The 53,915-nt window shown below is 71.4% G+C and carries 59 protein-coding genes (1 of these 59 running past the window's edge); 35 read left to right on the top strand and 24 right to left on the bottom strand.

The genetic code is table 11. The features are described from left to right. The 3 genes from ACIQZO_RS37175 to ACIQZO_RS37165 all read left to right on the top strand — a co-directional run. Positions 1-1,082, top strand: partial view of a serine/threonine-protein kinase gene (locus ACIQZO_RS37175; RefSeq protein WP_403635370.1) — the 3' portion only. The gene continues 616 nt to the left of window position 1, outside the view; only the last 1,082 of its 1,698 coding nucleotides appear in the window; its start codon lies beyond the left edge, outside the window; its stop codon occupies positions 1,080-1,082. Positions 1,083-1,158: 76 nt separating this feature from the next. Then, positions 1,159-2,166, top strand: coding sequence for an NlpC/P60 family protein (locus ACIQZO_RS37170; RefSeq protein WP_403635369.1), 1,008 nt, complete (start codon positions 1,159-1,161; stop codon positions 2,164-2,166). 202 nt (positions 2,167-2,368) lie between these two features. Next, entirely contained in the window at positions 2,369-3,097 is a 729-nt protein-coding gene (locus tag ACIQZO_RS37165; RefSeq protein WP_403635367.1) for a phosphatase PAP2 family protein, read from the top strand. 150 nt (positions 3,098-3,247) lie between these two features. Here ACIQZO_RS37165 and ACIQZO_RS37160 read toward each other — a convergent pair whose 3' ends face one another. Both ACIQZO_RS37160 and ACIQZO_RS37155 read right to left on the bottom strand, forming a co-directional pair. Beyond that, on the bottom strand, positions 3,248-3,460 hold the full coding sequence (locus ACIQZO_RS37160) for a hypothetical protein (protein ID WP_403635365.1): 213 nt from the start codon (positions 3,458-3,460) through the stop codon (positions 3,248-3,250). A gap of 58 nt (positions 3,461-3,518) precedes the next feature. Then, a complete protein-coding gene (locus ACIQZO_RS37155; RefSeq protein ID WP_403635363.1) occupies positions 3,519-3,734 on the bottom strand; it encodes a hypothetical protein in 216 nt (71 codons plus the stop codon). A 131-nt stretch (positions 3,735-3,865) separates the two neighbouring features. Between ACIQZO_RS37155 and ACIQZO_RS37150 the strand changes: the two genes are divergently transcribed. Next, positions 3,866-4,714 carry a hypothetical protein gene (locus ACIQZO_RS37150; RefSeq protein WP_403635362.1) on the top strand — a complete coding sequence of 283 codons (849 nt, stop codon included), beginning with the start codon at positions 3,866-3,868 and terminating at the stop codon, positions 4,712-4,714. A 177-nt stretch (positions 4,715-4,891) separates the two neighbouring features. Next, entirely contained in the window at positions 4,892-5,038 is a 147-nt protein-coding gene (locus tag ACIQZO_RS37145) for a hypothetical protein (RefSeq protein ID WP_162498481.1), read from the top strand. Between the two features lie 171 nt (positions 5,039-5,209). On the opposite strand, the gene ACIQZO_RS37140 is transcribed toward ACIQZO_RS37145, so the two are convergent. Next, positions 5,210-5,524, bottom strand: a complete 315-nt coding sequence (locus ACIQZO_RS37140) for a metal-sensitive transcriptional regulator (RefSeq protein WP_030009310.1) — start codon at positions 5,522-5,524, stop codon at positions 5,210-5,212. 195 nt (positions 5,525-5,719) lie between these two features. Here ACIQZO_RS37140 and ACIQZO_RS37135 point away from each other — a divergent pair, with 195 nt between their 5' ends. Then, the gene (locus tag ACIQZO_RS37135; protein ID WP_008742369.1) at positions 5,720-6,340 is read left to right on the top strand and encodes a DUF47 domain-containing protein; all 621 of its coding nucleotides are present in this window, start codon (positions 5,720-5,722) and stop codon (positions 6,338-6,340) included. 5 nt (positions 6,341-6,345) lie between these two features. Next, entirely contained in the window at positions 6,346-7,344 is a 999-nt protein-coding gene (locus ACIQZO_RS37130) for an anion permease (RefSeq protein ID WP_403635360.1), read from the top strand. Between the two features lie 122 nt (positions 7,345-7,466). Here ACIQZO_RS37130 and pstB read toward each other — a convergent pair whose 3' ends face one another. From pstB to mshD, 7 genes are all read right to left on the bottom strand, one after another. After that, positions 7,467-8,243 carry a phosphate ABC transporter ATP-binding protein PstB gene (gene pstB, locus ACIQZO_RS37125; protein ID WP_403635359.1) on the bottom strand — a complete coding sequence of 259 codons (777 nt, stop codon included), beginning with the start codon at positions 8,241-8,243 and terminating at the stop codon, positions 7,467-7,469. Positions 8,244-8,272: 29 nt separating this feature from the next. Further along, the gene (gene pstA / locus ACIQZO_RS37120) at positions 8,273-9,355 is read right to left on the bottom strand and encodes a phosphate ABC transporter permease PstA (RefSeq protein WP_403635357.1); all 1,083 of its coding nucleotides are present in this window, start codon (positions 9,353-9,355) and stop codon (positions 8,273-8,275) included. Next, the gene (gene pstC, locus ACIQZO_RS37115) at positions 9,355-10,344 is read right to left on the bottom strand and encodes a phosphate ABC transporter permease subunit PstC (protein WP_030387243.1); all 990 of its coding nucleotides are present in this window, start codon (positions 10,342-10,344) and stop codon (positions 9,355-9,357) included. Before pstC ends, pstA begins: the two co-directional genes overlap by 1 nt. A gap of 128 nt (positions 10,345-10,472) precedes the next feature. Continuing rightward, entirely contained in the window at positions 10,473-11,609 is a 1,137-nt protein-coding gene (pstS, locus tag ACIQZO_RS37110) for a phosphate ABC transporter substrate-binding protein PstS (RefSeq protein ID WP_403635355.1), read from the bottom strand. A 247-nt stretch (positions 11,610-11,856) separates the two neighbouring features. After that, on the bottom strand, positions 11,857-12,834 hold the full coding sequence (locus ACIQZO_RS37105) for a CHAD domain-containing protein (protein ID WP_403635353.1): 978 nt from the start codon (positions 12,832-12,834) through the stop codon (positions 11,857-11,859). Next, entirely contained in the window at positions 12,815-15,109 is a 2,295-nt protein-coding gene (locus ACIQZO_RS37100; protein ID WP_403635352.1) for an RNA degradosome polyphosphate kinase, read from the bottom strand. Before ACIQZO_RS37100 ends, ACIQZO_RS37105 begins: the two co-directional genes overlap by 20 nt. Before the next feature lie 378 nt (positions 15,110-15,487). After that, the gene (mshD, locus tag ACIQZO_RS37095) at positions 15,488-16,414 is read right to left on the bottom strand and encodes a mycothiol synthase (protein ID WP_403635350.1); all 927 of its coding nucleotides are present in this window, start codon (positions 16,412-16,414) and stop codon (positions 15,488-15,490) included. Positions 16,415-16,582: 168 nt separating this feature from the next. Between mshD and ACIQZO_RS37090 the strand changes: the two genes are divergently transcribed. After that, positions 16,583-18,400 (top strand): bifunctional metallophosphatase/5'-nucleotidase, encoded by a 1,818-nt coding sequence (locus tag ACIQZO_RS37090; protein WP_403635348.1) that lies wholly within the window; start codon positions 16,583-16,585, stop codon positions 18,398-18,400. Positions 18,401-18,488: 88 nt separating this feature from the next. Here the strand turns inward: ACIQZO_RS37090 and ACIQZO_RS37085 are convergent, their stop codons facing one another. Next, positions 18,489-19,268 (bottom strand): alpha/beta fold hydrolase, encoded by a 780-nt coding sequence (locus tag ACIQZO_RS37085; protein WP_403635347.1) that lies wholly within the window; start codon positions 19,266-19,268, stop codon positions 18,489-18,491. A gap of 142 nt (positions 19,269-19,410) precedes the next feature. Between ACIQZO_RS37085 and ACIQZO_RS37080 the strand changes: the two genes are divergently transcribed. Beyond that, positions 19,411-19,980: a TetR/AcrR family transcriptional regulator gene (locus ACIQZO_RS37080; protein WP_403635345.1), complete on the top strand. Its 570-nt coding sequence runs from the start codon at positions 19,411-19,413 to the stop codon at positions 19,978-19,980. A gap of 141 nt (positions 19,981-20,121) precedes the next feature. Next, positions 20,122-21,036, top strand: coding sequence for a phosphatidylinositol-specific phospholipase C (locus tag ACIQZO_RS37075; protein ID WP_403635391.1), 915 nt, complete (start codon positions 20,122-20,124; stop codon positions 21,034-21,036). On the opposite strand, the gene ACIQZO_RS37070 is transcribed toward ACIQZO_RS37075, so the two are convergent. From ACIQZO_RS37070 to ACIQZO_RS37060, 3 genes are all read right to left on the bottom strand, one after another. Then, positions 21,016-22,461 (bottom strand): sensor histidine kinase, encoded by a 1,446-nt coding sequence (locus ACIQZO_RS37070; protein WP_403635343.1) that lies wholly within the window; start codon positions 22,459-22,461, stop codon positions 21,016-21,018. The two genes, ACIQZO_RS37075 and ACIQZO_RS37070, sit on opposite strands and share 21 nt — an antisense overlap. Next, positions 22,458-23,189: a response regulator transcription factor gene (locus ACIQZO_RS37065; protein WP_403635341.1), complete on the bottom strand. Its 732-nt coding sequence runs from the start codon at positions 23,187-23,189 to the stop codon at positions 22,458-22,460. Before ACIQZO_RS37065 ends, ACIQZO_RS37070 begins: the two co-directional genes overlap by 4 nt. Positions 23,190-23,298: 109 nt before the next feature. Next, on the bottom strand, positions 23,299-24,540 hold the full coding sequence (locus ACIQZO_RS37060) for a S1C family serine protease (RefSeq protein ID WP_403635340.1): 1,242 nt from the start codon (positions 24,538-24,540) through the stop codon (positions 23,299-23,301). Positions 24,541-24,681: 141 nt separating this feature from the next. Here ACIQZO_RS37060 and ACIQZO_RS37055 point away from each other — a divergent pair, with 141 nt between their 5' ends. Then, entirely contained in the window at positions 24,682-25,728 is a 1,047-nt protein-coding gene (locus ACIQZO_RS37055) for a MerR family transcriptional regulator (RefSeq protein WP_403635339.1), read from the top strand. A gap of 16 nt (positions 25,729-25,744) precedes the next feature. On the opposite strand, the gene ACIQZO_RS37050 is transcribed toward ACIQZO_RS37055, so the two are convergent. After that, positions 25,745-26,767: a LacI family DNA-binding transcriptional regulator gene (locus ACIQZO_RS37050; RefSeq protein ID WP_403635338.1), complete on the bottom strand. Its 1,023-nt coding sequence runs from the start codon at positions 26,765-26,767 to the stop codon at positions 25,745-25,747. A gap of 24 nt (positions 26,768-26,791) precedes the next feature. Beyond that, positions 26,792-27,607, bottom strand: a complete 816-nt coding sequence (locus ACIQZO_RS37045; protein ID WP_403635337.1) for a response regulator transcription factor — start codon at positions 27,605-27,607, stop codon at positions 26,792-26,794. A gap of 460 nt (positions 27,608-28,067) precedes the next feature. Here ACIQZO_RS37045 and ACIQZO_RS37040 point away from each other — a divergent pair, with 460 nt between their 5' ends. The 13 genes from ACIQZO_RS37040 to ACIQZO_RS36980 all read left to right on the top strand — a co-directional run bounded on the left by ACIQZO_RS37040 (position 28,068) and on the right by ACIQZO_RS36980 (position 37,932). Beyond that, the gene (locus ACIQZO_RS37040; protein WP_403635336.1) at positions 28,068-28,322 is read left to right on the top strand and encodes a MoaD/ThiS family protein; all 255 of its coding nucleotides are present in this window, start codon (positions 28,068-28,070) and stop codon (positions 28,320-28,322) included. Between the two features lie 10 nt (positions 28,323-28,332). Then, positions 28,333-29,886 carry a hypothetical protein gene (locus ACIQZO_RS37035; RefSeq protein ID WP_403635334.1) on the top strand — a complete coding sequence of 518 codons (1,554 nt, stop codon included), beginning with the start codon at positions 28,333-28,335 and terminating at the stop codon, positions 29,884-29,886. A 63-nt stretch (positions 29,887-29,949) separates the two neighbouring features. Beyond that, positions 29,950-30,666, top strand: a complete 717-nt coding sequence (locus ACIQZO_RS37030; protein ID WP_403635333.1) for a DUF2993 domain-containing protein — start codon at positions 29,950-29,952, stop codon at positions 30,664-30,666. 155 nt (positions 30,667-30,821) lie between these two features. Further along, a complete protein-coding gene (locus ACIQZO_RS37025; RefSeq protein WP_350875872.1) occupies positions 30,822-30,911 on the top strand; it encodes an Ms5788A family Cys-rich leader peptide in 90 nt (29 codons plus the stop codon). Positions 30,912-31,087: 176 nt separating this feature from the next. Beyond that, positions 31,088-31,933 carry a sulfurtransferase gene (locus ACIQZO_RS37020; RefSeq protein ID WP_403635331.1) on the top strand — a complete coding sequence of 282 codons (846 nt, stop codon included), beginning with the start codon at positions 31,088-31,090 and terminating at the stop codon, positions 31,931-31,933. A gap of 62 nt (positions 31,934-31,995) precedes the next feature. After that, positions 31,996-32,286 (top strand): DUF1416 domain-containing protein, encoded by a 291-nt coding sequence (locus ACIQZO_RS37015; protein WP_403635329.1) that lies wholly within the window; start codon positions 31,996-31,998, stop codon positions 32,284-32,286. Between the two features lie 180 nt (positions 32,287-32,466). Next, positions 32,467-32,730 carry a DUF3099 domain-containing protein gene (locus ACIQZO_RS37010; protein ID WP_403635327.1) on the top strand — a complete coding sequence of 88 codons (264 nt, stop codon included), beginning with the start codon at positions 32,467-32,469 and terminating at the stop codon, positions 32,728-32,730. Between the two features lie 196 nt (positions 32,731-32,926). After that, positions 32,927-33,634 carry a hypothetical protein gene (locus tag ACIQZO_RS37005; RefSeq protein ID WP_403635326.1) on the top strand — a complete coding sequence of 236 codons (708 nt, stop codon included), beginning with the start codon at positions 32,927-32,929 and terminating at the stop codon, positions 33,632-33,634. Beyond that, positions 33,631-34,536, top strand: coding sequence for a hypothetical protein (locus ACIQZO_RS37000; protein ID WP_403635324.1), 906 nt, complete (start codon positions 33,631-33,633; stop codon positions 34,534-34,536). The genes ACIQZO_RS37005 and ACIQZO_RS37000 overlap by 4 nt, the downstream gene beginning before the upstream one ends. Further along, positions 34,533-35,528 carry a hypothetical protein gene (locus tag ACIQZO_RS36995; RefSeq protein WP_403635323.1) on the top strand — a complete coding sequence of 332 codons (996 nt, stop codon included), beginning with the start codon at positions 34,533-34,535 and terminating at the stop codon, positions 35,526-35,528. Before ACIQZO_RS37000 ends, ACIQZO_RS36995 begins: the two co-directional genes overlap by 4 nt. A gap of 280 nt (positions 35,529-35,808) precedes the next feature. After that, entirely contained in the window at positions 35,809-36,381 is a 573-nt protein-coding gene (locus ACIQZO_RS36990; protein WP_403635321.1) for an FABP family protein, read from the top strand. A gap of 105 nt (positions 36,382-36,486) precedes the next feature. Then, a complete protein-coding gene (locus ACIQZO_RS36985; RefSeq protein ID WP_403635320.1) occupies positions 36,487-36,942 on the top strand; it encodes a Fur family transcriptional regulator in 456 nt (151 codons plus the stop codon). 21 nt (positions 36,943-36,963) lie between these two features. After that, positions 36,964-37,932 carry a YgfZ/GcvT domain-containing protein gene (locus ACIQZO_RS36980; RefSeq protein ID WP_403635318.1) on the top strand — a complete coding sequence of 323 codons (969 nt, stop codon included), beginning with the start codon at positions 36,964-36,966 and terminating at the stop codon, positions 37,930-37,932. Positions 37,933-37,981: 49 nt separating this feature from the next. Here the strand turns inward: ACIQZO_RS36980 and dtd are convergent, their stop codons facing one another. Beyond that, positions 37,982-38,407 (bottom strand): D-aminoacyl-tRNA deacylase, encoded by a 426-nt coding sequence (gene dtd / locus ACIQZO_RS36975; RefSeq protein ID WP_403635317.1) that lies wholly within the window; start codon positions 38,405-38,407, stop codon positions 37,982-37,984. A 136-nt stretch (positions 38,408-38,543) separates the two neighbouring features. Here dtd and ACIQZO_RS36970 point away from each other — a divergent pair, with 136 nt between their 5' ends. From ACIQZO_RS36970 to ACIQZO_RS36940, 7 genes are all read left to right on the top strand, one after another. Then, positions 38,544-39,119, top strand: a complete 576-nt coding sequence (locus ACIQZO_RS36970; RefSeq protein WP_403635315.1) for an AmfC protein — start codon at positions 38,544-38,546, stop codon at positions 39,117-39,119. A 45-nt stretch (positions 39,120-39,164) separates the two neighbouring features. Continuing rightward, positions 39,165-40,409: a GNAT family N-acetyltransferase gene (locus tag ACIQZO_RS36965; protein WP_403635313.1), complete on the top strand. Its 1,245-nt coding sequence runs from the start codon at positions 39,165-39,167 to the stop codon at positions 40,407-40,409. A 57-nt stretch (positions 40,410-40,466) separates the two neighbouring features. Next, entirely contained in the window at positions 40,467-41,237 is a 771-nt protein-coding gene (locus tag ACIQZO_RS36960; protein ID WP_403635389.1) for a putative protein N(5)-glutamine methyltransferase, read from the top strand. Positions 41,238-41,395: 158 nt separating this feature from the next. Next, positions 41,396-41,743 (top strand): DoxX family protein, encoded by a 348-nt coding sequence (locus ACIQZO_RS36955; protein WP_403635311.1) that lies wholly within the window; start codon positions 41,396-41,398, stop codon positions 41,741-41,743. Between the two features lie 77 nt (positions 41,744-41,820). Next, positions 41,821-42,204 (top strand): helix-turn-helix domain-containing protein, encoded by a 384-nt coding sequence (locus ACIQZO_RS36950; RefSeq protein ID WP_052875667.1) that lies wholly within the window; start codon positions 41,821-41,823, stop codon positions 42,202-42,204. A 23-nt stretch (positions 42,205-42,227) separates the two neighbouring features. Further along, entirely contained in the window at positions 42,228-42,776 is a 549-nt protein-coding gene (locus tag ACIQZO_RS36945) for a hypothetical protein (protein ID WP_403635310.1), read from the top strand. A gap of 141 nt (positions 42,777-42,917) precedes the next feature. Continuing rightward, entirely contained in the window at positions 42,918-43,256 is a 339-nt protein-coding gene (locus tag ACIQZO_RS36940; RefSeq protein ID WP_403635308.1) for a DUF2516 family protein, read from the top strand. Positions 43,257-43,336: 80 nt separating this feature from the next. Here ACIQZO_RS36940 and ACIQZO_RS36935 read toward each other — a convergent pair whose 3' ends face one another. The 3 genes from ACIQZO_RS36935 to ACIQZO_RS36925 all read right to left on the bottom strand — a co-directional run bounded on the left by ACIQZO_RS36935 (position 43,337) and on the right by ACIQZO_RS36925 (position 47,202). Continuing rightward, complete coding sequence (locus ACIQZO_RS36935) at positions 43,337-44,662, bottom strand: PP2C family protein-serine/threonine phosphatase (protein WP_403635307.1); 1,326 nt, start codon at positions 44,660-44,662, stop codon at positions 43,337-43,339. 386 nt (positions 44,663-45,048) lie between these two features. Beyond that, positions 45,049-46,161 (bottom strand): NlpC/P60 family protein, encoded by a 1,113-nt coding sequence (locus tag ACIQZO_RS36930; RefSeq protein ID WP_403635306.1) that lies wholly within the window; start codon positions 46,159-46,161, stop codon positions 45,049-45,051. 219 nt (positions 46,162-46,380) lie between these two features. Further along, positions 46,381-47,202 carry a class I SAM-dependent methyltransferase gene (locus ACIQZO_RS36925; RefSeq protein ID WP_403635303.1) on the bottom strand — a complete coding sequence of 274 codons (822 nt, stop codon included), beginning with the start codon at positions 47,200-47,202 and terminating at the stop codon, positions 46,381-46,383. A gap of 230 nt (positions 47,203-47,432) precedes the next feature. Between ACIQZO_RS36925 and mshA the strand changes: the two genes are divergently transcribed. Next, entirely contained in the window at positions 47,433-48,803 is a 1,371-nt protein-coding gene (mshA, locus tag ACIQZO_RS36920; RefSeq protein WP_403635300.1) for a D-inositol-3-phosphate glycosyltransferase, read from the top strand. Next, positions 48,796-49,281 (top strand): YbjN domain-containing protein, encoded by a 486-nt coding sequence (locus ACIQZO_RS36915; protein WP_403635297.1) that lies wholly within the window; start codon positions 48,796-48,798, stop codon positions 49,279-49,281. Before mshA ends, ACIQZO_RS36915 begins: the two co-directional genes overlap by 8 nt. Before the next feature lie 51 nt (positions 49,282-49,332). On the opposite strand, the gene ACIQZO_RS36910 is transcribed toward ACIQZO_RS36915, so the two are convergent. Next, the gene (locus tag ACIQZO_RS36910) at positions 49,333-50,640 is read right to left on the bottom strand and encodes an MDR family MFS transporter (RefSeq protein WP_403635294.1); all 1,308 of its coding nucleotides are present in this window, start codon (positions 50,638-50,640) and stop codon (positions 49,333-49,335) included. A 154-nt stretch (positions 50,641-50,794) separates the two neighbouring features. Here ACIQZO_RS36910 and ACIQZO_RS36905 point away from each other — a divergent pair, with 154 nt between their 5' ends. After that, positions 50,795-51,556, top strand: coding sequence for a phosphoglyceromutase (locus ACIQZO_RS36905; RefSeq protein WP_319724882.1), 762 nt, complete (start codon positions 50,795-50,797; stop codon positions 51,554-51,556). Between the two features lie 9 nt (positions 51,557-51,565). On the opposite strand, the gene ACIQZO_RS36900 is transcribed toward ACIQZO_RS36905, so the two are convergent. The 3 genes from ACIQZO_RS36900 to ACIQZO_RS36890 are packed head-to-tail and all read right to left on the bottom strand — an operon-like array spanning position 51,566 to position 53,052. Continuing rightward, complete coding sequence (locus ACIQZO_RS36900) at positions 51,566-51,865, bottom strand: hypothetical protein (RefSeq protein ID WP_403635292.1); 300 nt, start codon at positions 51,863-51,865, stop codon at positions 51,566-51,568. Between the two features lie 30 nt (positions 51,866-51,895). Continuing rightward, complete coding sequence (locus ACIQZO_RS36895; RefSeq protein ID WP_403635289.1) at positions 51,896-52,438, bottom strand: DUF4262 domain-containing protein; 543 nt, start codon at positions 52,436-52,438, stop codon at positions 51,896-51,898. A 44-nt stretch (positions 52,439-52,482) separates the two neighbouring features. Then, positions 52,483-53,052 carry a DUF2867 domain-containing protein gene (locus ACIQZO_RS36890; protein ID WP_403635287.1) on the bottom strand — a complete coding sequence of 190 codons (570 nt, stop codon included), beginning with the start codon at positions 53,050-53,052 and terminating at the stop codon, positions 52,483-52,485. Positions 53,053-53,149: 97 nt separating this feature from the next. Here ACIQZO_RS36890 and ACIQZO_RS36885 point away from each other — a divergent pair, with 97 nt between their 5' ends. Then, positions 53,150-53,707 carry a TetR/AcrR family transcriptional regulator gene (locus tag ACIQZO_RS36885; RefSeq protein WP_403635284.1) on the top strand — a complete coding sequence of 186 codons (558 nt, stop codon included), beginning with the start codon at positions 53,150-53,152 and terminating at the stop codon, positions 53,705-53,707. Positions 53,708-53,915 lie beyond the last annotated feature (208 nt).

The raw sequence follows: 53,915 nt of genomic DNA, 5'->3' as shown, positions 1-53,915 counted from the left end.
CGACGGGGCGGCCGCCGTTCGGTACGGGCGTGGCGGCGACGGTGAGCTACCGGGCGGTGCACGAGCCGGTCGACGTGGCCGGGGTGGAGCCGGGGCTGGCGGGGCTGATCGAGGCGTGCGTGGCGAAGGAGCCGGCGGTGCGGCCGGGCCTGCGCGAGGTCATCGCCCGGTGCGGGGTGCGGGACGCGCTGATCGACGATCCGGTGTACGCGGCCCTGGGCGTGCTCGGCGACCCGGTGCCGATGCACGAGATGCGCACCGAGGGGCCCGGCCTCTCGTACGTCCCGACGCACCCCGAGCAGGCTCCGCAGCCCGCCCGGGGTACCCGGCTGCGGCGCGCTGTCCGCGTCGGCGCGGGGGTGGCCGTGGCGGTGACGCTCTCCCTGGCGGCGTGGAAGCTGCTCCCGTTCGACGGAAGCGGAAACGGCGGAGTGGCCCGGGACGGGGCCGACAAGGGTGGTGGTGCGCCGAGTACGCCGCCTGCGGGGCAGGGCGGGCAGGCCCCTGCGGCCACCGGCTCCAAGGGTGCTGCCAAACCACCGGCCGATTACATCGACAACAATCAGATATCGCGCTATGTATGGACGGGCTCCCCCGACCTGGACCTGGCTGTCCAGGGTGTCGGCCAGTGCAACCAGCCTGCCGAGGAGAAGTCTCCGGGCGCGGGCTTCCAGTCGGCCGTGTCGACCACCAGCGTCAACGGGAAGCCGGGTAGGTCCGCGTCCGTCAAGATGCGGATCAAGTACGCGGAGATGGCCCAGTCCGAGCCGCAGCCGTACTACGTGTCCGTGGCGGTCAAGTCCCCCCACGACATCGAACCGTCCACAGGCAAGCCGTTCCCGATGGACAACCGGGCCGTCGGCTACACGAGCAAACCCGTCGACATCTACACGCACTGGAAGTCTGGTGGTGATGTGACGCTCACGTACCCGGACGACTTCTCGATGCACGCCGCGGGCAAGACGTGGCCGGCTGTGCCCCTGTCCGCCGACCCCGGGGACTGGACGGTGGTCTTCTACCACGTCGAGGATGACCCTACGAAGTACGCGAGCATCGCCTGCTCCGGCTTCCAAGTGGGGTAGTAGGACATGCGACACGGCCGAATCGCACGTTGAAGTGACGGGGATGGGGGAGGGTTGACGGGTGCGCAGATTCTGGATGGTCGGCGGGATCGGGATCGGGCTGTGTCTGACGTTCGTGGCGCTCCTCGTCGTGGGGACGTACTCGGCGGCGGCGGGCCTCGTGGGGTCCGGTGCGGGTGGTCGTGCTGTCGGGTTGGCGAAGGGCGCCGTGCCGGCGAAATACCAGGCGCTGGTGGAGAAATGGGGCAACCTCTGCCCGGCCATCAACCCGGCCCTGCTCGCTGCCCAGCTGTACTCCGAGAGCGGTTGGAACCCGAGCGCCGTGAGTCCGGCGGACGCGCGAGGTATCGCGCAGTTCATTCCCGGTACGTGGGCGGGTCACGGCATTGACGGTGATGGGGACGGGGACCGGGACATCTGGGACCCGAACGACGCGATTCCCTCAGCGGCTTCCTACGACTGCCAGCTGGCCAAGGACGTGGCGAGCGTGCCGGGGGACGACGCGTCCAACATGCTGGCGGCCTACAACGCGGGGGCGTACGCCGTCATCAAGTACGGCGGGGTGCCCCCGTACAAGGAGACCCAGGGGTATGTGAAGGCCATTACGACTCTGGCCAAGAGTTTCGAGCGGCCCGTGGGGCGGGTGGCGCCCTCGCAACAGGCTGCCGGGGCGATCTACTTCGCGCAGAAGCAGCTCGGGACGCCGTATCTGTGGGGTGGCAACGGGACGCCCGATCAGGACGGGCGGTTCGACTGCTCCGGGTTGACCAAGGCCGCTTTCGAGACCGTGGGGGTCGAGTTGCCGCGGGTGGCGAACGACCAGTACAACGCCGGGTCGCACCCTTCGCGGGATCAACTCCTGCCCGGTGATCTCGTCTTCTTCTCCGACGATCTGACGAACTCCCGGGAGATTCGGCACGTCGGGCTGTATGTGGGCGGCGGGTACATGATCAACGCCCCTTACACCGGCGCCGTCATCCGGTTCGACAAGATCGACACTCCCGATTACTTCGGTGCGACGCGTGTGACCAAGGATGGTGCGGAGGCTCTTCCGGAGCGTCCCGCCGCTGGTCGGGCCTCGTAGCAACTCTCCGTAAGGCAAAGGCCCTGAGCTGCGACGATGAGTCACTCTTCGATAACGTTGGAGTGATCATTGCGTGGAGAATGGAACGTAGGAGCCAGAACGGGCGTTCCATGAGCGCGGGGGTTGATCAAGTGGGGGCGGAGGGGCGCACACAGGGGTGCGTCCGCAGGGGACCACGGCAAGGGCAAGGGGCCGCTTCACCATGGCTGGACTCACAACAGGTGGGCCGAACGTGGATGTCAGCCTGCTGTACGAGATCAACGGAGCGGCCCGGCACGCTCCGGCCTGGCTCGACCGGGTCGTGAGCCTGGTCGGGGAGTACGGGATCCTGCTGGCCCTGGTGCTCCTGGTCCTGTGGTGCTGGCGCGGTGCCCGCCGGCAGGACGATGCCACCGCCGCCGAGACCTTCGCCGCGCTCGTGTGGGCGCCGCTGGCCGCCGGAACGGCGCTGCTGGTGAATGTGCCGTTGCGTGAGTTCGTCGGGCGGCCGCGGCCGTTCGTGCAGCACGAGGGCCTCCACGTGCTCGATCCCGGCTTCGGCTCGGGGCTCGGGCACACCGAGTTCTCCTTCGTCAGCGGCCACACCACCCTCGCGATGGCCCTGGGCGTAGGCCTGTTCGTGGCGAACCGGAGGATCGGCGTCCTGGGGATCGGGCTGGCCTTCGCCGAAGGCCTCTGCCGGGTCTACATGGGCGTCCACTACCCGACCGACGTCATCGGCGCCTTCGCGCTCGGCACCGCCGTGGTGCTGCTGCTCGCGCCGCTCGCGATGGCGGCCCTGGCACCGGTGGTGCGGAGGGTGGCCCGCTCCCGGCGCGCCGGATGGCTCGTACGGGACAAGGGCCGCGCGCTGCCCCGGCCGGTTGACCTGCCGCAGGCGCAGACCCCGCCCGCGGGGCAGCGTACGCACGAGAGCGACCTCGCCGCCTGACGACGCCGGCGGGCCGGTCTCAGGCTTGCGCGTACGCGTTCCACACGGCGAGCAGCACGGCCGTCAGCAGGCACAGAAACGCCGCCACGAAGCACATCCGGACCGCCGTCGGCCTCGCCCGCGGCCTGGCCCGTGGCCGGGGGCGGAGCGTCATGGATCGCCGCCGTCGGCGTCGCGGCGGTAGCGGGAGCGCAGCCACCAGCCGGTGACCGCGGCCGCTGCCGAGGTGAGTCCGATGGCCAGGGCCACGTCGGCCGGACTGTCCGCCGAGCCCATCGGGCCGGCCCAGGCCGCGGCGGCCGGGGCGAACGCGATGAGCAGGGCCCAGAGAAGGGCGGCGAGGCGGGCTGCGGATCCTGGCATGAGTCCAGGGCATCCGCTGCGCGGCACCCCGGCCAGCCGGGCGGTCCGAACGGCCTACCTAGGGGGTCGCGTGGCGGGCCGCGTCCTTGCGCGCCAAGTCGCGGGAGCGCCGGGCCGGGCCGCTCCAGCCGCAGGTGCAGACGGCGAGGCAGAAGGATCCGCGGTCGGCGGTGGATGTGGTGTGTCCGGTCGGGGGCTCCGGCTGCGCGTGCGGCCGCGGGAGCGACAGGAAGTCAAGCGGAGGGACCGGGGTCGCTTCGGTGTGCGGTTCCACACGTCCACGGTACCGGGGCGGGCGGCGGGCGGGGAGGGCGCGTCCCCGTGACGGGAAACCCCGGACCTCGTTAAGCGGAGCGGGTGGGGGCCTCGGGCAAGCAGCGGTCATGCGTTGGGGGTTGGCAGGCGATGGTGGTTCACCGGCACAGGCGTCGGCGTGGGCGTGCGGGTGAGGCGGTGCTCGCCGCCGGCGTCACCCTGGCGGTCGCGGCGATGAGCGGATGCACGGGCGGCGGAGACGACGACCGGCCCCCGGCGGCGGACGCGGCGGCAGACGCCGCGACGGTGGTCCGCGGGGCCGCCGACGCGCTGGTGAGGACCGGCAGCGCCCGGGCCCGTACGGCCATGGAGATGGCCACGGGCGGGACCCGGGTCACGATCCGCGGCGAGGGCGGCGTCGACTTCAAGAAGCGGATGGGGCAGCTCCTGGTGATGCTCCCCGCCGATGTGAAGGGCAAGGCCGAGCACCGGCCGATCACCGAGCTGCTCGTGCCGGGCGCGCTGTACATGAAGAACCGCGGCGCGGGCGTTCCGGACGACAAGTGGGTGAGGGTCGATACGACGACCCTCGGCGACGGGAACCTGGTGACGGGCGGGGCGACCGATCCGCTGGTCGCGGCCGAGCTGCTGCGGGGCGCGCAGGAGGTGACGTACGTGGGGGAGACCGAGGTGGCGGGCACCAAGGTGCGGCACTACCGGGGGACCACGGACATCGGGCGGGCCGCGCGGAGTGCGTCGCCGGAGGTGCGGGGGGCGCTGGAGGCGGCGGCGAAAGGGTTCAGCACGGACACCGTGCCGTTCGACGCCTACCTGGACGAGGAGGGGCGGCTGCGGAAGGTCCGCCACCGCTTCACGTACGTCAACAATGGCGTGATCGATGTGTCGTCCACCACGCTGTTGTACGGGTTCGGGACGCCGGTGACCGTCGTATTGCCCGCAAGCGGGGACATTTACGCCGGGAAGGTCGCCGACCAGTGAGGCGGGTGGGGGACGGGCGGCGCGATCGGGCCATGCCCCGGTATCCGGAAATGGTCCATCCGTGTCATGCGGCGGGAGGGGCTTCCTCCCTACGCTGAGAAGCCGGGCGCCGGCGCGTGGTGCGGTGCGGTATGACCGAAGACGGCCGGTGGCCGGTGGCAGATTGAGGTGACACGCGTGACTCCCGCAGGCGGTACGACGGTGCAGGACCACGTGGCTCTCGCCGAGATCGAGCTGTGCGGTGAGCTGATCATTGCCGCATCGGCGGCGGTCGAGGAGCGGCTGAGCCTGGACCGGATCGACGAGGTCCTGCTCGGGCAGTAGGTGGTGGGTGGTAGGTGGTAGCGCCGAGCGTTTCGGTGCGGCGCCGTTGCCGGGGCGCCGCCCCGGACCCCGCGCCTCAAACGCCGGCGGGGCTGAAAGGGCGCGGCTCACACGCCGGCGGGGTTGGAGGAAGTGCCTCGAGCGTCGGCCGGGCCGGGATGGCCCGGGTGGCTACGTGCGCAGGAGCCGGGCGATGGCCTTGGTGGCTTCCTCGACCTTGGCGTCGATTTCCGTGCCGCCCTTGACCGCCGCGTCGGCGACGCAGTGCCGCAGGTGCTCCTCCAGCAGCTGGAGGGCGAAGGACTGCAGTGCCTTCGTGCTCGCCGAGACCTGGGTGAGTATGTCGATGCAGTAGACGTCCTCGTCGACGAGCCGCTGGAGGCCGCGGATCTGGCCCTCGATCCGGCGCAGCCGCTTGAGGTGCTCGTCCTTCTGGTGGTGGTAGCCGTGGACGGCTCCGGAGCCCTCCGCCTCGATGGTCGTCATAGGTCCTCCCGTGGTCCGGAACGAGGGGATGGATACCCCTCATGGGTATAGGATACCGGGCCCCGCCGCGCGAGGCAGGGGTCCGTGGTCCTCACTCTGCCCGATGGAGGACACTGGGGAACGGCCGGTTAGCCGTGGCCGGGGGATGCGCCTAGCATCAGCCTGACCGAATCCAATGCACCCCGAGGACCTCACGTGCGATTTCGTCTGACCCCCAGGGAGACGAGCTTCTACGACATGTTCGCCGCATCCGCGGACAACATCGTCACGGGCTCCAAGCTCCTGATGGAACTGCTCGGAGCGGACTCCTCCGCCCGAGCCGAGATCGCGGAGCGGATGCGGGCAGCGGAGCACGCGGGGGACGACGCCACTCATGCGATCTTCCACCAGCTGAACTCCTCCTTCATCACGCCGTTCGACCGCGAGGACATCTACAACCTGGCCTCGTCGCTCGACGACATCATGGACTTCATGGAGGAGGCCGTCGACCTCGTCGTCCTCTACAACGTGGAGGAGCTTCCCAAGGGTGTGGAGCAGCAGATCGAGGTCCTGGCGCGCGCGGCCGAGCTGACCGCCGAGGCCATGCCGCACCTGCGGACGATGGACAACCTCACCGAGTACTGGATCGAGGTCAACCGCCTTGAGAACCAGGCCGACCAGATCCACCGCAAGCTGCTCGCCCAGCTCTTCAACGGCAAGTACGACGCCATCGAGGTGCTGAAGCTCAAGCAGATCGTCGACGTGCTCGAAGAGGCGGCCGACGCGTTCGAGCACGTTGCGAACACGGTGGAGACCATCGCGGTCAAGGAGTCCTGAACCTCGTGGACACCTTCGCTCTGGTCGTGACCATCGCTGTCGCGCTCGGTTTCACATACACGAACGGTTTTCACGACTCCGCGAACGCGATCGCGACCTCCGTCTCGACGCGGGCGCTGACCCCGCGCGCGGCGCTGGCGATGGCGGCCGTGATGAACCTCGCCGGTGCCTTCCTGGGCAGCGGCGTGGCCAAGACGGTCAGCCAGGGTCTGATCGAGACGCCCCACGGCAGCACGGGCATGTGGATCCTGTTCGCGGCGCTGGTCGGCGCGATCGTGTGGAACCTGATCACCTGGTACTTCGGGCTGCCCTCGTCCTCCTCGCACGCCCTCTTCGGCGGCATGGTGGGTGCGGCGCTGGCCGGTGGTACCGAGGTCATCTGGTCGGGAGTCATCGACAAGGTCGTCATCCCGATGTTCGTCTCGCCGGTCGTCGGCCTGGTCGTCGGCTACCTGGTGATGGTGGCCATCCTGTGGATGTTCCGCCGGTCCAACCCGCACAAGGCGAAGCACGGTTTCCGTATCGCGCAGACGGTGTCGGCGGCGGCCATGGCGCTCGGCCACGGGCTCCAGGACGCGCAGAAGACGATGGGCATCGTCGTGATGGCGCTGGTCATCGCCGATGTGCAGACCGCCGACGCGGCGATCCCGGTCTGGGTCAAGATCGCGTGTGCCGTGATGCTGTCGCTGGGTACGTACGCGGGCGGCTGGCGCATCATGCGTACCCTCGGCCGCAAGATCATCGAGCTGGACCCGCCGCAGGGCTTCGCGGCCGAGACCACCGGTGCCTCGATCATGTTCGGCTCGGCGTTCCTCTTCCACGCGCCGATCTCCACCACCCACGTGATCACCTCGGCGATCATGGGTGTGGGCGCGACCAAGCGGGTGAACGCGGTCCGCTGGGGCGTCGCCAAGAACATCGTCATGGGCTGGTTCATCACGATGCCGGCCGCGGCCCTGGTCGCCGCGCTCAGCTTCTGGGTCGTGAACCTGGCCTTCGGCTAGCGGGATCGAACGAGGAACGAAAGCGGGCCGGCTCCCCCCACCCAGGGGGAGCCGGCCCTTTTTCTTTCTTTCGCCTTGCGGTGGCACCGCCATGCAGCACCGCAGGACGTCTGGTCCCGGGTTTAGCCGAAGCGACCCGAGATGTAGTCCTCGGTCGCCTGCACGGACGGGTTCGAGAAGATCCGGTCCGTGTCGTCGAGCTCGATGAGCTTGCCGGGCCGGCCGACGGCCGAGAGGTTGAAGAAGGCGGTGCGGTCGGAGACGCGGGCCGCCTGCTGCATGTTGTGCGTCACGATGACGATCGTGAAGCGCTCCTTGAGCTCGCCGATCAGGTCCTCGATCGCCAGCGTGGAGATCGGGTCGAGGGCCGAGCAGGGCTCGTCCATCAGCAGGACCTGGGGCTCGACCGCGATGGCGCGGGCGATGCACAGACGCTGCTGCTGGCCGCCGGAGAGGCCGGAGCCGGGCTTGTTCAGGCGGTCCTTGACCTCGTTCCAGAGGTTGGCGCCCTGGAGCGACTTCTCGACGATGTCCGTGAGCTCGGACTTCTTGAAGCTGCCGTTCAGGCGCAGGCCCGCCGCGACGTTGTCGAAGATCGACATGGTGGGGAAGGGGTTCGGGCGCTGGAAGACCATGCCGACGGTGCGGCGGACCGCGACCGGGTCCACGCCGGTGCCGTACAGGTTCTCGTCGTCCAGCAGCACCTTGCCCTCGACGCGGCCGCCGGGGGTGACCTCGTGCATGCGGTTGAGGGTGCGCAGGAAGGTGGACTTGCCGCAGCCGGAGGGGCCGATGAAGGCCGTCACCGAGCGGGGCTCCACGGTCATCGAGATGTCATCGATGGCCTTGTGGGTGCCGTAGAAGGCGGACAGTCCGGAGACGTCGATTCGCTTCGCCATGAGGGGTCACTTCGCTTTCATAGGTCGCGTCAGCGACCGGTCTTCGGGGCCTTCCAGCGGGCGATGCCGCGGGCCACCAGATTGAGGATCATGACGAAGGCGATCAGGACGAGCGCTGCGGCCCATGCCCGGTCGTAGGAGGGTTCACTACCGACCTTGTACTGCTCCCAGATGTAGAGGGGGAGCGAGGACTGGGCGCCTTCGAAGGGGTTGCCATTGATCAGCTGGGTACCGAAGACCAGCAGCATGATCGGTGCGGTCTCGCCGGCGATGCGGGCGACGGCCAGCATCACGCCGGTGGAGATGCCGCCGATGGCGGTGGGGAGCACGACCTTGAGGATCACGCGCCACTTCGGCACACCGAGGGCGAGGGCCGCCTCGCGCAGCTCGTTCGGGACGAGCTTGAGCATCTCCTCGGTGGAGCGGACCACGACCGGCATCATCAGGATCGACAGGGCCATCGCGCCGGCGAAGCCGGACGGGCCGAAGCCGAGCATCAGGTTCCAGGTCGTCAGGATGAACAGACCCGCGACGATGGAGGGGATGCCGGTCATCACGTCGACGAAGAAGGTGACGGACCGGGCGAGGCGGCCGTTGCCGTACTCGACCAGGTAGACGGCGGTCAGCAGGCCGATGGGGGCCGCGATCAAGGTGGCGAGGGCGACCTGCTCGATGGTGCCGAGCAGGGCGTGGTAGACGCCGCCGCCCTCGTCGAAGCTGGTCACGCCGTTCATGGAGTGGCTGAGGAAGGTGCTGCTCAGCAGCTCCAGCCCGCGGCTGATCGTGGTCCACATCAGCGAGAGCAGCGGGATGACCGCGAGGACGAAGGAGACCCACATGAGTGAGGTCGCGACACGGTCCTTGGCCTGGCGGCGGTTCTCGATCACCGCGCTGGCGGTGTACGTGATGGCGATGAACAGCAGGGCCGCGAGGAGCCCCCACTGGACCTTGCTGTGCAGGTCGAAGACGAGGCCGATGCCGCAGCCGAGGGCGATCGCGAGGACCGCGATGCCGGCCGGTGCCCAGCGGGGCAGGCCGCCGCGGGTGAGGCTGGTGGGGGCGGCGGACTTACGGGCCCGGGTGGGCCGCTGGTCCTGGATTGCGTGGCTCATCAGGCGTTCGCCCCCGAGAAGTCCTTGCGGCGAGCGATGATCAGGCGAGCTGCACCGTTGACCAGCAGGGTGAGCAGGAAGAGGACGAGACCGGAGGCGATGAGCGCGTCCCGGCCGAACTCGTTGGCCTCGTCGAACTTCGCGGCGATGTTCTGCGCGAAGGTGCCGCCACCCGGGTTCAGGATGTGGCCGGAGATCAGGAAGCTCGGGGAGAGGACGGTCGCGACGGCCATGGTCTCGCCGAGGGCGCGGCCGAGGCCGAGCATCGAGGCGGAGATGACGCCGGAGCGGCCGAAGGGCAGCACCGACATCCGGATGACCTCCCAGCGGGTCGCGCCGAGGGCCAGTGCGGCCTCCTCGTTCATGCGCGGGACCTGGAGGAAGACCTCACGGCTGACGCTGGTCACGATCGGCAGGATCATGATCGCGAGCAGGATGCCGACGGTGAAGAGCGAGCGGGCGACGCCGACCTGGGTCTTCTCGAAGACGTACGTCCAGCCGAGGTACTCGTCCAGCCAGAGGTTCAGGCCGTTCAGCTGCGGGACGAGGAAGAGGGCGCCCCAGATGCCGTAGATGATCGACGGCACGGCTGCCAGCAGGTCGACCACGTACGCGAGGGGCGCGGCCAGCTTGCGCGGCGCGTAGTGCGAGATGAACAGGGCGATGCCGACAGCGATCGGAACCGCGATGGCCATCGCGATGATCGAGCTGACGACGGTGCCGAAGAGCAGGACGGCGATGCCGAAGACGGGCGGGTTGGCCGACGCGTTCCAGTCGAAGGTGGTGAGGAAGTTCCCCTCGTTCTTCGACAGGGCGATCGTGGCGCGGTAGGTGAGGAAGGCGGCGATCGACGCCATGATCACCAGGAGCAGGATGCCGGAGCCCTTGGAGAGCCCGGCGAAGATCTTGTCACCGGCGCGGCCGGTGGACCTTCCGCTCTTGGCGACAGGCGGAGCCGTGTCTATCTGCGTGGGTGTGGTGGAAGCCATGGTCTTTCCGGTCTGTGTGGGGGGCAGGCCCCCTGGCGGCGGTGCACCGGATTCCCCCGGGTGGGAGGGGAAGGTCCCCGAGGTGTCGGCTGCCCGGACGGGGGTGGCCGACACCTCGGGGGTCAGGATTACTTCAGCGAGGTGATGACCTCACGGACCTTCGCGTTGATCTCGGCCGGGATCGGCGCGTAGCCGTTCTCGAGGAGGACCTTCTGGCCCGCGTCCGAGGCGGCGTAGTTCAGGAAGGACTTCACGGTCGGGAGCGTCTCGGCCTTGTTGCCCGTGTCGCAGACGACCTCGTAGGTCACCAGGACGAGCGGGTAGGCGCCCTCGGCCTTGGTGGTGTAGTCGAGCTTCAGGGCCAGGTCGGAGCCGGTGCCGGAGACCTTCGCGGCGGCGATGGCCTTGGAGGCGTTCTCACCGGTGGCCTTGACCGGGGCGGCGGCGCCCGTGTTCAGGTCGACGGTCTTGATGCCCTGGGCGCTGGCGAAGGAGAGCTCGAAGTAGCCGATCGCGCCGTCGACCTGCTTGACCTGCGCGGCGACACCGGCGGAGCCGGAGGCGGCCTGGCCACCCGGGGCGGCCCACTTCTTCGCGGCCTCGTGCGGCCAGGCGTCGGGAGCGGCGGCCTTCAGGTACTTGGTGACGTTCTCGGTGGTGCCCGAGTCGTCGGAGCGGTGGAACGCCTGGATGGCGGTGGAGGGAAGCGTGACGCCGGGGTTCAGCTTCTTGATCGCCTCGTCGTCCCACTTCTTGATCTTGTCGTTGAAGATGTTGGCGACCGTGGCGGCGTCGAGGTTCAGCTTGTCCACGCCGGCGACGTTGAAGCCGAGGGCGACCGGGCCGCCGACCATCGGGAGGTCGATGCCCTGACCACCGGTGCAGATCTTCTTCGACTCCTCGACCTGCTCCGGCTTCAGCGCCGAGTCGGAGCCGGCGAAGCCGACGGTGCCCTGGTTGAAGGCGACGATGCCCTCACCGGAGGAGGAGGACTTGTAGTTGACCTCGACGCCGGAGCAGGCGGCCATGTAGTTCTTGATCCACAGCTCGATCGCGTTCTTCTGCGCGGAGGAGCCGGAAGCCAGGAGCTTGCCCTTGGCGTTGTCGCACTTGATGTCGCCCGCGGCCGCCGCGGAGGGCTTCGCCGAGCCGTCGGCACCCTTGGTGTTGTCGTCCGAGCCGCACGCCGTGAGGACCAGGGCGCCGGACACGACAAGCGCCCCGAGGGCGGAGGCACGAAGCATGTTCTTGCGCTGAAGCTTCACTTTTCGGGTGTTCCTTCCAGAAGCCGCCGGCCGCTTTCTGTATCGGGGCGGCGTGCGAAGAGGACTACGTGACTGGTGCGCGGTTGAGCTGCTCCGTCTGCGGGCGACTCGCTCCGTGCATCACCGAAATTAGGCAGAACAGGTGAAGCAGCCGACCGGGCCAAGTGAACGGACGGTGAACCGTGGCGGACGACCCGGTGTGACACCGTCTGATCGCATGCGGCCGTCATCATCTGTTACCCATACGTTATCGCGGCGTGACCGCAGGCTCGGGAAGCCAGATGTGGTGGAATTCCAGCCGCGCGGCTTCGACCTCGTGGCGCTGGTCGGCGTGCAGGACGCCGAGGGCGTACGCCGTCGCCGGGGCGATGCGCGGGGTGCGGGCCGCCGTCGCCGAGGCGGTCGCCGCCTCGGCCGCGTCGCGGTGCCGGTCCAGGGCACGGCCCGCGGCCGCCGAGCGGGTCACGTCCTCGCACAGCGCCTCCCGCGCGTACCGGTGGATCCGCAGCAGGCGGCGTACCTCGTGCCAGGGCACGTCGTGATCCGCGTTGTACGGATGGGTGGCGTCGACCGGCGGCAGCACCGAGACCGCCGCCGACAGTCGGGTTTCGGCCACGGCCGCCAGCGGGACCAGTACGTCCGTCACCCGGCCCCGGGCCGCGACCGCGTCGAGCGGAACGTCCGAGGCCAGCACCGCCACCGCGTCCGCCACCGCGTGGAAGCGGGAGGAGCCGAGGGCTTGGAGGGTGGCCGAGTGGGCGCGCGTACGGGCCAGGGTCAGCTGGCGCTCCAGCAGGGCGCCCGCACGCGCCGAGCCCACCGTCAGCGCGCCGGCGGCGCCGGCCGAACCGCGCGGAGCCGGCAGTTCAGGGGACCCCGACAGCCGGTGCAGGGCGTCCATCAGCCGGGTCAGCCGGACCGCGTACGCGTGCTCGTCCGCCAGGGTCGCGGACAGCCAGACCAGCTCGGTGCGCAGCCCGTCGGCCCAGGAGGACTCGGTCACCACCCGGAAAGTGGCCAGGGATCCGCTGATGCGGCGCGCGGCCCCCCGCAGGCCGCGCGCCGCATCGCTTCCTTCGGCGGCGTCGGCCCCGCTCGCCGTGCTTTCACCGTGTAGGCGCAGCGCGCGGAGGAAAGCGGTGGCCTGGGCCCGCAGGTACGCGCCGAGCACGTCACCCGCGTCCGCCGTCGTCGCCGTAATCGGGTCATGGTTTGGCTGAGCCACGCCGGCGCCTCCGGGCGTCTATGAGCATCTCCTGTACGTGCCGCAGCGGCAGGCCGTCCGCGTCCGTGCTGTGCCGGGTCCATTCGCCGTCCGGGCCCAGGTGCCAGGAGGAGGTGGAGTCGGACATCCCGGTTTCCAGCATCCGGTCCAGTGCCGCGCGGTGGGCCGGGTCGGCGACCCTGACCAGTGCCTCGATGCGGCGGTCGAGATTGCGGTGCATCATGTCGGCGCTGCCGATCCACACCTCGGGTTCGCCGCCGTTGCCGAAGGCGAAGACCCGGGAGTGCTCCAGGAAGCGGCCGAGGATCGAGCGGACCCGGATGTTCTCCGAGAGCCCGGGGACTCCGGGGCGCACCGCGCAGATCCCGCGCACCCAGATGTCGACGGGCACGCCCGCCTGGGCGGCCCGGTAGAGCGAGTCGATGAGGGCCTCGTCGACGATCGAGTTCATCTTGAGCCGGACGTACGCGGGGCGGCCGGCCTTGTGGTGGGCGGCTTCCTTGTCGATCCGCGCGATCAGTCCGTCCCGCAGCGAGCGGGGCGCCACCATCAGCCGGCGGTAGGTCTCGCGGCGCGAGTAGCCGGACAGTCGGTTGAAGAGGTCGGAGAGGTCCGCGCCGACCTGCGGGTCGGCGGTGAGCAGGCCGAGGTCCTCGTAGAGCCGGGCGGTCTTGGGGTGGTAGTTGCCGGTGCCCACGTGCGAGTAGCGGCGCAGCTGGTCGCCCTCCTGGCGGACGACGAGCGACAGCTTGCAGTGGGTCTTGAGGCCGACGAGCCCGTAGACGACGTGGCAGCCGGACTCCTCCAGCTTGCGCGCCCACTTGATGTTGGCCTGCTCGTCGAAGCGGGCCTTGATCTCGACGAGTACGAGGACCTGCTTGCCGGAGTCGGCGGCGTCGACCAAGGCGTCCACGATCGGGGAGTCGCCGGAGGTCCGGTAGAGCGTCTGCTTGATCGCGAGGACGTCCGGGTCGGCGGCGGCCTGCTCCAGGAAGGCCTGCACCGAGGTGGAGAAGGAGTCGTACGGGTGGTGCAGCAGGACGTCCCGCTCGCGCAGGGCGGCGAAGATGTCGGGCGCCGACGCGGACTCGACCTCGGCGAGGTCGCGGTGGGTGCCGGCGACGAACTTCGGGTACTTCAGCTCCGGGATGTCCAGCGAGGAGATGCCGAAGAGGGCGGTCAGGTCCAGCGGGCCGGGCAGCGGGTAGACCTCGGAGGTGTTGACCTTCAGCTCCTGGACCAGCAGGTCCAGTACGCCGGGGTCGATGGACTCCTCGACCTCCAGGCGCACGGGCGGGCCGAAGCGGCGCCGCATGAGCTCCTTCTCCAAGGCCTGGAGGAGGTTCTCGGCGTCGTCCTCCTCGACCTCCAGATCCTCGTTGCGGGTCACCCGGAACATGTGGTGCGCGAGCACCTCCATGCCGGGGAACAGCTCCTCCAGGTGCGCGGCGATGACGTCCTCCAGCGGGACGTAGCGCTGCGGGGAGGCCTCCAGGAAGCGGGAGAGGAGCGGCGGGACCTTGACCCGGGCGAAGTGGCGGTGGCCGCTGACGGGGTTGCGCACGACCACGGCCAGGTTCAGGGAGAGGCCGGAGATGTACGGGAACGGGTGCGCGGGGTCCACGGCCAGCGGGGTCAGCACCGGGAAGATCTGGTTGCGGAACAGGGTGAAGAGGCGCGCCTGCTCCTTCTCGGTGAGATCGGGCCAGCGGATCAGGTGGACGCCCTCCTCGGCCAGCGCCGGGGAGATGTCCTGCTGGAAGCAGGCGGCGTGCCGGGCCATGAGCTCGCGCGAGCGCGTCCAGATGAGGTCCAGCACCTCGCGGGGCTGCAGGCCCGAGGCCGAACGGGTGGCGACACCGGTCGCGATGCGCCGCTTGAGGCCGGCCACGCGGACCATGAAGAACTCGTCGAGGTTGCTCGCGAAGATCGCCAGGAAGTTCGCGCGCTCCAGCAGCGGGGTCGTCGGGTCCTCGGCGAGCTCCAGCACCCGCTCGTTGAAGGCGAGCCAGCTGCGCTCCCGGTCGAGGAAGCGGCCCGGGGGGAGCTCGTCGCCGTCCTTGTCGTCCTCGTAGGCGTCCAGATCGGCGTCGAGATCGGGCTCCAGGTCTACGTGCGGGCGGTGCGCGGAGATGGACCCTATGCGGGCGTGGGCTCCGGTGACGGACCGGCCGGGGGCGGCGCCGGTGCCGGTGGCGCCGGGGGCGCTGCCGGGGGTCTGAGACGGGTGCTGGGCGGGGACCTCGGTGGGGCCTGCGCTGGGCTTGTGGCTCATGACTCCATTCTTCCGCGCACGCGGGAGGACAGGCACGTCGGACGGGTCGGCCGTCAGTCGGAGTCGGGGCTGCATTGGGGGAGAGTCGCAAGCGGTTCTGAATGCCCGGTTAATGGCGTGTGGCTTCCTGGGTCCGGCGGGGTGCACGACTTGCCTCCCGGCGGGGGTGGCGGGGGCGGGGCGTGCGACCCCGGCGTGCCGGGCGCGGGGCCGGTGCGGGGGCTCCGCCGCCGGGCCCCGCCCCTGCCCGTGCCTCAGGCGCCGACGGGGGTGAAAGATCGGGGCTCCGCCCCGGACCCCGCGCCTCAAACGCCGGCGGGGCTGGATTGGGCCGGCGGGGCTGGAAGGGCCGGCACGGCTGGATCGGGGCGGCCGGGGTCAGCTTTCCGTGCGGTACATCAGGTCCACCTCGTGGGTGGTGAAGCCGAGGCCCTCGTAGACCGCCAGGGCCGCCGGGTTGTCGGCGTCCACGTAGAGCATCGCCGTCGGGAGGCCCTGGGCCGCCAGGTGGCGCAGGCCGATCGCCGTGAGGGCCTTGCCGAGGCCGCCGCCCTGGGCGCCCGGGCGGACACCGACCACATAGACCTCGCCCAGCCCCTCCGCCGCGTGGACCTTCGTCCAGTGGAAGCCGACGAGCTCCCCGTCGCGCTCCGCGAGGAAGAAGCCCTTGGGGTCGAACCACGGCTGCGCGATCCGGTCGTCGAGGTCGCGCTGGGTCAGCGAGCCCTGCTCCGGGTGGTGGGCGAAGGCGGCCGCGTTCGCCGTGAGCCAGGCGGCGTCGTCGGTGCCGGGCACGAAGGTCCGTACGGTCACCCCGGGCGGGAGCACCGGCTCCGGCAGCGGGGCGCCGTCGGCCAGCGGCCGGCGCAGCTGGCGGAGCTCGCGGAACAGGGTCAGGCCGAGGACCTGGGCGAGGTGGCGGGCGGCCGACTTGCCGCCGTGGGCCCAGACCCGCAGCCGCTTGCCGGAGGCGGCCAGCAGGGCCGTGCCCATGGCGCGCCCGTGGCCGCGCCCGCGCAGCGCCGGGTGGACGACGAGCTCGGCGGCCGGGGCCTCGACCGGGTCGGTGTCCTCCAGTTGGCCGTAGGCGGAGAGCCGGCCGCTCTCGGTGAGCAGGAAGTGCCGGATTCCTTCGCGCGGCCCGCCGCGCAGCTGGAGCCGTCCCTGTTCGGACACGGCGGTGGTGCCGTCCGTACGTGCCGCGTCCTCGATGAGGTCGAGTACGGCGCCCGCCTGTTCCTCCGTCAGCTCGTCGAGAGTCTGAATCTGCCGTCCCGGCTCCAGGGCCGCTGCTGCGTCAGTCATGGCACGAGCCTACGACCGCCGTGGGGAGGGGCGGAGTGCGGGCGCGTGGTCGGTGCTTCTTCTGCGCGTAACCAAGGCGATACCCCTACCCCCTGGTAGAGCTACGCGCGTTGACCTTAGGCTTCGGCGGACCTCCCAAGTCTTACCGCTGTCACATAAGGGGACTAAATGTCAGCGACGCCACAACGGCACCGCCGAACCCGCCGGTTGACCCTCGCCGCTCTCGCCGTCACGGCCGGGGCCGGTGCGATGGTCGCGGCCGCACTTCCGGCCGGTGCCGCGAGTGGTGGCGGCTCGGCCAAGAGCCGGACCGTCGATGTCCAGATGCTGTCGTTCAACGACTTCCACGGCACGCTGGAGCCCCCGCAGGGTTCCTCCGGCACCGTGACCGAACGTCAGGCCGACGGCACCACCAAGGCCATACCCGCAGGCGGTGTCGAGTACCTCGCGACCAGCCTGCGCGAGGCCCGCAAGGGCCACGAGTACTCCGTCACGGCCGCGGCCGGCGACATGATCGGCGGCAGCCCGATGCTGTCCGGGCTCTTCCACGACGAGCCCAGCATCGAGGCGCTGAACAAGCTCGGCCTGGACGTGTCCAGCGTCGGCAACCACGAGTTCGACGAGGGCAAGACCGAGCTGCGCCGCATGGCGTACGGCGGTTGCCACCCGGTCGAGGGCTGCTTCGAGTACGGCAAGGACTTCACGGGCGCCGAGTTCCAGTACCTGGCCGCGAACGTCACGGACGAGAAGACCAAGCGTCCGCTGATGTCGCCCACGTACATCTGGAAGAAGGGGGACGTGAAGATCGGCTTCATCGGCGTCACCCTGGAGGGCACTCCGGACGTCGTGACCGCCGAGGGCGTCAAGGGCCTCAAGTTCGGCGACGAGATCGAGACGATCAACAAGTACGCCGCCGAGCTGAACAAGCAGGGCGTGAAGTCGATCGTGGCGCTGATCCACGAGGGCGGCCTGCCCTCGAACGGCGCGTACAACTACGACTGCGACATCCCGGGCGCCGGCGCCGGCATCTCGGGCGCGATCGTGGACATCGCCAAGAACGTGGACTCCAAGGTCGACGCGCTGGTCACGGGCCACACGCACCAGGCCTACGCCTGCAACATCCCCGACCCGGCGGGCAACCCGCGCGCGGTGACCTCCGCGGCCTCCATCGGCCGTGTGATCACCGACACCACCCTCACCTACGACCGGCAGACCAAGGACATCGTCCGTACGCCGGTCGCCTCGCCGAAGCCGGTCAACAAGGTCGTCGCCCGCGACCAGCCCAAGGCCGCGGACATGACCGAGCTGCTCCAGCGCTGGAACGAGCTGGCGGCCCCGATCGCCAACCGCCCGCAGGGCTTCATCTCGGCGGACATCCCGGGCCGCGGCTCGGCGGAGCCCGAGAAGCCGCTCGGCGACCTGATCGCCGACGCGCAGCTCGAGGCGCTCGCCCCGGCGGACAAGGGCGGCGCGCAGCTGGCCATCATGAACCCGGGCGGCATCCGTTCGGACCTCGCCCACAAGGCCTCGGGCAGCGAGGGCGACGGCGTGGTGACGTACGGCGAGTCCTTCACGGTCCAGCCGTTCACCAACATGATGAACATCGTGGACCTGACCGGCGCGCAGCTGATCACCGCGCTCCAGCAGCAGGTCAGCGGCCCGGTCAACGGACCGAGCCCGAAGATCCTGCAGGTGTCGAAGGGCTTCACGTACACCCTGGACATGACGAAGGCGGGCGCCGACCGCATCGTCGTCGACTCGGTGAAGCTGAACGGCGCGGCCATCGACCCCGCCAGGACCTACCGGGTCGCGATGAACGAGTTCCTCGCGGGCGGTGGTGACGGCTTCACCGTCCTGAAGGAGCACAAGAACAAGCTCGTGGGCGCGTCCGACCTGGACTGCTTCAACGCCTACCTGACGAACAACTCCTCGGAGGCGGCCCCGATCGCCCCGCCGGCGGCGAACCGGATCACCGTCATCAAGTAGCACCCGCGTGCGGTACCCCTGGAGGGGCGGTGGGCCATGGGCCCGCCGCCCCTCCGGCTTTTCCCCGTGCACCCCCGTGGCGCGGGGATCAGAGGGAGGCCAGGAACGTCCCGACGGCCGCGTGGACCCCTTCCGGATCCGTGAACGGCACGAAGTGATCGCCGTCGAGGGGCGTGTACGAGGTCTTCGGGCGCCGGGCGGCCATCGCCTCGGCGGTCGCCCGCGGGAGGGCGTGGCTGCGGATGCCGTTGATCACCAGGGCCGGGCAGTCGCTCGCGAGCCAGGCGTCCCAGTGGTCGCCACGGCACTCCTCGACGGAGTCGAGCACGTCCTGCGGGTGGAAGGGCATCCGCCAGCCCGCCCCGCCGGGCAGCGGGCGCAGTCCCGGGGTGACGAGTTCGGCGGCCGCTCCGGCGGCGGCGATGAGCTCCTCGCGGGTGGACGCGGTGTACGGGAGGCCGCGCAGGAAGCCGAACCAGTCCGACTCGGCGGGGTGGACCTCCACGGAGGTGTCGACATTGACGAGGGCCGAGACCCGGCCGGGGTGGGCGGCGGCCAGGTGGTAGGCGTTGAGCCCGCCGAGTGAGTAGCCGAGTACGGCGACGGGGGCGTCCAGGCCCAGGTGGTCGAGCAGGGCGACGGCGTCGCGTACGTACCCCTCGCGGCGGTAGTCGGGGGCGCGGTCGGAGTCCCCGTGGCCGCGCTGGTCGGGAGCGATGACCCGCCACCGGCCGCGCAGGGCCTCGGCGAGGCCGGTGAAGGCGGCGCCCTCGGACATACCGCCGTGCAGGGCGAGGAGCGGGCGGCCGGCGCCGCCGAAGTCCAGGTAGGAGAGGGTCCGGTCGTCGGTCTTCAGCTCGTGGCGCATGGCTCTTGCCTCCTGCGGGCCGGCGGATCCGGCGATGACGTGGGCTGACGTGCGATGACTGAAGCCTGCCAGGATTTGGGCAACCGCGCAATACGTTTGTATTGGGCAGTTGCGCAAAAGGAGGCGCGGCTACCATCCCGGCATGGGAAATCGCGAGGACCTGCTGGCCGGAGCCCGGCGCTGCCTGGAGGAGAAGGGGTACCTGCGCACGACCGTGCGCGATATCGCCTCGGCGTCGAAGGTGAGCATGGCCGCGATCGGCTACCACTTCGGGTCCCGGGAGGCCCTGCTCAACCTGGCGCTGTTCGCGGCCATGGACGAATGGGCCGCGGGGTCGGGCCGGCTCGCCGGGCAGGGCGAAACCGCCGAGGAGCGCTACGCCGACACCTGGGACCGCAAGATCCGCGACTTCGGCGAGATGCGCTGGCTCTGGACCGCCTCCGTCGAGGCCTTCGTCCACGCCCAGTCCTCGCCCGAACTGCTCGCGATCCTGGCCGAGGGGCAGCGCCGGTCACGGCGCATGGTGGCCGCGCAGCTGTCCGGCGTGCCGGAGGGCGAGGTCGCGGAGGAGGAGGTCCGCTCGCTCGGGTCCGTGCACATCGCGCTGCTGTCCGGGGTGATGGTGCAGGCCCTGACCGATCCGGAGCAGGCGCCGAACGGGCGGGAGCTCGCCCGGGGGCTGCGGCGGATGGCCGAGCTGCTGGACGGCTGATCCCGCGGGGCGCCGCCGGGTCCGCCGGGTCCACCGACTCCGCGTTCGCACTCGTCCGTACCCGTGGGTAGTAAAGCTGACGTGTGCACGCCATAATCCGGCCATCACCGGGTCGGCGAAGGGGCGGGCATGGGCATCGGCATGGGTACGGGCGCGAGCACGGGTACGGGAACGGGCGCGAGGACGGGCACGGGCATGGGCCGGCGGGCGTTCCTCGTCGGGGCGCTGGCCGCGGGCGCGGCCCTCAAAGTGGCCGCCGCACCCGCGTCGGCCACCGCACTCGGCACGCAGGACTGGATGGCCGGCCTCGGTGACTCCACGGCCCTCCAGCGGATGACCATCCCCGGCACCCACGACTCCGGCGCCACCAAGGGCGGCCTCTACGTCGCCTGCCAGAACACCTCGATCACCCAGCAGCTCGACTCCGGAATCCGCTTCCTCGACGTCCGCTGCCGGGCCACGGGCGGCTCCTTCGCCATCCACCACGCGGCCTTCTTCCAGGACCTGATGTTCGGGGACGTCCTCGTCGCCTGCGCGAACTTCCTCGCGGCACATCCCTCCGAAACCGTCCTGATGCGCGTCAAGCAGGAGTACTCGCAGGAGAGCGACGCCACCTTCCGCGCCGTCTTCGACGACTACCTGAACAACCGCGGCTGGCGGTCCCTGTTCCGGATCGCCGACACCCTGCCCACCCTCGGACAGGCCCGCGGCAAGGTGGTCCTGCTCGCCGACAACGGCGGCCTGCCGGGCCTGCGCTACGGCGACGGCAATGTCTTCGACATCCAGGACGACTACAACACGGAGCCCTTCGCCAAGCGCGGCCGGATCGAGAACCACTTCCGCAAGGCCGTCCAGCAGCCCGGCAAGCTCTTCGTGAACTACGTCAGCACCGCCGCGTACATGCCGCCGCGCTGGAACTCGGACCGCCTGGGCCCGCAGGTCCACGGCTTCGTCGACGGCGGGGAACTGGCCGGCCGGACCGGGCTCGGCATTGTCCCCATGGACTTCCCGAACACCCGCTCCGGCCTGGTCGCCTCACTGATCCGGCACAACTGACGGATCGGAGGGCGGCGGCATCGGCGCCCCCGGGATGCGGAGCACCGCCTCGGTGCCCTCCGCGCCGTCGGCCGCCGCCCGCAGTTCGGCGCTGCCGCCGGCGCGGGCCACCGTACGGGCCACGATCGACAGGCCCAGTCCGCTGCCCGGCAGCGCGCGGGCCGACTGGGACCGCCAGAACCGCTCGAAGACGTGCGGCAGCTCCTCGGCCGGAATGCCCGGACCGTGGTCCCGTACGGTCAGCCGGCCCGCCCGCAGCGTCACCTCGACGGTGCCGCCCGGCGGGCTGAACTTCACCGCGTTGTCCAGCACGTTGACCACGGCCCGCTCCAGCGCGGCCGCCTCGCCCCGTACGTACCAGGGCCGCAGGTCCGAGTCGAAGCGCAGCTCCGGACCGCGCAGCCGGGCCCGGGACAGCGCGGACCCGGTGATCTCGTGCAGGGCGACCACTCCGAGCGGGCCGGGGGAGGCCGCGTCGGGCCGGGACAGCTCCTGGAGGTCACCGATCAGCGAGGCCAGTTCCGTCATCTGCGCCTTGACCGAGGCCAGCAGCTCCCGCCGGTCGTCGGGCGGGATGGCCCGGCCGGTCTCGTCGCTGCGCGCGAGCAGCTCGATGTTGGTGCGCAGCGAGGTCAGCGGGGTGCGCAGCTCGTGCCCGGCGTCCGCGATCAACTGGGCCTGGCGCTCCTGGGAGGAGGCGAGGGCCGCCGTCATCGAGTTGAAGGACCGCGACAGGCGGGCGATCTCGTCGTCGCCCGCGTGCGGGATCCGTACGGTCAGGTCCTCGGTCCGGGCGATGTGCTCGACGGCGTCGGTCAGTTCGTCGACGGGCTGCAGTCCCGTACGGGCCACCCACAGGCCGGCGGCGCCCGCGCCGACGACCCCGATGCCGCACACCAGGAGCAGCACCCAGGCCAGGGTGGACAGGGGCTTGTCGATGTCGGCGAGCGGTTTGGCGATGGAGACACCGCCGAAGACCTGGCCGGTGTTGGGGGCCGCCACCGGAATCGTGTAGACGCGCATCTCGACGCCGTCGGAGGTGGTCACGCTCTGCAGGGTCTTGCCCCGCTTGCCCGCCGCGATCTGCTTGTCGGCCTCGGTCACGGGCAGGGCGGTGGGCCCGGCGACCCAGCAGTGGCTGCCGCCCGGGAGGACGATCTGGACGGTCGCGCCCAGGTTCCCGGCGATCTGCTGCCGGGGCTGCTGCGGCGGCGCGAGGCAGTCGTTCTGCATCAGGGTCCGGCTCACCTCGGCGCCTACGTTCGTCGCCATCAGGGAGCGGTCGAGCTGTTCGCGCAGCTGGGTGCGGACCATCACCCAGGACACCGCCGCCACGCCCGCGACGGCGAGCGCCACCGCCACCGTGACCAGCAGGGCGAGCCGGGAGCGCAGCGGCAGCGCGCGGAATCTGGCGGTCGGGCTCACTCGGGCCCGCTCTCGCCGGCACGCAGGGCGTAGCCGACCCCGCGCACGGTGTGGACCAGGCGCGGTTCGCCGCCGGCCTCGGTCTTGCGGCGCAGGTACATCACGTACACGTCCAGGGAGTTGGAGCTGGGCTCGAAGTCGAAGCCCCAGACGGTCTTGAGGATCTGCTCGCGGGTCAGGACCTGGCGCGGGTGCGCGAGGAACATCTCCAGCAGCGTGAACTCGGTCCGGGTCAGTTCCACCGGCCGCCCGGCCCGGGTGACCTCGCGGGTCGCGAGGTCCATGCGCAGGTCGCCGAAGGTCAGGGCGTCCTCGTGGCTCTCGGCGCCGGCCCGCGGGGCCGCGTAGGAGCTGCGGCGCAGCAGGGCGCGAACGCGGGCGAAGAGCTCGTCGAGCTCGAACGGCTTGACGAGGTAGTCGTCGGCGCCCGCGTCGAGGCCGGTGACGCGGTCGCCGACGGTGTCCCGTGCGGTCAGCATCAGGATCGGTGTGACGCTGCCGCCCGCCCGCAGCCGACGGGCGGCCGTCAGCCCGTCCATCCGGGGCATCTGGATGTCCAGGACGATCAGGTCGGGAGCGTACGAGGCCGCCCGGTCGAGAGCGTCGAGCCCGTCGACGGCGGTCTGTACGGCGTACCCCTCGAAGGCGAGACTGCGGCGCAGGGCCTCGCGTACGGCCGGTTCGTCGTCCACGACGAGGATCCGCGCTTCGCCTTCGGCGGGGTTCATGGATGGGTCTCCCAGGAGTGGTGGTCGGCCGGGGGTGCGCTGCGGAACGGCGCCTCCAGCCTCGCACGGACCGGTGTGCGGGCGGGTGTGCGGACGGCGCGCGGACGGGCTAGAAGCTGGTGCCGAAGCCGTTGGCGGAGCCGCCGGAGCGGGTGCCGTCGCCGGTGTCCGAGGAGCCCGCACCGCCCGGGCCGCCCTTGCGCAGCGAGTCCAGGTCGGCCTTGATCGTATTGACCGGGATGGCGAAGCCGAGGCCGACGCTGCCGGCGGAGGAGCTGCCGGTCGAGGGCGAGTAGATCGCGGAGGGCATGCCCACGATCTCGCCGTTCATGTTCACCAGGGCGCCGCCGGAGTTGCCGGGGTTGAGGGAGGCGTCCGTCTGGAGGGCCTTGTACGAGGTGGTGTCGGAGCCGGTGTCCCCGTTGAACTGGCGGCCGCCGAAGGAGAACGGCCAGCTGTCCTCGCCCTGCTGCCGGCTCTGCGGGGACTGCTGTTCCGACTTCGCCACCTTCACCTCGCGGTTCAGCGCGGAGACGATGCCGCTCGTGACGGTGCCGGTGAGGCCGTCCGGGGAGCCGATGGCGACGACCTCGTCGCCGACCTTGACGCCTCCGGAGTCGCCGAGCTTGGCGGGTGTGAGCCCGGACGCGCCCTGGAGTTTGATCAGGGCGAGGTCCTTGTCGGGGTCGGTGCCGAGGATCTTGGCGGAGTACTTCTTGCCGTCGCTCATGGTCACCTGGATCTCGGCGGCGCCGCTCACCACGTGGTTGTTGGTGACGATCTCGCCGTCGGCGGTGACGACGATGCCGGAGCCGGTGCCCTGACCGGATCCGGTACGGACGTCGATGCGCACCACAGAGGGGCTGACCCGCTCGGCGACGCCGGCGACGGTGCCGCTGTTGGACTGCGAGACGGTGGTGCCGTCGACCCCGCCGGAGGTACCGTCCTGCCGGTCCATCAGCTGCTGGACGGCGGCCGCGGTGCCGCCGCCGACCAGGGCCGCGGCCAGTGCGACCGCGGCCAGCAGCGCGACGGGCCGCTTGGCGCGGGGCGCGGGCGCGGCGGCGTGGGCGGGCTGGCGCGGGCCGCCGCCCTCACCACCCTCGCCGGGAGCCGCCGCGGGGACCGTCTCGCCCCGGATCACCGGCGGCTGGTGCGCCTCGTGCCAGCCGGGCGCGGCGGGCGGGTACGAGGGCGGCGGCGGGTAGGCCGCGGCCGCGGCCGCTGCCTCGGCTCCGGTCTCCTGCGCCAGCCGGTCCCGCCCGCGCTGCCAGTCCTCGCCGAACGGCGCGTGCTGGGCCGGGCTGTTCTCCTGCGGGTACTCGCCTTCGCGGCGGAAGTTCTCGGTCATGACTATGACTCTGTCCACTGATCATGAGAGCTTCCTGAGTCCGGGCTGAGAAGCCCGACAGAACCGCGTATGACCGATATAAGGACCGGCCTTGACCCTCGACCTGGTGGAGGTCCCAGAGTCACCGGTGTGGAGAGCGAGATGCACAGCATTGGCGAGATGGGCCGGGACAGCGGCCTGGGCGTGAGCGCGCTGCGGTTCTACGACCGCGTCGGTGTCCTGGTGCCCGCCCGGGTGGATCCGGCGACCGGATACCGCTGGTACGCGCCCGAACAGCTCGGCGAGGCCCGGCTGCTGGCCCGGCTCCGGCAGGCGGGGATGCCGCTCGCGGACGTCCGGCTCGTGCTGGCGGGCTGGTCCGGCGGGGACACCGGTCTGGTGCCGCGGCTGCTGGACGGCCATCTGCGACGGCTCGAACGCGAGCTCGCCGACGCCCGCGGGGCGCTCTCCACGGTTCGCTCGCTACTGGGACACAAGGAGACAGGCATGACCACCACCACCACCGGTACGTCCCGCACCGCCCGGCTGACCGTGCCCGCCGCGGAGTTCGCGGCGGCGCTGGACGCCGTACGGTTCGCCGTCGGCGAGGACCCCGAACTGCCGATGCTCGGCGGGATCCACTTCGACCTGGAGGGGACGGACCTGCACCTCGTGGCCACCGACCGCTACCGGATGGCCGTCGCCTGCGCGCACACCACCGGTCACGGCGGCGAACGGGTCCAGGTGACCGTGCCCGCCCCGCTCGTGGACGCCATGCGGGCCCTGCTGACCGACGACAGCCCCGCCGCCCTCACCGTGGCGGGGGACGAGGTCGAACTGGAGATCCAGGGCCGCCGGGTCGCCGGCCAGGGCCTCGGCGAGGAGTTCCCCGACCATCGCCGCCTGATGAGGCTTCCCGAGGGACGCCGCATCGCCCTGGACGTACCGGCGCTGCGGCGGGCCCTCGCCGGGCAGGGCGGCGAACGGTGCGCCCTGGTCCTGACGGACACCGTCACCGTCGCCGCAGCCGACTACGCCGGCCCCGGGGACCGGGTGGGGGTCAACCCCGGCTTCCTCCTCGACGCGCTCGCCGTCGGTGAGGAGGGGATGCTGCTGGAGTACGTCGGCCCCAGGGCCCCGCTCGTCCTGCTGCGGCCGGGCACCGAGGACGCCTTCTCCCTGCTGATGCCCTGCACGCTCGACGACTGACCGGCGTGAGCAGCGGTCAGTGACAGCCGCAGGACCGGCGGATCACCAGCGCCGACGGGAACTGCTTGAGCCGTTCCCGCCGGGAGCCGGCCACGCGCAGGCCGTCGTCCAGGACCAGGTCCACCGCGGCACGGGCCATCGCCGGGCGGTCCGAGGCGATCGTGGTCAGCGGCGGGTCCGTGAGGGCGGCCTCCTTGACGTCGTCGAAGCCCGCGACGGCCAGCTCACCGGGGACGTCGATGCGCAGCTCGCGCGCCGCGCGCAGCACACCGATCGCCTGGTCGTCCGTGGCGCAGAAGATGGCCGTCGGGCGGTCGGGCCGCGCCAGGACCTCCAGCGCGACCTTGTAGGCGTCGTAGCGGTTGTACGGGGCCTCGATGAGCCGGCCCTCCACCGAGCGGCCGGACTCCTGCATGGCGCGCCGCCAGCCCTCGACGTGGTCGGCGACCGGGTCGCCGACGGACGGGGTGTTCTCGACGCCGCCGATGCAGGCCACGTACTCGTGCCCGTGTTCCAGCAGGTGGCGGGTGGCGAGCTGGGCGCCGCCGATGTCGTCCGTGACGACGGCGACGTCGTCGATCGCCTCCGGGCGCTCGTGCAGCAGCACGATCCGCGCGTCCCACGCTTCGATCTCCGAGGCCGCGCGCTCGCTCATGCCCTGGCTGACCAGGATCAGGCCCGACACCCGCATGCCGAGGAAGGCCCGCAGGTAGTGGACCTCGCGCTCGTCCCGGTAGTCGGAGTTGCCGACGAGCACCATCTTCCCGCGGTCCGCGGCGGCCTGTTCGACCGCGTGCGCCATCTCCGCGAAGAACGGCTGACGGGCGTCCGGGACGATCATGCCTATGAGGTCGGTGCGCCGCGACGCCATCGCCTGGGCGACCCGGTCCGGGCGGTAGCCCAGGTCCTTGATCGCGGCGAGGACACGCTCGCGCGTGGCCGGGGCGACCGGCCGGGGTCCGTTGTTGATGACGTAGCTCACGACGGCGGTAGACGTACCCGCAAGTCGTGCAACGTCATCCCGCGTCACCTTGGCCACGCGCGGCAGTCTACGCGGGGTGACCTACCTCTGGGCAGGGCGTCCGGCCGAGTGGATGCTCACAGAGTCCTCGGCCGATCGGGTGACGGCCGGGGCGCTCTGCGCGGCCGTCCGCGCGGCGGCCTTGGCCGCCGCCTGCGCCGCGGCCTCCGCCGCCGCCCGCTCCACCTTCTCCGGCGTGACGAAGCGGTAGCCGACGTTGCGGACCGTGCCGATCAGGGACTCGTGCTCGGGGCCGAGTTTCGCGCGCAGCCGCCGTACGTGCACGTCGACGGTCCGGGTGCCGCCGAAGTAGTCGTAGCCCCAGACCTCCTGCAGCAACTGGGCGCGCGTGAAGACCCGGCCCGGGTGCTGGGCCAGGTACTTGATCAGCTCGAACTCCTTGAAGGTGAGGTCCAGCACCCGCCCCTTGAGCTTGGCGGAGTACGTCGCCTCGTCCACCGACAGGTCGCCGTTGCGGATCTCCATGGGGGAGTCGTCCGAGCCCAGCTGCTGACGGCCGGTGGCCAGCCGCAGCCGTGCCTCGACCTCGGCGGGGCCTGCGGTGTCCAGCAGCACGTCGTCGATGCCCCAGTCGGCGGTGACGGCCGCCAGGCCGCCCTCGGTGACGACCAGGATCAGTGGACAGCCGGGTCCGGTGGAGCGGAGCAGCTGGCACAGCGACCGCACCTGCGGCAGGTCGCGGCGGCCGTCCACGAGGATGACATCGGCTCCCGGGGTGTCCACCAGGGCGGGGCCCTCGGCCGGGGCCACCCGGACGTTGTGCAGCAGCAGGCCGAGGGCGGGCAGCACCTCGGTGGACGGCTGCAGGGCGTTGGTGAGCAGCAGGAGTGAGCTCACGACCGACCACCTGCCCGGGTCGGACGGTGGTGCACGGTTCGCTGGTCCATCACGTCGGTTCCTCCTCGGTCCCGTCGAGGACGTGCGCGGCACTGCTTCGTACGTCTTGCCCGGCATCCGTCCGGCCCCGCGCCCTGGGGTCCGCATGGATACCGCTGTTCTCGGTTCGTTCAACGCGAAGAAAGCACAAAAGGACCCGGGGGCAACGTTGCCCGGATCCTCTCGCCAAGCAGAATAGCCCACCCTGCGATGTGTGGCCGAGGCTTCTTCCACTTCCGCTGCTGTGGTTCATGCCACGCCTTCGCCCTGCGTATGCCCGGGTTTCACCGGATCGGGGGTCCGCCGAGCGCTGCCGCGGGGCCACCCGGGCGCACCCCGGCCGCGCCCGGGCACGCCGGTGTCAGCGGTGGGAGGGGCCATCATGGAGGCCGACGGAAGAGAGCCGACGATAGGAGCTGCAGTGGCAACCGGAACCATCCGCTACTGGGCGGCGGCCAAGGCCGCGGCCAGGACGGCGGAGGAGCCGTACTCGGCGGGAACACTGGCCGAGGCGCTCGACGCCGTGCGGGAACGCCACCCCGGGGAGCTGACCCGGGTCCTGCTGCGCTGCTCCTTCCTCGTGAACGACGAGCCTGTGGGCAAGCGCCCGCACGATGCCGTCCCGCTGACCGAGGGGGGCACCGTAGAGGTGCTCCCGCCGTTCGCGGGCGGGTGAGCGGGAGCCGATGAGTACGCCTGAGGAACAGCAGCGACAGCAGTACGCCCAACAGCAGCAGCAGCAACAGCAGCAGCAACAGCAACAGCAGCAGCAACAGCAACAGCAGCAACAACAACAGCAGCAGGATCCGTACGGGACCCAGACCTGGCAGTCCGACACCTGGGACACCAGCCACCAGCCGGTGCACCCGCCGCTGGGCGCGGTGCCCGGGCAGCCGGTCGCGCCCGAGGGATGGTTCCGCGACGAGGGCCAGGCCCCCGCTCCGGTCGCCCCGGCAGCTCCCTGGCAGGACTACGCGGCGCCGGCGCCGGACGCGTACCAGCAGCAGCCGGTCGCTCCGGAGGGCTGGTTCCGGGAGCCCCAGGCGCCCGCTCCGGTCCAGGACTGGGCCCAGGGCGCCGAGGCGGCCTACCAGCCGCAGGCGCCGGACGCGTACCAGCAGCAGTCGGTCGCCCCGGAAGGCTGGTTCCGCGACGAGGTCCAGGCCCAGGCCCAGGCCCAGGCCCCCGCTCCCGTCCAGGACTGGCCGCAGGGCGCCGAGACGGCCTACCTGCCGCCGTACCCCGGCCCCGGGCCGCAGGCGCAGCAGTCGCCGCCGATGGAGCAGGCCGCAGGGGGGTACCTCGCAGAGGTGGCCGGGGGACTGCCGCCGGTGGTGGAGGAGCCGTCCGCCGCCGAGCAGACCGCCTACCTCCCGCCGCAGTCGGCCGCCGCCCTCCCGGGCGAGGAGCCGGCCGGGACGCCGGGCGAGCCGCAGGAGATCACCTCCTGGTCGCCTCCCACCCTCGCCGGGAACACCGTGCGCGCCGTCGACCCCGCCCAGGCCCGCGCCGAGGGCCGGTCGCCGATCATCGACCCCGGACCGCAGTCCGCCATACTGACCGCCGTCCTCGGGCTGCTGCTCGCCGCGGCCGCCGCCCTAGGGCAGTACGCCCTGCTCCTCCCGCTGATCGCCCTCCAGGGCCTCACCGCGGCCGGCTGGTTCCGTCTCAACGGCATGTGGCCGGCCCGCCAGGGCATCGCCCTCGCCTTCGCCGGAGCCGTGGTCGCCGACGCGGCCGTGCTCGCGGTGGGCTCCCCGTACGGGGCCGGCGCGATCGTCGGCACCCTCGGCGCCTGGGTGCTGCTGACGCTGGTCCTCCAGCTGCGCAGCCACGCCGACCCCGACGAGCGGATGTACGGGCTGATGGCCTCGGTGGCCTCGGCCGCCCTCGCCATCATCTGCGCGGGCTACCTCGCGGCCGATTCCGCCGCCGCCACGGTCGGCGCCGCGGCCGTCGCGGTCGCCGTCTTCGCCCGTGCGCTGCCGCTGCCCACGGCCCCCTCGGTCGGCGTCTCCCTGGCTGCGGCCGCCGGCGCCGGTATCGCGGTCGGCGGGCTGACCACGATCGGAGCGGGCGGGGCCCTGATCGGTCTCGTCGCCGGCGCGTGCGCGCTGGTCGGGCTGCGCGTGGCGGCGTACGACTACCCGTCGAAGTTCGTCCACATGACGGCCGGCGTGGCGCTGCCGCTGGCGGCGGCCGCACCCGCCGTGTACCTGATCGGCCGGGTGGTGGGCTGATCCCTGCCCGACAGCGGGCATGGTCCACTAGAACGCACGTACCGATTAGTAGGGGGAGGGAACGTGCGTTTCCTGCGCGTCGTTGTGATCATCGGAGTGGTGCTCGGAGCCCTGTTCGTGGGGGTGGACCGCTGGGCGTCCGGATACGTCGAGAACCGGCTGGCCGACCGCATACAGGCGCGGCAGGGCCCGGCCGGCTCCTCGGAGGTGGAGATCGACGGCTTCCCCTTCCTCACCCAGCTGATCAGCCACGACCTGGACCGGGTCGACCTGAGGCTGCGGGGCGTGGAGGTCGCCGCCGAGGGCCGCAAGACGCGGCTCGCGGAGCTGGACGCCAGCTTCCGCAGCGTGAAGCTGAACGGCGACTACAGCGGCGGCACCGCCGAGCGGGCCGAGGGCAGCGCGCTCATCACGTACGCCGACCTGACGGCGGCCTCCCAGACCGGTGCGACCCTCTCCTACGGCGGGGCGCCGGGCAAGGTGAAGGTCACCGCGTCGGTGGAGGTGCTCGGTAAGACGCTGACGCACAGCGTGGTGTCGACCGTCACCCTGGAGGACGCTCCGGACGGGAAGGGCGGCAAGATCGTCCGGGTGCGTGCCGACGAGGTGCCGGGCGGGAGCGTCCCCGGGGTGGAGAAGCTGATCCGCAGGAAGACCGACTTCGACCGCAATCTCGACAGCGGGCTGCCGGCCGGACTGCACCTCTCCGCCCTGACCTCGGACGAGGCCGGTGTGCACCTTTCGCTGGGCGGCTCGAACGTGGTGGTGGCCGGATCGTGAGACAGCACGGTCCGATCCGCAGAAGGACGGGCCGTACGACGGGTCCCGGAGGCGGCGCGGCGGCTGTCCGGGGTACTTGTATCCCAATATCCGGACGATCCTGTCTCGATATATGACACACCGGTGACAGGGCGGCCGATTCGTCCCTACGATCCATGGCTATGAAGCATCAGCAGGCGGACCTCACGAAGCGACGGGCAGTAGACCTGTGTCGCGTCGCCGCCATGCTCTGTCGATCCATGTGACCTGTGAGCGCATCCGCTCCATCGACCGGACGACGGCCCCACGGCCCTTCCCGCGTGACCGCACCCGCCTCCTGAAACCCTGACGCTCCCCCGCGCAGGACCTCGAGCGCACCCGTAGGCACGCAGCACGCGTCACCCGCACAGCCCCGCCGCACACTGCCCCGGAGGAGAACACCATGAGCCGCAGCGACGTCCTTGTAGACGCCGACTGGGTCGAGGCCCACCTGAACGACGCCAACGTCGTGGTCGTCGAGGTGGACGAGGACACGTCCGCGTACGACAAGAACCACATCACCAACGCCGTCCGGATCGACTGGAAGAGCGACCTCCAGGACCCGGTCCGCCGCGACTTCGTGGACCAGGAGGGCTTCGAGAAGCTCCTCTCCGCCAAGGGCATCTCCAACGACGACACCGTTGTCCTCTACGGCGGCAACAACAACTGGTTCGCGTCCTACGCCTACTGGTACTTCAAGCTCTACGGCCACCAGGACGTGAAGCTCCTCGACGGCGGCCGCAAGAAGTGGGAGCTCGACTCCCGCGACCTGGTCGACGGCAAGGACGTCCCGAACCGCCCGGCCACCGCGTACAAGGCCAAGGCCCAGGACGCCTCCATCCGCGCCTTCCGCGACGACGTCGTGGCCGCGATCGGCTCCCTGAACCTGGTCGACGTCCGTTCGCCCGACGAGTTCTCCGGCAAGCTGCTCGCCCCGGCGCACCTTCCGCAGGAGCAGTCGCAGCGCCCCGGCCACGTGCCGAGCGCCCGCAACATCCCGTGGTCGAAGAACGCCAACGACGACGGCACCTTCAAGTCGGACGACGAGCTGACCGCCCTCTACGAGGCGGAGCAGGTCGACCTGGCGAAGGACACCATCGCCTACTGCCGCATCGGTGAGCGCTCCGCGCTCACGTGGTTCGTGCTCCACGAGCTCCTGGGTCAGGAGAACGTCAAGAACTACGACGGTTCGTGGACCGAGTACGGCTCGCTGGTCGGCGTGCCGATCGAGCTCGGCCCCAACAAGTAATACGAACGACCGGGCGCGCGACGCCCCTCGTAGTACGACCTCTCTAGGACAGGACAGAGAACATGTGTGGAGCACAGATCGGCGGGCCCGACCTCGCGACGCTGAAGCCCGGTGAGACCGCCATCCAGGGCCAGATCACCAAGGACGGCGAGCCGGTGTCCGGCTACGTCCGCCTGCTGGACTCGACCGGCGAGTTCACCGCCGAGGTCCCGACCTCGGCCACCGGCCAGTTCCGCTTCTACGCCGCCACCGGCGCCTGGACGCTGCGCGCGCTCGTCCCGGGCGGCCAGGCGGACCGTGCCGTGGTGGTTGCCGAGGCCGGCGGGGTGACGGACGTGGCGATCGCGGTCTGAGCACCGCACATGTGATCGCCTGATTGATCGGCCGAAGGGCCGCACCCCCGGGGGTTGGACGCCACTGGAACGGGGTGCGGCCCTTCGTGCCGTCCGCGTGGTGGTCCGCTCGTGGTCCGCCTCGCGGCCCGACTCCGTCCGGCGCCTTGCGCCCGGGGGCGCCGGACCTACGCTGGACTCATGTACGGCCGGCGCCGGCGCGCCTACTTCCTGCTGATGGGCGGATGCCTGTTCCTCTTCGTCTCCGCCTGGGCCTTGGTGCGCCTGTGGTCGGTCGAGGCCGCGGTGGCCATGTGCGTGGTCGCCATGGTCATCCCGCCGATCGCGGCGATGATCGCCAACCGGCGCGGCCCGGACGACCGCTGGTGGGACGACCCCTCTGGCGATCCGAAGTCCGACGAGTGGTGGGACGAACTGGACGGAAAGCGGCGTCACGAGGATTGAAACCTCACGAGACGAGAATGTGATCTACGTTCGTACAACTGCTCTCCTCTGCTGCGGGTCATGGGGTACGCGCGGGTAACCAACCCGCGCCACAGGCCTGTGGGGGACCCCTTTGGAACACGAACAGACCATCCCTGAGCGGCGGAAAGGGGAGGAGAACGCCCCGGAGCCGGACACTTCGCCGCCCCGCCGCCGGATGGGCCGCACGACTCTCCTGATCGCGGGCGCGGCAGTGCTCGGCGTCCTCGCCGGGACGATCACCGGCTACGCGGTCCAGTACCACCGCGAGCCCACCCCGCTGCAGCCGCTGGCCCAGCAGGAGATGGCCGCGGCGAAGCCGCAGGCGATGACCGACGCGACGACCCGGCACTCGATCAACGCCAACCGCTGGCACAAGGCGGACGAGGAACTGGCCAAGAAGCTGGTGGACGTTCCGGGCGGGGCGAAGAGCAACTTCTCGGGCGTCGCTTCCCTGGACATGTTCGCCGCGACGTACTACGAGGACGCCTCCGAGGGCCTGGGCAGCCTCATCACCAGCCAGGTCCAGGGCATCGCCACCGCGGCATGGTCCGAGTCCGACCGGAACTTCGTGGAGATCAACCTGCTCCAGTTCCACGACCGCAACGAGGCCGAGGACTTCCAGCTGGGCATCGAGCACTACATGCCCACCAAGGAGTACGCGGGCAACGCGGGCAAGGAGGTTCCGGGCGTTCCCGAGGAGTTCGGTCACCTGTGGGTCGACTCGAAGGCTCAGGAGAAGGCCGGCTACCACCCGATCCGCGGGGTCCGTGCCGTCATCCGCCGTGGCGACATCGTGGTGACCGTCGAGTGCACGAACAACCGCGGCGAGATCGACGAGAGCGTCCTGCTCGACCTGGCCAAGCGACAGATGGAGCGGCTGTGACCGAGCAGCAGAACGTGAGCGGTGCGGAGCCCGGCGACGCGGTCAAGGCCGAGACCGAGACCGAGACCGAGGTCACGGTGGAGGCCGGGACCGAGGGCGACACCGCGGACCGGCCCGAGCAGGAGCAGCCGGCCACCGCCGCGCCCGCGCGGAAGGTGAACCGCAAGGTGGTCACCCTGGTGGCGGCGGCCGTGGGCGTCGTCGTCCTCGTGGGCGCCGGCGTCGGGGCGGCGGCCGTACTCGCCGACGCCGACCGGACCTCGCCGACGCGGTACTGGCTGGCCGCGGACCACACGACCAGCGGTACGCAGGCCCCGGTGCCGTCCGTGCCCCCGAACGCGCTCACGGGCAAGCTGCTGCCGATGCCCAACGACTACTGGCCCGGCCCCGACATCGACAAAGAGGGCAACTTCTACTCCCTCTCGGGCGAGCGGGCGCTGGAGAGCTTCAAGGACGCCCGCAAGGGCCTGTCCAGCAGCGAGCGCGCCGAGCGGGACAAGGTGCTCGCCGACCTGAAGCTCAAGGGCCTGGCCGGGCGCAGCTACTCGCGCAAGGACGGCGTCGGTGGCGGCGTGGTCGCCGAGATCCAGCTCGTCCAGGCCGACCCCGCGCAGCTCGCGAAGTTCGGTGAGTTCGCCGGGAAGCTGATCGAGCTCACCGGTTCCGACGGCGAGGCGCCGAAGGTGGACGGCCACCCGCAGGCCAAGTGCTCGGTGAACGCCATCGTCATCGAGAAGAAGGACAAGAAGGACAAGATCGAAGCCCTCGACTGCCTGGCCGTCGAAGGAGACGTCATGGTGAGTTTCCGGATGTACGGGAGCGAGGGATTCGTGGTGAAGGACGCCGCGGGCCTGTTCAAGCAGCAACTCGACCACATCAAGTCCCCCGGAGAGTCCGCGTGAGCGAGCAGACCACCACCGCGGCCACCGAGCCCGAGCCCGAGGCGGCGCCGGAGAGCGTGCCGTCGCCCGAGCCCGCCCCGGAGGCCACTGAGACGGTCACGGAGACGGTCGCCGTCACCGACGACGCCGCCGCCGAGCCCACGCCCGCGGCGACCGACGCGGTCACCGAGGCGCCCGAGGCCGTGCCGGCCCCGCCCAAGGACCGGCGCAAGCTGTTCGCCGCCCTGCGCTGGACCGCCGCCGTCGCCGTCTTCGCCGCCGTCGGCACGGGGGTCGCGTACGGGATCACGGTGCCCGAGCGCACCGACCTTCCCGGCCTGTCCACCGAGGACGACGGCCGCTGGACGTTCCCGACGCTGTCCCAGCCGGCCCTGCCCGCCGGCGCCCCGGTGCCCCAGGGCCCGGACAACAAGGACGGGACGCACTACGCGCCCCTCACCGGCCTGCTGCTGCCCGCTCCCGTGGGCGCCAAGGCCGACGACGTGGTCAAGGCGGACAAGGACGGGATGGTGCCGGTCGACGCCTTCCTGGAGGAGTACACGCCCGACACCCGCGAGAAGCTGAAGCAGTCCCTCGAGTGGGACGGACTGCGGCAGATCGCCGGACGGGGCTGGACGACGGCGGACGGCACGCGTACGCACGTGTACCTGCTGCGCTTCCACTCCTCCGGCTTCGTGGACGCGTTCAAGGGCTGCGACAGCAACATGCGGCTGAACGGTGTCTCGGCCCTCGACCTGGACGACGTGTGGAGCAAGGCCAAGGGCACCCAGATGAACAGCACCACGCTGGACTTCCCGGGGGCGGCCAACTTCGACGGCACCGAGCTCAGCGTGTACCAGGAGCTGAAGCCCTTCCTCGGTGAGGAGCAGAGCAAGATCGGGTGCCTCCGGACGGGTGACGTCCTCGGCATGGTCATCCAGACCCGCAAGGGCGAGGTGGCCCCCGTTCCCTTCCACCAGACCGTGATCCTGCAGAGCCAGCTGCTGAGCTGACCGCCGGGGCGACGGGACGGGCGCACGGGTACGGGCCACCTCGCACAGTGCGCCCGACCCCGGGCCAGTAGGCTGGGGAACCGGCCCGTACCCCCCGAACGAATTCCGAGGAGCACCCCGTGCTTGAGGCAGTCTTCACCTCCCTGCTGGTCCTGGTCTGCGTCGGCGTCATGGCCTTCACCGGCCTGGCCGTCAAGAAGCTGTACCAGGGTCAGCGCTGAGCGTCGGCCCCGCAGACCGCCCCGGAACCCCTCCCAACAGATCGCCTGAGCAGCCATTCATGATCCAGATCCCGTCCGACCTGAACCCGGGCCTCGTCCCCCTCGCCTTCCTCCTCGGCAACTGGGAGGGTGCGGGAGTCTTCGACTTCCCCGGTGAGGAGAAGTGCAACTTCGGCCAGGAGGTCGTCTTCAGCCACGACGGCCGGGACTTCCTGGAGTACACCTCCCACACCTGGGTCCTCGACGCCGAGGGCAACAAGGTGCGGCCGCTGGAGTCCGAGTCGGGCTACTGGCGCATCGACAAGGACCGCAAGGTCGAGATCGTCATGGTCCGCGACCAGGGCGTCGTCGAGGTCTGGTACGGCGGGCTCGCCGACCAGAAGCCCCAGATCGACCTGGTCACCGACGCCGTCGCCCGTACCGCGGCCTCCGGCCCGTACAGCGGTGGCAAGCGGCTCTACGGCTATGTGAAGAGCGACCTCATGTGGGTCGGCGAGAAGGCCACGCCGGACGTCGAACTGCGTCCGTACATGTCGGCCCAGTTGAAGAAGGTCGTCACGCCCGAGGAGGTCGCCGAGATGGCGCGCAACCTCCCGGACATGCCGGACGACGGCATCGCCTTCTTCCGCTGAGCCCACAGGCCGAACGCGCGTACGCATGTACGTGCGTGCGCAAGCCTGTGCGAAAGGGGGCCGCGGGACCGCCCGCGGTCCCCTTCGCGCACATACACTGGCCGGGTGGGGAGCAGCGTGGACACCGAAGGCTCTGACTGGAAGAGCGACCTGCGGCAGCGCGGATACCGCCTGACGCCGCAGCGCCAGCTCGTGCTGGAAGCGGTCGACGCCCTGGAGCACGCCACCCCGGACGAGATCCTCGTCGAGGTGCGCAAGACCGCCTCCGGGGTCAACATCTCCACCGTCTACCGCACGCTCGAGCTCCTCGAGGAGCTCAAGCTGGTCTCGCACGCCCACCTCGGGCACGGGGCCCCCACCTACCACCTCGCCGACCGGCACCACCACATCCACCTGGTCTGCCGGGACTGCGCCGAGGTCATCGAGGCGGACGTGGACGTCGCCGCCGAGTTCACGGCGAAGCTCCGCGCCACTTTCGGCTTCGAGACCGACATGAAGCACTTCGCGATCTTCGGCCTGTGCCGCAAGTGCGCCGCCAAGCAGCGTGCCGCTCAGTCGTAGCAGGGTCGTACGCTTGGTCCCATGACCAGCAGCCCCTTGCTCCATCTCCCCGGCGCCGTACCGGCCGAAGGCCGTGACGAGGGCGTCGCCGCCCACTACGGCGAGCTGTACGGCGAACAGCGCGCCCTCGCGGAGGGCCGCGGCTTCGTCGACCTCTCGCACCGCGGGGTCGTCACCGTCAGCGGGCCGGAGCGCCTGAGCTGGCTGCACCTGCTGCTGACCCAGCACCTCACCGACCTGCCGCCCGGGCAGTCCACGGAGGCGCTGATCCTCTCCGCGAACGGCCACATCGAGCACGCGCTCTACCTCGTCGACGACGGCGAGACCACGTGGGCGCACGTGGAGCCGGGCACCCAGGGCGAGCTGATCGCCTACCTGGAGGCCATGAAGTTCTTCTACCGCGTCGAAGTCGCCGACCGTACCGAGGAGTTCGCGGTCGTGCACCTGCCGGCCGGCTCCATCGCCGAGGTCGCCAAGGAGCACGTCGTACGGGAGACCGCGCACGGCCGGGACGTCTTCCTGCCCCGCGCCGGGCTGGAGTCCTTCGCCGCCGCGCACGGCCCGGCCGCCGGACTCCTCGCCCACGAGGCCCTGCGCGTCGAGGCGCACCGCCCGCGGCTGGGGCTGGAGACCGACCACCGGACGATCCCGCACGAGCTGGGCTGGATCGGCACCGCCGTGCACCTGCAGAAGGGCTGCTACCGCGGCCAGGAGACGGTGGCCCGCGTCCACAACCTGGGGAAGCCCCCGCGCCGCCTGGTCTTCCTGCACCTGGACGGCTCCGAGGTGCTGCTCCCGGCGCACGGCACCCCGCTGCGGCTCGCCTCGGACGGGGAGGAGGGCCGCCAGCTGGGCTTCGTGACCACCGCCGTCCGCCACCACGAGCTGGGCCCGATCGCGCTCGCCCTGGTCAAGCGGAACGTGCCGGTCGATGCGCCGCTGCTGGCCGGGTCGACGGCCGCCGCGCAGGAGGTCGTCGTAGCCCCGTAAGCCTGTAGCCCTGTAGCCCTGTAGCGGTCCCGGCCCGTGAAATAGGTCCTCAGACGTCGATGACGATGGTGAACGGGCCGTGATTGGTCAGCGAGACCCGCATGTCCGCGCCGAACCGGCCCGTCGCCACCGTCGCGCCCAGCGCGCGCAGCTGGGCGACGACCTCGTCGACCAGCGGCTCGGCCACCGGGCCGGGAGCCGCCGCGTTCCAGGTGGGGCGGCGGCCCTTGCGGGCGTCGCCGTAGAGCGTGAACTGCGAGATCACCAGCAGCGGTGCGCCGTTGTCGCTGCAGGACTTCTCGCCCTCCAGGATCCGTACGGACCACAGCTTGCGCGCCAGCACCGCCGCCTTCTCCGGCGTGTCGTCGTGGGTCACCCCCACCAGCACGCACAGCCCCTCGCCGACGATCTCGCCCACGGTCGCACCGTCCACGGCGACGCTCGCGCCGTCCACCCTCTGCACCACTGCTCGCATACCACCTGTGTACCAGGCTTGCACCCGTCCGGGGCCGATCGGGTGGAGTGGGACTGCGTGGGGGCCACGGAGAGTGGCACGATGCACGCAGGCGGTGCGGGTGCGCCGCACCGGTCGAGGGGACGGACTCGTTCGTATGAATACTTCTGGTACCTCCGTACCTGCATCACCCGCCTTCGTCGCAGCTGCCGCGGTACGACCGCCCGCGCAGCGCACGGCCGAGACGCAGGGGCAGGCGGCCCCGGCCACCGCGCTCGGGCTGCCGGAACTGCGCGCGCTGCGCCGCGACGCGCAGCGCGACGAGGCCGATCTGAGCTACGTACGCAGACTGCTCCAGGGCCGCATCGACATCCTGCGGGCCGAGGTGGCCCGGCGGACGGACCCCGAGGCGCCGGTGGTGGACCGGCTCTCCGTGATCCTCGCCGACGCCCCCTCCAGCCGCAGCGCCTCCGCCCGGCACGTCACGCTGGGCACCCCGCACAGCGAGGAGTACCGGCTGCTGGCGGCGGAGATGCTGTCCGATGTGGAGCTCTCGGACCTCGGCGCCCGCACGGACGGCGAACTGCACGACGGGCTGGTCCGGCTGGTGCGCTACGAGCAGCAGGTCTCGCGGCGCCGCCGGCAGCTCCAGCGCACGGTGGACGACTGCAGCGCGGAGATCACCCGGCGGTACCGGGAGGGCGAGGCGCAGGTGGACGATCTGCTGGCGTAGAAAATCGGGCGACCGGCGGCGGTCGGAAGATTAGCGTGGGCGGCTATGAGTGCTGACGTCCGGCCGATCGCCGAAACCGAACTTCCCGACTGGCTGCGCACGGTGCACACCGGTTTCCTGACCGCGAAGCCCGTGACCGGCTCCGACCTCGCGCAGCGGGCCAAGTACAGCGACTTCTCCCGGATGTGGGGAGCGTTCGACTCCGATTCCGGTCGGTGCGTGGCGGCACTGCGCTCCTTCCCGCAGGAACTGACCGTGCCCGGCGGGGCGGCCGTCCGCTCCACCGCCATCTCCAACGTGGGCGTGCTGCCCACCCATCGCCGGCAGGGAGTGCTGACCCGGATGATGGCCGCCGAGTTCGCGGCGGCCGCGGCGCGCGGCGACGCGCTGGCGACGCTGATCGCCGCCGAGTACCCGATCTACGGGCGATACGGGTTCGGGCCCGCCACCTCCCTCGTGGAGTGGGAGATCGACGTACCGCGCACCGGGCTGGACCGCAGGCTGGCGGCGCCCGTGGACGGCGGGAGGATCGAGCTCGTGGACGTCGAGGAGCTGCGGCTGGTGGGGCCGGAGTTGCACGAGCGGGTGCGGGCGCGCACGCCGGGGGCGGTGAACCGGGACGAGCGCTGGTGGAACCTGGCGACGGGCCTGGAGCAGTGGTCGTACCGCCCGTACAAGGGCCTCTTCCACGCCGTGTACCGGACGGCGGAGGGGGAGGTGGCGGGCCTCGCCGTCTACAGCGCCGACGACCAATGGGCGGACGCCAAGGTTCCGATGAACACCGTGCAGGTCAAGGACCTGCTGGCGGTCACCCCGCAGGCGGAGCGGGCGCTGTGGCAGTTCCTGTGCTCCATCGACTGGGTGCTGAAGGTCCGCACCGGCTACCGGGCCCCCGACGACCTCGCCCCGCAGATGCTGCCCGACCCGCGCTCGGCCCGGGTCGTCTCCTCGGCGGACTTCCTGTGGGTGCGGGTGCTGGACGTCGTACGGGCGCTGGGAGCGCGGACGTACGAGGTGCCCGGGGTGCTCGTGCTGGAGGTCGCCGACGGGACGGGTCCGGCGGCCGGCCGCTACCGGCTGGAGGCGGGCGCCGGCACCTGCGAGCGGACGGCGGAGCCGGCCGACCTGAGCCTGGACGTGGCAGCGCTCGGCTCCTTGTACCTGGGCGACACGTCCGCGGTGCGGCTGGCGGCGCTGGGCCGGGTGGACGAGGAGCGGCCGGGGGCGGTGGCGCTGGCGGACGCGGTGTTCCGTACCGCGCGCCGCCCGTGGTGCCCGGACATCTTCTGATCGCCGATCCTTGATCACTGGGCCGAGGGCCGAGGGCCGAGTACTGAGTACTGAGGACTGAGCGATTTGACGTCACTTGTGGAATCCCTGCGCGCCGCCGGCTGCGTGTTCGCGGAGGAGGAGGCGGAACTCCTCACCGGGGCCGCCGCCGGCCCGGACCACCTGGCGGAGCTGCTGGCCCGCCGGGTGGGCGGCGAACCGCTGGAGCACGTGGTCGGCTGGGCGGAGTTCTGCGGACTGCGCCTGGAGGTCGGCGCGGGGGCCTTCGTGCCGCGCCGGCGCACCGAGTTCCTGGTCCAGGAGGCGGTGGCGCTGGCCCGGCCCGGCGCGGTGGTGCTGGACCTGTGCTGCGGGGTCGGTGCCCTGGGCGCGGCGGTGGCCGCACAGCTGGCGGGCGGCGTGGAGCTGCACGCGGCGGACATCGACCCGGCGGCGCTGGCGTACGCGCGGCGCAACGTGGCCCCGTACGGCGGGCGGGTGTGGGAGGGCGATCTGTACGCCGCGCTGCCGGCGTCGCTGCGCGGCCGGGTGGACGTGCTGGTGGTCAACGCCCCGTACGTGCCGACGGGGGAGATCGGCCTGATGCCGGCGGAGGCGCGGGACCACGAGCCGCTGGTATCCCTGGACGGCGGGAGCGACGGCCTGGACATCCACCGCCGGGTGGCGGCGGGCGCCCTGCCCTGGCTGGCCCCGGGCGGCCACCTGCTGATCGAGACGAGCTCCCGCCAGTCCCCGTCGACGGCCTCGGCGCTGGCCTCGGCCGGGCTCGGCGTCCGGGCGGTCACCTCAAAGGAGCTGTACGCGACGGTGGTGATCGGCACGGCCTGACGCGCGGCCGGCGCAAGGGCCCCGGCGCAGAGGGCCGCAGCGAAAAGTCTTTCGCGCGGGCTGTCACATGTGCGGGGCGGGGCGGGTCAGGGGAGTGAAGCAGGCGGGAAACGAACCGGGGCGCGTCCGCGCCGGGGCCCGCCCGAGGGGAGCGTCAGATGTCCACCACCGCTGTTGTCCTTGCCCTGGTCGGCGCGTTCATGGTCGGGTTCTCGGCGGCCTCGGTCTTCCTCGGGGCGAAGTGGGTCGTCGAGCCGCTGGCCGAGTACGGGGTCCCGCGCTCGTGGTGGACCTGGCTCGGCGTCGCGAAGGCGGCGGGCGCGGCGGGCCTGGTCGTGGGCGTCTTCGTACCGCCGATCGGCGTCGCGGCGGCGATCGGGATCGCCCTGTACTTCGCGGGGGCCGTGATCACGGTGCTGCGGGCGAAGTCCTACGCCCACGTCGCCTTCCCGGTGATCTACGCGGCCCCGGCGGTGGCCACGCTGGTCCTCGCCCTGGGCGGCTGAGCATCGGGCGGAGCCATGTGGGAGATGTTGCAAGCAAGGCGCTTGCAATAGTTAGCAGAGTCGGGCAGGATCACAGCATGGCATCGCTCAACGTCGGAAATCTCGGCGAGTACCTCCGTGAGCAGCGTCGGCAGGCCCAGCTTTCGCTGCGCCAGCTGGCCGAGCAGGCGGGGGTGTCGAATCCGTACCTGAGCCAGATCGAGCGCGGGCTGCGCAAGCCGAGCGCGGACATCCTGCAGCAGCTGGCCAAGGCGCTGCGGATCTCCGCCGAGACGCTGTACGTGCAGGCCGGGATCCTGGATGAGCGGGACCCGGACGAGGTGGAGACGCGAGCCGTCATACTCGCCGACCCGTCCATCAACGAGCGGCAGAAGCAGGTGCTGCTCCAGATCTACGAGTCGTTCCGCAAGGAGAACGCGCTCGAAGCGCCCGCCGACGAGATGCCGTCGAAGACGAACTGAAGTTGATCCGGGAGGACCAGCACATGGCCATCGCCGATGACCTGAAGAAGACCCTCACCGACCCCACTCCCCTCTACTTCGCCGCCGGCACCGCCGATCTGGCCGTGCAGCAGGCCAAGAAGGTGCCCGACCTGATCGAGCAGCTGCGCGCCGAGGCCCCCGCGCGCATCGAGGCCGTGAAGAACACGGACCCGAAGGCCGTTCAGGACGCGGTCACCGCCAAGGTCGCCGAGGTGCTCGGCGCGATCGACCCGAAGAAGCTCGGGGAGACCGCCCAGGACCTGGCGCTGCGCGGTGTCGGCGTGGCCGCCGAGTACGCGGTGCGCGCCAAGGAGACCTACGACAAGGTCGCCGAGCACGGCGAGCAGGCCGTGCGCAGCTGGCGCGGCGAGGTCTCCGCGGAGATCGTCGACATCGCCGTCGCCGTAGAGCCCGAGACGGGGACGGAGACGGCGGCGCAGCCCGAGCCGGTGGCCGAGGCCGCCGCCGCGGAGAAGCCCGCCGCCAGGAAGCCCACCGCGCGCAAGAGCACGACCAAGAAGGCCGCGGTCACGGCGGACGACGCCGGCTGAGGCGCGGCCGCATGAGCGACGGCGGGCCGGGCACCCTTCTGGTGCCCGGCCCGTTGTGGTTCATGAGGGCTCCCGTGCCGGTAGCGTGGAGACGGGTGGCATCCGAAGTGCGAAGCAGAAGCTGAGAAGGCGGTCGAAGCGATGTTGATGGAAGGGTTCGATCGAGGCGTGATCCCGTTGCTCGGGCTCGCCATGCTGGTGCTCGCGGTCGTGGCCTTCGTGTTCGCGCTGCTGGCGCGGGACGACGCGTACCGGGCGGCCGGCAAGCAGAGCAAGACCTTCTGGCTGGTCATCCTCGGCGTCACCGTGGCCGTGGACTTCTTCCTGGGGATGCTGTTCCTGCAGATCGCCGGTCTCGTCGCGACCATCGTGTTCTTCGTCGACGTGCGCCCGGCCCTCAAGCAGGTCTCGGGCGGCGGCGGCCGGCGCGGCGGCAGCAGCAGCGACGGCCCGTACGGGCCCTACAACGGCGGACGGTAGGCGGACCGCCGGACCGGAAGGGTTCCCGGACCCCGGACCCCGGACCCCCGGGACCGGAAGGATCCCTCGTTTCCGAGGGCTCAGCCCTCGGCGCGGGAGAGCAGGACCACGGCCACGTCGTCCGTGAGCTCGCCGCCGTTGAGCCGGCGGGCCTCGGTGACGGAGGCCTCCAGCAGGCCCTCACCGCTCAGGCCGCGGTCCAGGTGCCGGTTGATCATGTCGACCATCCCGTCCTGGCCCAGGCGTTCCTTGCCCTCGCCGATGCGGCCCTCGATCAGGCCGTCGGTGTAGAGCATCAGGCTCCAGCTGCCGCCGAGCTCCACCTGGCGGCGCGGCCAGCGGGCGCGGGGCAGCAGCCCGAGGGCCGGGCCGCTGTTCTCGTACGGGAGCAGCCGCGCGCGGCGGCCCGGCCGGGAGATCAGCGGTGCCGGGTGACCGGCCAGGCACAGGCCGGCGCGGCGGCCGTCCGGGGCTATGTCGACCGTGCACAGCGTCGCGAAGATCTCCTCGCAGGGCCGCTCCACCTCCAGGACCTCCTGGAGGGTGGCCAGCAGGTCGTCGCCGCAGAGACCGGCCAGGGTCAGGGCGCGCCAGGCGATGCGGAGCTCGACGCCGAGCGCGGCCTCGTCGGGGCCGTGGCCGCAGACATCGCCGATCATGGCGTGGACGGTGCCGTCGGGGGTGCGGACCGTGTCGTAGAAGTCACCGCCGAGCAGCGCCCGGCTGCGGCCGGGGCGGTAGCGGGCGGCGAAGCGGAGGTCGGATCCCTCCAGGAGGGGCGTGGGGAGCAGGCCGCGTTCCAGGCGGGCGTTCTCCTGCGCGCGCAGTTTCGATTCTGCGAGCTTGTACTGGGCGATGTCCGCCCGTTTTCTCTCCACGGCGTAGCGGATGGCGCGGCTCAGCAGCCGGCCGTCCAGCTCGTCCCGGAAGAGGAAGTCCTGGGCGCCGACCTGCACGGCCTCGGCGGCGCGCTCGGCGTCGTCCTCGCCGGTCAGGACGAGGACGGCGTGGTGCGGGGCGATGCGCAGCACCTGGCGCAGGGCGAGCAGCTCGTCCACGGCGGTGGCCGTGCTTCCGGGCATCCGGGCGCCGGTGTCCGGGAGGGACAGGTCGAGCAGGATGCAGTGCACGTCGGGCGTGAGCAGCCGCTCGGCCTCGGTGAGGTTGCGGGCGGTGCGGAGCCGGATGCGGTGGCCGTCCGCGTCGAGGATCTCGGGGACGGTGAGGCCGCCGGCCGGGTCGTCCTCGATGACCAGGAGGGTCAGCTGGCTCGTGTGGGGGGTCGGGATCTGCGGGGTCGCCTGCGCGACGCCCGTGCCTGCTGCGGCCGGGGCGGCGGTGTACAGAACGGCCTGACCGCTCTCCACGGCCGGGGTGTCCCTCTGCCGCGGTACGGGTACGGGCATCGTCTCCGGTTCCTTCCCTCCCCCCGAGGGTGCGCTCGTCCGGCAGACCCTAGCGGTCCCGGACCGGCAAACGGAATGCCGTTCTTGGTGAGCGCCTCCGGCATATGCGGTTATCGCGGGGGAAAAACCGCCTCACTGGATGACAAAGGTCACGGCACGGCCGCGTCCCTTCCCGACCATCGAGACGTCCCCGAGCCCCACCGGGTTGCCTCCGGGCCCCGATCGTCCAGCCCCGGCCTGTCCGCCCACCCGCCCAGCCCTTCCGGCTGCCCCGCCCCCAGCCCCTCCGGCGTTCGAGGAGCGGGGTCCGGGGCGGAGCCCCGGCAGGGAGGTCGCGCGGGCAGGGGTCCGCGCCCCCACCCGCACGCCGAGCAACCCCGCGGGGGCTACGCGTCGGGGCGGACCACGGCCTTGATCGGCATCGAGCCCGCACCCGCCATCGTCACGTTCCGGCCGGGCCGCGGCGCGTGGACCATCGCGCCGTCGCCGACATACATCCCGACGTGGCTCGCGTCGTCGAAGTAGATGATCAGGTCACCGGGGCGCATGTCCTTCAGCTCGACCTTCGGCAGCAGCCGCAGCTGCTCCTGCGAGGTGCGCGGGATGCCCTTGCCGGCCGCGCGCCAGGCCTGCGAGGTCAGCCCGGAGCAGTCATAGGAGTCCGGACCCACGGCGCCCCACTTGTACGGCTTGCCCATCTGGGCGGTGGCGAACTGCACGGCAGCCTTGCCGGCGTCGGTCGCCTTGCCGTTGACGTCCTTCATCGCGCCCGTCGACAGCCACGCCGTCTGCGCCTTGTACTGCGCTTCCTGCTCCAGCTGGATCAGCCGGGCCTTCTCCTCGGCCTCCAGCTTGCTCTCCAGCTCCTCCGCGGCCTTGATCTTCTCCTCGATCTGCTTCCTGGAGTCCTCCGACGTGATCCGGTTGGCCTCCAGGGTGGCCCAGCGCTCGCTCGCCTCCGTGGCGTAGCGCTGCAAGTCGGCCTGGGTCCGGTCCAGTTCGGAGAGCAGGCCCGAGGTGGCCTTCTCGCCCTGGCGCAGCCGGCCGGCCCCGTCGAGGAACTGGTTCGGGTCGTCGCTCAGCGCCAGTTGCGCGCCCGGCGGGATGCCGCCCGAGCGGTACTGGGCGCGAGCGGCGGCGCCCGCCCGGTTCTTCAGGGTGGCGATCCGCTCCTTGCCGGCGACGACGAGCTTGGCGATCTCGACGATCTTGTCCGACTGGGCTTTGGTCTCGGCCTCGGCGAGGTTGTAGGCATCCGTGGCGGTGCCCGCCTGCCGGTACAGCTCGTCGATCTCCTTGCGGACCTGCTCCAGGGACTTGCTGCCCGGTTCGGGCAGCGGCGCGGCCGGAGCGGCCGGAGCGGCCGGAGCCGCTGGGGCCACCGGAGCCACCGGGGCCGCATACGCGATGCCCGTCGCGAGGCCCGGTGCCGTCAGTACCGCCAACGCGCACAGCAGCACGAAAGAGCTTGCGCCTCGTCGTTGCTTTACGGCTCCCATGGTCCCCCCAGGCACCCGAGTCAGACCGCGTAATGAATCTGACTATTCATCAGTAACTTGTCACTGCCATCGGGATGGTGCCATGAGTCGATGAATTCCGACACCCTTGTGGATGGCGTTCCGATCTTGTTTGCCCCATCGGACGCCCGTCCTCCACCCCTCACGGCCCAACGGACCGCCCGGGCCGCCGGTTCCCCACCACCCCACACCACGCCGCATTCACCCCACCGGGCGCAACGCCTCCCAGGGCAGCGTCAGTTCCCCCTGCCGCCACCGCCGCGGACCGTCCACCAGCGGCCAGTCCCCGCAGAGCGCCCGCGCGGTCCGGATCCAGCGCTGCCGCGCCCCGTAGGCCGCGTACGGAGCCGCCGCCGCCCACGCCCGGTCGAAGTCGCGCAGGAACGCGTGCACCGGCTCGCCCGGCACGTTCCGGTGGATCAGCGCCTTCGGCAGCCGCTCCGCCAGATCCGACGGACGCTCCAGGGAACCCAGCCGGGTCGCGAACGTCACCGTGCGCGCCCCCTCCGGACCCAGCGCCACCCACACGTGCCGCCGCCCGATCTCGTCACAGGTCCCCTCCACCAGCAGCCCGTCCGGGGCCAGCCGCGCGCACAGCCGCGCCCACACCTGCGCGACCTGCTCCTCGTCGTACTGGCGCAGTACGTTCGCCGCGCGGATCAGCGCCGGCCGGACCCCGCCGTCCAACGGCACCTCGAAACCGCCGTGCCGGAAGCTCAGGCCCTCCCGTTCGTACGGCTTGGCCCCCGCCACCCGTGCCGGCTCGATCTCGATGCCGACCACCCGCACCCGCGGCGCCGCGTCCCGCAACCGCGCCAGCAGCTCCACCGCGGTCCAGGGCGCGGCCCCGTACCCGAGGTCCACCGCGACCGGGGCCTCCGCGCGCCGCAGCGTGGCACCGTGGGTGGCCGCGATCCAGCGGTCCATCCGGCGCAACCGGTTCGGATTCGTCGTCCCGCGGGTCACCGAGCCCACGGGGCGGCCGGGCGCGCGGCTGGAGGGCGGGGTACTGCGGGAGGCCATGAGCCGAGGGTAAGCGGAGGGTCCGCACACCGTGAAAAGCCCCCGTCACACCCACGGCCGCGAGGAAAGACGCAGGAAATCCGGAGACCCCGGAATGCGGGGGACGGCCATCCGGGTTGCACTCCTTGCAGGGCGCCTTCCGCGCTCCCGCCGTCATGCCGTCCGGCATGTCGTCCGTCATGCCGTCCGAGCGTCGTGCGTGCGCCGTCCGAGCCGAGAGGACTGGTCCCTTGAGCCAGTACGTGTCCCGCCTCAGTGGTCGCCTCGCCGCCGCCCGAGCCACCCGGCACGAGCCGCCGCGCCTGCGTCTTCCGGCCGTGGGCCACCACCGCAAGCCGCGCCGCGTGGCCATGCTCAGCGTGCACACCTCTCCGCTGCACCAGCCCGGCACCGGCGACGCCGGCGGAATGAACGTCTACATCGTGGAGCTGGCCAAGCGGCTCGCCGCGATCAACATCGAGGTCGAGATCTTCACCCGCGCCACCACCGGCGGGCTGCCCCCCGTGGTCGAGCTGGCTCCCGGGGTCCTCGTACGGCACGTGGACGCGGGCCCTTACGAGGGCCTCGCCAAGGAGGAGCTCCCGGCCCAGCTGTGCGCCTTCACCCATGGCGTGATGCAGGCCTGGGCCGGCCACCGCCCCGGCTACTACGACCTCGTCCACTCCCACTACTGGCTCTCCGGCCACGTGGGCTGGCTCGCGGCCGAACGCTGGGGCGTCCCGCTCGTGCACGCCATGCACACCATGGCGAAGGTCAAGAACGCGGCGCTGGCCGAGGGGGACAGGCCCGAGCCCGCCGCCCGCGTCATAGGCGAGACCCAGATCGTGGCCGCCGCCGACCGGCTCATCGCGAACACCGCCGAGGAGGCGGACGAGCTCGTCCGGCACTACGAGGCCGACCCGGCCAAGGTGGCCGTCGTCCACCCCGGGGTGAACCTCGACCGCTTCACGGTCGGCGACGGCCGGGCCGCCGCCCGCGCCCGCCTCGGCCTGCCCCAGGACGCCGTCATCCCGCTGTTCGCCGGGCGGATCCAGCCGCTGAAGGCCCCCGACATCCTGCTGCGCGCCGTCGCCGTCATGGTCGACCAGGACCCCTCGCTGCGCCGCCGCCTCTTCGTCCCCGTCGTCGGCGGTCCCAGCGGCAGCGGCCTCGCCAAGCCGGAGGGCCTGCAGAAGCTCGCGGCGAAGCTGGGCATCGCCGACCTCGTACACTTCCACCCGCCGGTCGCGCAGGACGGTCTCGCCGACTGGTTCCGGGCCGCGTCCGTGCTGGTCATGCCCTCCTACAACGAGTCCTTCGGGCTCGTCGCCATAGAGGCCCAGGCCACCGGTACGCCGGTGCTCGCCGCCGAGGTCGGCGGACTGCCCGTCGCCGTCAACGACGGGGTCACGGGGATCCTCGTACCCGGGCACGACCCGGTGGACTACGCGCGGGAGCTGCGCCGCTTCGTGGACGAGCCCGGGCTCGACGACCGGATGGGCGCCGAGGCGGCGCGGCACGCGCAGTTCTTCGGCTGGGACACCGCTGCGAGCGGCACGGCCGACGTCTACACCGCGGCCATGCATGATCATCGCCGTCGCGTACGCTCCCACCATGGCTGACACCGCCGAGATCGTCGAGAGCGCGCTCACCGCCGCGGAGCTGAGCTGGGAGAGCCCCCAACCGGGGACCTACGTCGTCCAGCTCCCCGGCACCCGCAAGCTGAGCACCACCTGCTCGCTCAAGATCGGCCGGCACTCGCTGTCGGTCAACGCCTTCGTGATCCGGCACCCCGACGAGAACGAGGCGGGCGTCCACCGCTGGCTGCTGGAGCGCAACCTCAAGCTGTACGGCATGGCGTACGCGGTGGACCGCCTCGGCGACGTCTACCTGACGGCCCGGCTCCCGCTGTCGGTCGTCGACCCGGAGGAGCTGGACCGGCTGCTCGGCACGGTCCTGGAGGCGGCGGACGGCTCCTTCAACACCCTGCTGGAACTGGGCTTCGCGAGCGCGATCCGGCGCGAGTACGAATGGCGGGTCTCGCGCGGCGAGCCGACCTTCAACCTCGACGCCTTCAAGCACCTGACGCGCCCGTCGTAGACCCGGCCCCGCCGGCGCTCGAGGCGCGGGTCCGGGCGGAGCCCGATGGGGCTAGGCCGCGCCGGCCACAGGCGCCGGCTTCGCCGCCCCCGCCACTGCCACCTCGGCCACGTCCACCCCGGCGCACCCAACAGTCACACCCGCATCACCCTCGGAGAGCCCCCGCATCAGCAGCCAGTAACCGGCCGCCGCCACCGTCCCCAGCACACCCGTGGCCCCCCACAGCCAGTCGGCCCCGTACCGGTCGATCAGGACGCCCGCCATCAGCGGCGCGACCAGCGCGGCCACCGCCCAGGACATCGAGTAGACGCCCTGGTAGCGCCCGCGTCCGTGCACCGGCGAGAGCCGTACGACCAGGCTCATCTGGGTCGGCGAGTTCACGATCTCGGCGAGCGTCCACACGCACACCGTCAGCGCGTACGCCCACAACGGCCCCGCGAAGGCCGTCAGCGCGAAGCCGTAGCCCGCCAGCAGCGCGGAGATCACGAGCAGCTTCTGCGGGTCGCGGTGCTCGATGAACCGGGTGACCGGGATCTGGAGCAGCACGATCAGCAGCCCGTTCACGGCGACGACCAGCCCGTAGTCCCCGGGCGAGAACCCGGCGGCGCCCATCGCGACCGGCAGGCCGACCGACCCCTGGGTGAAGATCAGCGAGATCAGGAACGACAGCCCGACCACGCCCATGAACCGTCCGTCCCGCAGCACGGTCCCGAGCCCGACCGCCGGCTCCGCGGCGGCGGTGGCCGACGCGCCCCCGGGCCGTTCGGGCCGGGACTCGGGCAGCTTGACGAAGACCAGCACCGCGCAGGCCAGCGTCAGGGCCGCCTCGCCCAGGAAGCCCGCCCGGTAGCTGTACTCGGCGATCAGGCCCGCCGCCATCGCGCTGACGGCGAAGCCGAGGTTGATGGCCCAGTAGTTGAGCGCGAACGCCCGTACGCGGTCCTCGGGACGGACGATGTCCGCCATCATCGCCGCGACCGCCGGCCGGGAGGCGTTGGAGGTCACGCCGACCAGCAGGGCCACGGCCGCGATCGCCGCCGGGTGCTCCATGAAGCCGAGCAGCGCCACCGAGAAGGCGGTCGAGGTCTGGGCCGCCAGCAGGGTGGGCCGGCGCCCCAGCCGGTCGGTCATCACACCGGCGGCGAGGGAGGAGATCACCCCGCCGAGCCCGTGCAGGGCGACGACGAGCCCGGCGAAGGAGGCCGAGTAGCCCCGCTCCATGGTCAGGTACAAGGTCATGAAGGTGGCGACGAAGGCACCGAGCCGGTTCACCAGGGTGCTCGTCCAGAGCCACCAGAAGGCCCGGGGCAGCCCCGAGACGCTCTCCCGGGCGGCCTGTCCGAAACGGGCAGCGGACATAAAGGGATCCCCCCGGCGATGTAAGCGTCACTCGTACGCTGTGCACATTACGAGTGACGGCCCTCCGGGCGCCAGCGAATTGACGCCCGCCGTCAATCGGCGGGCCCCCTGTGCCGCGCGCGAGCGCGCCCGTACGTCCATTAGGCTCGTACGCATGGCCGACGCACCGTACAAGCTGATCCTCCTCCGCCACGGCGAGAGCGACTGGAACGCGAAGAACCTGTTCACCGGCTGGGTGGACGTCAACCTCACCGAAAAGGGCGAGAAGGAGGCGGTCCGCGGCGGTGAGCTGCTCAAGGACGCCGGCCTGCTGCCCGACGTGCTGCACACCTCCCTGCAGAAGCGCGCCATCCGCACCGCGCAGCTCGCGCTGGAGGCCGCCGACCGTCACTGGATCCCGGTGCACCGCTCCTGGCGCCTGAACGAGCGCCACTACGGTGCGCTCCAGGGCAAGGACAAGGCGCAGACCCTCGCGGAGTTCGGCGAGGAGCAGTTCATGCTGTGGCGCCGCTCGTACGACACCCCGCCGCCGGTCCTCGAGGACGGTACGGAGTTCTCGCAGTCCGAGGACCCGCGCTACGCGTCGATCCCGAACGAGCTGCGTCCGCGCACGGAGTGCCTCAAGGACGTCGTCGAGCGCATGCTGCCGTACTGGTACGACGGCATCGTCCCGGACCTGCTGGCCGGTCGCACGGTCCTGGTCGCCGCGCACGGCAACTCCCTGCGCGGTCTGGTCAAGCACCTGGACGGCATCTCCGACGCCGACATCACGGGCCTGAACATCCCGACCGGCATCCCGCTCGTCTACGAACTGGACGCCGACTTCAAGCCCCTGAAGCCGGGCGGCACCTACCTCGACCCGGACGCCGCGGCGGCGGCCATCGAGGCGGTCAAGAACCAGGGCAAGAAGAAGTAGCAAAAGCGATCATGCCCCTGACCTGCGCACACGGCACAGGTCAGGGGCTTTCCTGCGTTCCGGGCCCACCCGGGTCCCGGGACGCGGGGGAGGCTGGGTGACCCGCCAGCCGTGGTCGGCCAGCCCGTTCATGACCTTGGTCAGCCGGGTGCCGTCCAGCGGGCCGGGGAAGGCCCGCTCCACCACGCACTCGGCCGGCCTCGCCCCGGCGCGGGCGAAGTCGCCGTCCAGGCCTGCCGACGCGGTGACGGACTCGAAGTCCCGGAGCACGTCCTCCTGCTCCAGGTCCGGGCCGCTGTACGCCCGCACGCCCGCGGTCCCGGACCCGGTTCCGCGACGTCAATCGACCTCGGTCCACGGGCCGGTGGCCTCGTCCTTCGGGATCCAGAGCAAGGGCTGGCGTGTGCGGCAGCGCTCGTCCGCCCCCTCCTCCCAGGGGAACCGGCCCTCCCTGTCCGGCCAGAACAGCTGAGTGATCGGCAGCGGCGGGCTCTGGTAGAAGTCGATGCCCGCGCCGAAGAACCCGTGGTACCAGCTGGGGTGCACGGGCCGGACGATCACGTCGTAGCCGCCCAGGACGTCACCCCGCCGCTCGTCGGGCTCCAGCGGGTTCCCGTCCCGGATCGCCGCCCCGGCGGCGTTGGCCACCTGCATCGCGGTCTGCGCGGACAGCCCGAACACGCTCACCTCGGGGCTGCGCAGGGAGTGCCAGAGGCCGATGGAGTAGCCCCAGTCGCCGGGGGCGTCACCGCCGGCCACGCCCATCACGTGCCAGCCGTGCTCCGAGACGCTCCGTGCGATCCGGGTGTCGCGTTCCTCCGACGCGGGCCCGCCCCATTCGGTCGGGGCGCAGAGGAGGCAGAAGCAGGGGGAGTCGTCCATCCGGCGAGCGTAGGCCAGCCCCTGGGCGGGGCACTCCGCGCCCCTCAGGTGCCGGCCGCCGGGGTGTTCCTGCGCCATTCGTCGCCGATCGAGCGGATCAGGGCCGGGTAGACCCCGAGGTGGCGGAACGGCTTGATGCCCAGCATGTAGAGGGCGCCGAGACGGCCGTTCGGTTTGACCAGGATGGCCATTTGGCCGTGGTATCCGCCGTTCCCGTCCGGGACCCAGCCGATGTGCAGCACTCCGTGCATGGTCCGGTTGGCGCTCTCCGCCGCCCATTCGTCGTGCGTCTCGTACACCGAGGTGAACGGGATCGAGCGGAGGTCCGGGCCCCGTTCGCCCTCGCGCAGGGTCGGGACGCGGGTGCCGAGGCCGTCGGCGGGCTTGTCCCAGCCGAGCAGCCTGCCGAGCCCGTGGCGGACCGCGAAGAGGACGCGCGCCACGGGGGAGGGGGCGGGATCGCCCGAGCCGGCCGCGAACTGGCGCACCAGGCGCACCAGATCGTCGGGCCCGCCGGGGGTCGGTAGCGCCCACACGTCCTCGACCCGGAAGTCTCCGGCGATCTCGTGGATCCGCCACGGGCGTGAGGTGTGTGCAGTGCTGGGGAGTCTCATCGGTCGGCCCCTGTCTATACGCTGTCGTATACATCGAGGCTAGCACTTATCTGTACGGCACCGTATAGATAAGGGATCGTGTGAGGAGGAGCACGGCATGGGCGCGACCCGCACACCGCGCGGCAAGTGGATCGAGGAGGGGCTGCGCGCGCTGGCCGCCGGCGGACCCGACGCCGTGCGCGTCGAGTCGCTCGCGCAGGCGCTCGGTGTCAGCAAGGGCGGTTTCTACGGGTACTTCGGCAGCCGCGGCGCCCTCCTCACGGAGATGCTCGACACCTGGGAGCACGAGGTCGCCGACGCCGTGATCGAGCAGGTCGAGGGCGGCGGGGGAGACGCGCGGGCCAGGCTGGAGCGGCTGTTCGCGATCGCCTCGTCGGCCGACGGGCCGGTCAGGGGCACCACGGCCGAGCTGGCGATCCGCGACTGGGCCCGGCGCGACGAAGCGGTCGCCGAGCGGCTGCGGCGTACCGACAACCGGCGGATGGACTACCTGCGTTCGCTGTTCCGCGCCATCTGCGCCGACGAGGACGACGTCGAGGTCCGCTCGCTGCTCGCCTACTCGCTGCGGATCGGCGAACACTTCATCGCCGCCGACCACGGCGCCCGCACGCGCGCGGAGGTCATGGAGCTGACGAAGAACTGGCTCCTGAGGTAGCCGCCGTAGGCGCGCCGGTCGTTGAAGGTGCTGAACGTGACGCGGGGGCCGGACGGCTCCCGATCGGGCCCGCGACTTCGGAGCGGCGCATGCGAAAGGCCCCGGCCGAGGAGACGGCGGGTTCTAACGATCCCCGCAACACCCTGGATTCAGGGAGTTGCGGGGATCGTGGATTTTGAGGTGTTGAAGGCGAGGTTCTTCGAGGCGT

This window comes from Streptomyces sp. NPDC097617 (genome assembly GCF_044761485.1).
In the GTDB taxonomy this organism is placed as follows: Bacteria; Actinomycetota; Actinomycetes; order Streptomycetales; family Streptomycetaceae; genus Streptomyces.
Note: the sequence above shows the minus strand (reverse complement) of the source record. Positions and strands in the feature narration are given on the sequence as shown.

What these genes read in the sequence shown, in the direction of transcription:
- ACIQZO_RS37170 (WP_403635369.1), top strand. Translation starts at nt 1,159, where the DNA reads ATGGTCGGCGGGATCGGGATCGGGCTGTGTCTGACGTTCGTGGCGCTC.
- ACIQZO_RS37165 (WP_403635367.1), top strand. Translation starts at nt 2,369, where the DNA reads ATGGCTGGACTCACAACAGGTGGGCCGAACGTGGATGTCAGCCTGCTG.
- ACIQZO_RS37160 (WP_403635365.1), bottom strand. Translation starts at nt 3,460, where the DNA reads ATGCCAGGATCCGCAGCCCGCCTCGCCGCCCTTCTCTGGGCCCTGCTC.
- ACIQZO_RS37150 (WP_403635362.1), top strand. Translation starts at nt 3,866, where the DNA reads ATGGTGGTTCACCGGCACAGGCGTCGGCGTGGGCGTGCGGGTGAGGCG.
- ACIQZO_RS37140 (WP_030009310.1), bottom strand. Translation starts at nt 5,524, where the DNA reads ATGACGACCATCGAGGCGGAGGGCTCCGGAGCCGTCCACGGCTACCAC.
- pstB (WP_403635359.1), bottom strand. Translation starts at nt 8,243, where the DNA reads ATGGCGAAGCGAATCGACGTCTCCGGACTGTCCGCCTTCTACGGCACC.
- pstA (WP_403635357.1), bottom strand. Translation starts at nt 9,355, where the DNA reads ATGAGCCACGCAATCCAGGACCAGCGGCCCACCCGGGCCCGTAAGTCC.
- pstC (WP_030387243.1), bottom strand. Translation starts at nt 10,344, where the DNA reads ATGGCTTCCACCACACCCACGCAGATAGACACGGCTCCGCCTGTCGCC.
- ACIQZO_RS37100 (WP_403635352.1), bottom strand. Translation starts at nt 15,109, where the DNA reads ATGAGCCACAAGCCCAGCGCAGGCCCCACCGAGGTCCCCGCCCAGCAC.
- mshD (WP_403635350.1), bottom strand. Translation starts at nt 16,414, where the DNA reads ATGACTGACGCAGCAGCGGCCCTGGAGCCGGGACGGCAGATTCAGACT.
- ACIQZO_RS37090 (WP_403635348.1), top strand. Translation starts at nt 16,583, where the DNA reads ATGTCAGCGACGCCACAACGGCACCGCCGAACCCGCCGGTTGACCCTC.
- ACIQZO_RS37085 (WP_403635347.1), bottom strand. Translation starts at nt 19,268, where the DNA reads ATGCGCCACGAGCTGAAGACCGACGACCGGACCCTCTCCTACCTGGAC.
- ACIQZO_RS37080 (WP_403635345.1), top strand. Translation starts at nt 19,411, where the DNA reads ATGGGAAATCGCGAGGACCTGCTGGCCGGAGCCCGGCGCTGCCTGGAG.
- ACIQZO_RS37075 (WP_403635391.1), top strand. Translation starts at nt 20,122, where the DNA reads ATGGGTACGGGCGCGAGCACGGGTACGGGAACGGGCGCGAGGACGGGC.
- ACIQZO_RS37065 (WP_403635341.1), bottom strand. Translation starts at nt 23,189, where the DNA reads ATGAACCCCGCCGAAGGCGAAGCGCGGATCCTCGTCGTGGACGACGAA.
- ACIQZO_RS37060 (WP_403635340.1), bottom strand. Translation starts at nt 24,540, where the DNA reads ATGACCGAGAACTTCCGCCGCGAAGGCGAGTACCCGCAGGAGAACAGC.
- ACIQZO_RS37055 (WP_403635339.1), top strand. Translation starts at nt 24,682, where the DNA reads ATGCACAGCATTGGCGAGATGGGCCGGGACAGCGGCCTGGGCGTGAGC.
- ACIQZO_RS37035 (WP_403635334.1), top strand. Translation starts at nt 28,333, where the DNA reads ATGAGTACGCCTGAGGAACAGCAGCGACAGCAGTACGCCCAACAGCAG.
- ACIQZO_RS37025 (WP_350875872.1), top strand. Translation starts at nt 30,822, where the DNA reads ATGGCTATGAAGCATCAGCAGGCGGACCTCACGAAGCGACGGGCAGTA.
- ACIQZO_RS37020 (WP_403635331.1), top strand. Translation starts at nt 31,088, where the DNA reads ATGAGCCGCAGCGACGTCCTTGTAGACGCCGACTGGGTCGAGGCCCAC.
- ACIQZO_RS37015 (WP_403635329.1), top strand. Translation starts at nt 31,996, where the DNA reads ATGTGTGGAGCACAGATCGGCGGGCCCGACCTCGCGACGCTGAAGCCC.
- ACIQZO_RS37010 (WP_403635327.1), top strand. Translation starts at nt 32,467, where the DNA reads ATGTACGGCCGGCGCCGGCGCGCCTACTTCCTGCTGATGGGCGGATGC.
- ACIQZO_RS37005 (WP_403635326.1), top strand. Translation starts at nt 32,927, where the DNA reads ATGGGCCGCACGACTCTCCTGATCGCGGGCGCGGCAGTGCTCGGCGTC.
- ACIQZO_RS36990 (WP_403635321.1), top strand. Translation starts at nt 35,809, where the DNA reads ATGATCCAGATCCCGTCCGACCTGAACCCGGGCCTCGTCCCCCTCGCC.
- ACIQZO_RS36980 (WP_403635318.1), top strand. Translation starts at nt 36,964, where the DNA reads ATGACCAGCAGCCCCTTGCTCCATCTCCCCGGCGCCGTACCGGCCGAA.
- dtd (WP_403635317.1), bottom strand. Translation starts at nt 38,407, where the DNA reads ATGCGAGCAGTGGTGCAGAGGGTGGACGGCGCGAGCGTCGCCGTGGAC.
- ACIQZO_RS36970 (WP_403635315.1), top strand. Translation starts at nt 38,544, where the DNA reads ATGAATACTTCTGGTACCTCCGTACCTGCATCACCCGCCTTCGTCGCA.
- ACIQZO_RS36965 (WP_403635313.1), top strand. Translation starts at nt 39,165, where the DNA reads ATGAGTGCTGACGTCCGGCCGATCGCCGAAACCGAACTTCCCGACTGG.
- ACIQZO_RS36955 (WP_403635311.1), top strand. Translation starts at nt 41,396, where the DNA reads ATGTCCACCACCGCTGTTGTCCTTGCCCTGGTCGGCGCGTTCATGGTC.
- ACIQZO_RS36950 (WP_052875667.1), top strand. Translation starts at nt 41,821, where the DNA reads ATGGCATCGCTCAACGTCGGAAATCTCGGCGAGTACCTCCGTGAGCAG.
- ACIQZO_RS36945 (WP_403635310.1), top strand. Translation starts at nt 42,228, where the DNA reads ATGGCCATCGCCGATGACCTGAAGAAGACCCTCACCGACCCCACTCCC.
- ACIQZO_RS36940 (WP_403635308.1), top strand. Translation starts at nt 42,918, where the DNA reads ATGTTGATGGAAGGGTTCGATCGAGGCGTGATCCCGTTGCTCGGGCTC.
- ACIQZO_RS36935 (WP_403635307.1), bottom strand. Translation starts at nt 44,662, where the DNA reads ATGCCCGTACCCGTACCGCGGCAGAGGGACACCCCGGCCGTGGAGAGC.
- ACIQZO_RS36930 (WP_403635306.1), bottom strand. Translation starts at nt 46,161, where the DNA reads ATGGGAGCCGTAAAGCAACGACGAGGCGCAAGCTCTTTCGTGCTGCTG.
- ACIQZO_RS36925 (WP_403635303.1), bottom strand. Translation starts at nt 47,202, where the DNA reads ATGGCCTCCCGCAGTACCCCGCCCTCCAGCCGCGCGCCCGGCCGCCCC.
- ACIQZO_RS36915 (WP_403635297.1), top strand. Translation starts at nt 48,796, where the DNA reads ATGGCTGACACCGCCGAGATCGTCGAGAGCGCGCTCACCGCCGCGGAG.
- ACIQZO_RS36910 (WP_403635294.1), bottom strand. Translation starts at nt 50,640, where the DNA reads ATGTCCGCTGCCCGTTTCGGACAGGCCGCCCGGGAGAGCGTCTCGGGG.
- ACIQZO_RS36905 (WP_319724882.1), top strand. Translation starts at nt 50,795, where the DNA reads ATGGCCGACGCACCGTACAAGCTGATCCTCCTCCGCCACGGCGAGAGC.
- ACIQZO_RS36895 (WP_403635289.1), bottom strand. Translation starts at nt 52,438, where the DNA reads ATGGACGACTCCCCCTGCTTCTGCCTCCTCTGCGCCCCGACCGAATGG.
- ACIQZO_RS36890 (WP_403635287.1), bottom strand. Translation starts at nt 53,052, where the DNA reads ATGAGACTCCCCAGCACTGCACACACCTCACGCCCGTGGCGGATCCAC.
- ACIQZO_RS36885 (WP_403635284.1), top strand. Translation starts at nt 53,150, where the DNA reads ATGGGCGCGACCCGCACACCGCGCGGCAAGTGGATCGAGGAGGGGCTG.